This is a genomic window from Phyllobacterium sp. SL163 (assembly GCF_049896885.1).
GTDB classification, from domain to species: domain Bacteria; phylum Pseudomonadota; class Alphaproteobacteria; order Rhizobiales; family Rhizobiaceae; genus Phyllobacterium; species Phyllobacterium calauticae.
On sequence record NZ_JAFCVE010000001.1, the window covers coordinates 112,042 to 168,815 of the forward strand.

Annotated in this window: 55 protein-coding genes and 1 tRNA gene (2 of these 56 only partly in view); 29 read left to right on the forward strand and 27 right to left on the reverse strand. The window is 60.4% G+C overall.

Annotation, left to right across the window (positions count from 1 at the left end; genetic code table 11):
* On the reverse strand, positions 1-705 hold the 5' portion of the coding sequence (locus ACP7B1_RS00535) for a zinc-dependent alcohol dehydrogenase family protein (RefSeq protein ID WP_346306122.1). The gene continues 336 nt to the left of window position 1, outside the view; only the first 705 of its 1,041 coding nucleotides appear in the window; the start codon lies at positions 703-705; its stop codon lies off the left edge, out of view.
* Between the two features lie 157 nt (positions 706-862).
* On the opposite strand from ACP7B1_RS00535, the gene mepA reads away from it, so the two are divergent.
* The 9 genes from mepA to ACP7B1_RS00580 all read left to right on the forward strand — a co-directional run bounded on the left by mepA (position 863) and on the right by ACP7B1_RS00580 (position 9,523).
* The gene (mepA, locus tag ACP7B1_RS00540; RefSeq protein WP_403180977.1) at positions 863-1,852 is read left to right on the forward strand and encodes a penicillin-insensitive murein endopeptidase; all 990 of its coding nucleotides are present in this window, start codon (positions 863-865) and stop codon (positions 1,850-1,852) included.
* Between the two features lie 422 nt (positions 1,853-2,274).
* Entirely contained in the window at positions 2,275-2,667 is a 393-nt protein-coding gene (locus ACP7B1_RS00545; protein ID WP_223614019.1) for a methylglyoxal synthase, read from the forward strand.
* A 44-nt stretch (positions 2,668-2,711) separates the two neighbouring features.
* The gene (locus ACP7B1_RS00550) at positions 2,712-3,740 is read left to right on the forward strand and encodes a glucokinase (protein WP_105734066.1); all 1,029 of its coding nucleotides are present in this window, start codon (positions 2,712-2,714) and stop codon (positions 3,738-3,740) included.
* Positions 3,741-3,905: 165 nt separating this feature from the next.
* Positions 3,906-5,738 (forward strand): ABC transporter ATP-binding protein, encoded by a 1,833-nt coding sequence (locus tag ACP7B1_RS00555; RefSeq protein ID WP_346307866.1) that lies wholly within the window; start codon positions 3,906-3,908, stop codon positions 5,736-5,738.
* Entirely contained in the window at positions 5,735-6,559 is an 825-nt protein-coding gene (dapB, locus tag ACP7B1_RS00560; RefSeq protein WP_346307867.1) for a 4-hydroxy-tetrahydrodipicolinate reductase, read from the forward strand. Before ACP7B1_RS00555 ends, dapB begins: the two co-directional genes overlap by 4 nt.
* A 27-nt stretch (positions 6,560-6,586) precedes the next feature.
* Positions 6,587-7,207, forward strand: coding sequence for a 2,3-bisphosphoglycerate-dependent phosphoglycerate mutase (locus ACP7B1_RS00565; RefSeq protein ID WP_223614016.1), 621 nt, complete (start codon positions 6,587-6,589; stop codon positions 7,205-7,207).
* Positions 7,208-7,399: 192 nt separating this feature from the next.
* Positions 7,400-7,484, forward strand: a tRNA-Leu gene (locus ACP7B1_RS00570).
* A gap of 250 nt (positions 7,485-7,734) precedes the next feature.
* Positions 7,735-7,914, forward strand: a complete 180-nt coding sequence (locus ACP7B1_RS00575; protein ID WP_346307868.1) for a hypothetical protein — start codon at positions 7,735-7,737, stop codon at positions 7,912-7,914.
* Positions 7,915-7,996: 82 nt separating this feature from the next.
* Positions 7,997-9,523 carry a UxaA family hydrolase gene (locus ACP7B1_RS00580; protein ID WP_346307869.1) on the forward strand — a complete coding sequence of 509 codons (1,527 nt, stop codon included), beginning with the start codon at positions 7,997-7,999 and terminating at the stop codon, positions 9,521-9,523.
* Positions 9,524-9,569: 46 nt separating this feature from the next.
* On the opposite strand, the gene ACP7B1_RS00585 is transcribed toward ACP7B1_RS00580, so the two are convergent.
* The 6 genes from ACP7B1_RS00585 to uxaC form a co-directional block, all read right to left on the reverse strand.
* Positions 9,570-10,415, reverse strand: a complete 846-nt coding sequence (locus tag ACP7B1_RS00585; protein ID WP_223614012.1) for an ABC transporter permease — start codon at positions 10,413-10,415, stop codon at positions 9,570-9,572.
* Positions 10,416-10,417: 2 nt separating this feature from the next.
* The gene (locus ACP7B1_RS00590; RefSeq protein ID WP_346307870.1) at positions 10,418-11,320 is read right to left on the reverse strand and encodes a sugar ABC transporter permease; all 903 of its coding nucleotides are present in this window, start codon (positions 11,318-11,320) and stop codon (positions 10,418-10,420) included.
* Positions 11,321-11,328: 8 nt separating this feature from the next.
* Positions 11,329-12,396, reverse strand: a complete 1,068-nt coding sequence (locus ACP7B1_RS00595; RefSeq protein WP_223614010.1) for an ABC transporter ATP-binding protein — start codon at positions 12,394-12,396, stop codon at positions 11,329-11,331.
* A 61-nt stretch (positions 12,397-12,457) separates the two neighbouring features.
* A complete protein-coding gene (locus ACP7B1_RS00600; RefSeq protein ID WP_223614147.1) occupies positions 12,458-13,636 on the reverse strand; it encodes an ABC transporter substrate-binding protein in 1,179 nt (392 codons plus the stop codon).
* Between the two features lie 91 nt (positions 13,637-13,727).
* A complete protein-coding gene (locus ACP7B1_RS00605) occupies positions 13,728-15,236 on the reverse strand; it encodes a mannitol dehydrogenase family protein (protein ID WP_346307871.1) in 1,509 nt (502 codons plus the stop codon).
* Positions 15,237-15,259: 23 nt separating this feature from the next.
* On the reverse strand, positions 15,260-16,660 hold the full coding sequence (gene uxaC / locus ACP7B1_RS00610; protein ID WP_346307872.1) for a glucuronate isomerase: 1,401 nt from the start codon (positions 16,658-16,660) through the stop codon (positions 15,260-15,262).
* 302 nt (positions 16,661-16,962) lie between these two features.
* On the opposite strand from uxaC, the gene ACP7B1_RS00615 reads away from it, so the two are divergent.
* From ACP7B1_RS00615 to gshB, 4 genes are all read left to right on the forward strand, one after another.
* On the forward strand, positions 16,963-17,739 hold the full coding sequence (locus tag ACP7B1_RS00615) for a GntR family transcriptional regulator (protein ID WP_346307873.1): 777 nt from the start codon (positions 16,963-16,965) through the stop codon (positions 17,737-17,739).
* Positions 17,740-17,772: 33 nt separating this feature from the next.
* Positions 17,773-18,963 carry a mannonate dehydratase gene (uxuA, locus tag ACP7B1_RS00620; RefSeq protein WP_346307874.1) on the forward strand — a complete coding sequence of 397 codons (1,191 nt, stop codon included), beginning with the start codon at positions 17,773-17,775 and terminating at the stop codon, positions 18,961-18,963.
* A gap of 473 nt (positions 18,964-19,436) precedes the next feature.
* Positions 19,437-19,754 carry a septal ring lytic transglycosylase RlpA family protein gene (locus ACP7B1_RS00625; RefSeq protein WP_199537995.1) on the forward strand — a complete coding sequence of 106 codons (318 nt, stop codon included), beginning with the start codon at positions 19,437-19,439 and terminating at the stop codon, positions 19,752-19,754.
* Between the two features lie 155 nt (positions 19,755-19,909).
* Entirely contained in the window at positions 19,910-20,851 is a 942-nt protein-coding gene (gene gshB, locus ACP7B1_RS00630; RefSeq protein WP_346307875.1) for a glutathione synthase, read from the forward strand.
* Here the strand turns inward: gshB and ACP7B1_RS00635 are convergent.
* A complete protein-coding gene (locus tag ACP7B1_RS00635; protein ID WP_346307876.1) occupies positions 20,848-21,747 on the reverse strand; it encodes a LysR substrate-binding domain-containing protein in 900 nt (299 codons plus the stop codon). The two genes, gshB and ACP7B1_RS00635, sit on opposite strands and share 4 nt — an antisense overlap.
* Before the next feature lie 146 nt (positions 21,748-21,893).
* Between ACP7B1_RS00635 and ACP7B1_RS00640 the strand changes: the two genes are divergently transcribed.
* Both ACP7B1_RS00640 and ACP7B1_RS00645 read left to right on the forward strand, forming a co-directional pair.
* Entirely contained in the window at positions 21,894-22,775 is an 882-nt protein-coding gene (locus tag ACP7B1_RS00640; RefSeq protein WP_346307882.1) for an MBL fold metallo-hydrolase, read from the forward strand.
* Between the two features lie 150 nt (positions 22,776-22,925).
* Positions 22,926-24,458 (forward strand): YifB family Mg chelatase-like AAA ATPase, encoded by a 1,533-nt coding sequence (locus ACP7B1_RS00645; RefSeq protein ID WP_346307877.1) that lies wholly within the window; start codon positions 22,926-22,928, stop codon positions 24,456-24,458.
* 65 nt (positions 24,459-24,523) lie between these two features.
* On the opposite strand, the gene ACP7B1_RS00650 is transcribed toward ACP7B1_RS00645, so the two are convergent.
* The 8 genes from ACP7B1_RS00650 to dnaK all read right to left on the reverse strand — a co-directional run bounded on the left by ACP7B1_RS00650 (position 24,524) and on the right by dnaK (position 33,087).
* Entirely contained in the window at positions 24,524-25,147 is a 624-nt protein-coding gene (locus ACP7B1_RS00650; protein ID WP_346307878.1) for a transglutaminase-like cysteine peptidase, read from the reverse strand.
* Between the two features lie 322 nt (positions 25,148-25,469).
* Positions 25,470-26,747, reverse strand: coding sequence for a polyhydroxyalkanoate depolymerase (locus ACP7B1_RS00655; protein WP_346307879.1), 1,278 nt, complete (start codon positions 26,745-26,747; stop codon positions 25,470-25,472).
* A gap of 193 nt (positions 26,748-26,940) precedes the next feature.
* Positions 26,941-27,228, reverse strand: coding sequence for a DUF1330 domain-containing protein (locus ACP7B1_RS00660; protein WP_223614001.1), 288 nt, complete (start codon positions 27,226-27,228; stop codon positions 26,941-26,943).
* A gap of 55 nt (positions 27,229-27,283) precedes the next feature.
* Positions 27,284-27,979: an orotidine-5'-phosphate decarboxylase gene (gene pyrF, locus ACP7B1_RS00665; RefSeq protein WP_346307883.1), complete on the reverse strand. Its 696-nt coding sequence runs from the start codon at positions 27,977-27,979 to the stop codon at positions 27,284-27,286.
* 97 nt (positions 27,980-28,076) lie between these two features.
* Positions 28,077-28,658 carry an NAD(P)H-dependent oxidoreductase gene (locus ACP7B1_RS00670; protein ID WP_346307880.1) on the reverse strand — a complete coding sequence of 194 codons (582 nt, stop codon included), beginning with the start codon at positions 28,656-28,658 and terminating at the stop codon, positions 28,077-28,079.
* A 36-nt stretch (positions 28,659-28,694) separates the two neighbouring features.
* Positions 28,695-29,288, reverse strand: a complete 594-nt coding sequence (gene pmtA, locus ACP7B1_RS00675) for a phospholipid N-methyltransferase PmtA (protein WP_288191858.1) — start codon at positions 29,286-29,288, stop codon at positions 28,695-28,697.
* Positions 29,289-29,372: 84 nt separating this feature from the next.
* Complete coding sequence (gene dnaJ / locus ACP7B1_RS00680) at positions 29,373-30,503, reverse strand: molecular chaperone DnaJ (protein WP_223613999.1); 1,131 nt, start codon at positions 30,501-30,503, stop codon at positions 29,373-29,375.
* A gap of 667 nt (positions 30,504-31,170) precedes the next feature.
* Positions 31,171-33,087 (reverse strand): molecular chaperone DnaK, encoded by a 1,917-nt coding sequence (gene dnaK, locus ACP7B1_RS00685; protein ID WP_403179652.1) that lies wholly within the window; start codon positions 33,085-33,087, stop codon positions 31,171-31,173.
* Between the two features lie 226 nt (positions 33,088-33,313).
* Here dnaK and ACP7B1_RS00690 point away from each other — a divergent pair, with 226 nt between their 5' ends.
* Positions 33,314-34,474 carry a zinc metalloprotease HtpX gene (locus tag ACP7B1_RS00690; RefSeq protein WP_346306578.1) on the forward strand — a complete coding sequence of 387 codons (1,161 nt, stop codon included), beginning with the start codon at positions 33,314-33,316 and terminating at the stop codon, positions 34,472-34,474.
* Position 34,475: 1 nt separating this feature from the next.
* Here ACP7B1_RS00690 and ACP7B1_RS00695 read toward each other — a convergent pair whose 3' ends face one another.
* Positions 34,476-35,465: a Gfo/Idh/MocA family oxidoreductase gene (locus ACP7B1_RS00695; RefSeq protein WP_346306577.1), complete on the reverse strand. Its 990-nt coding sequence runs from the start codon at positions 35,463-35,465 to the stop codon at positions 34,476-34,478.
* A gap of 68 nt (positions 35,466-35,533) precedes the next feature.
* Positions 35,534-36,418: a LysR family transcriptional regulator gene (locus ACP7B1_RS00700; RefSeq protein WP_346306576.1), complete on the reverse strand. Its 885-nt coding sequence runs from the start codon at positions 36,416-36,418 to the stop codon at positions 35,534-35,536.
* Positions 36,419-36,516: 98 nt separating this feature from the next.
* Between ACP7B1_RS00700 and ACP7B1_RS00705 the strand changes: the two genes are divergently transcribed.
* Positions 36,517-37,509, forward strand: a complete 993-nt coding sequence (locus ACP7B1_RS00705; protein WP_346306575.1) for an aldo/keto reductase — start codon at positions 36,517-36,519, stop codon at positions 37,507-37,509.
* Positions 37,510-37,533: 24 nt separating this feature from the next.
* Here ACP7B1_RS00705 and ACP7B1_RS00710 read toward each other — a convergent pair whose 3' ends face one another.
* Positions 37,534-38,319, reverse strand: coding sequence for a helix-turn-helix domain-containing protein (locus ACP7B1_RS00710; RefSeq protein ID WP_346306574.1), 786 nt, complete (start codon positions 38,317-38,319; stop codon positions 37,534-37,536).
* Between the two features lie 123 nt (positions 38,320-38,442).
* On the opposite strand from ACP7B1_RS00710, the gene ACP7B1_RS00715 reads away from it, so the two are divergent.
* On the forward strand, positions 38,443-38,841 hold the full coding sequence (locus ACP7B1_RS00715) for a hypothetical protein (RefSeq protein WP_346306573.1): 399 nt from the start codon (positions 38,443-38,445) through the stop codon (positions 38,839-38,841).
* A gap of 203 nt (positions 38,842-39,044) precedes the next feature.
* On the forward strand, positions 39,045-39,857 hold the full coding sequence (locus tag ACP7B1_RS00720) for an aspartyl/asparaginyl beta-hydroxylase domain-containing protein (protein WP_223613991.1): 813 nt from the start codon (positions 39,045-39,047) through the stop codon (positions 39,855-39,857).
* Between the two features lie 93 nt (positions 39,858-39,950).
* On the opposite strand, the gene pheT is transcribed toward ACP7B1_RS00720, so the two are convergent.
* The 6 genes from pheT to infC all read right to left on the reverse strand — a co-directional run bounded on the left by pheT (position 39,951) and on the right by infC (position 45,741).
* On the reverse strand, positions 39,951-42,365 hold the full coding sequence (pheT, locus tag ACP7B1_RS00725) for a phenylalanine--tRNA ligase subunit beta (protein ID WP_426136243.1): 2,415 nt from the start codon (positions 42,363-42,365) through the stop codon (positions 39,951-39,953).
* 95 nt (positions 42,366-42,460) lie between these two features.
* Positions 42,461-43,543, reverse strand: coding sequence for a phenylalanine--tRNA ligase subunit alpha (gene pheS / locus ACP7B1_RS00730; protein ID WP_105734098.1), 1,083 nt, complete (start codon positions 43,541-43,543; stop codon positions 42,461-42,463).
* 135 nt (positions 43,544-43,678) lie between these two features.
* Positions 43,679-44,080, reverse strand: coding sequence for a 50S ribosomal protein L20 (gene rplT, locus ACP7B1_RS00735; protein ID WP_091879294.1), 402 nt, complete (start codon positions 44,078-44,080; stop codon positions 43,679-43,681).
* A gap of 31 nt (positions 44,081-44,111) precedes the next feature.
* On the reverse strand, positions 44,112-44,312 hold the full coding sequence (gene rpmI, locus ACP7B1_RS00740; RefSeq protein WP_008127399.1) for a 50S ribosomal protein L35: 201 nt from the start codon (positions 44,310-44,312) through the stop codon (positions 44,112-44,114).
* Positions 44,313-44,505: 193 nt separating this feature from the next.
* Entirely contained in the window at positions 44,506-45,129 is a 624-nt protein-coding gene (locus ACP7B1_RS00745) for a methyltransferase family protein (protein WP_346306571.1), read from the reverse strand.
* A gap of 75 nt (positions 45,130-45,204) precedes the next feature.
* A complete protein-coding gene (gene infC / locus ACP7B1_RS00750) occupies positions 45,205-45,741 on the reverse strand; it encodes a translation initiation factor IF-3 (RefSeq protein ID WP_105734100.1) in 537 nt (178 codons plus the stop codon).
* Positions 45,742-45,966: 225 nt separating this feature from the next.
* Here infC and ACP7B1_RS00755 point away from each other — a divergent pair, with 225 nt between their 5' ends.
* The 10 genes from ACP7B1_RS00755 to ACP7B1_RS00800 all read left to right on the forward strand — a co-directional run bounded on the left by ACP7B1_RS00755 (position 45,967) and on the right by ACP7B1_RS00800 (position 55,172).
* Positions 45,967-46,758 carry an alpha/beta hydrolase gene (locus ACP7B1_RS00755; protein ID WP_346306570.1) on the forward strand — a complete coding sequence of 264 codons (792 nt, stop codon included), beginning with the start codon at positions 45,967-45,969 and terminating at the stop codon, positions 46,756-46,758.
* A 23-nt stretch (positions 46,759-46,781) separates the two neighbouring features.
* On the forward strand, positions 46,782-47,927 hold the full coding sequence (locus ACP7B1_RS00760) for a benzoate/H(+) symporter BenE family transporter (RefSeq protein WP_346306569.1): 1,146 nt from the start codon (positions 46,782-46,784) through the stop codon (positions 47,925-47,927).
* Positions 47,928-48,042: 115 nt separating this feature from the next.
* Positions 48,043-48,483, forward strand: coding sequence for a DUF2852 domain-containing protein (locus ACP7B1_RS00765; protein ID WP_223613985.1), 441 nt, complete (start codon positions 48,043-48,045; stop codon positions 48,481-48,483).
* A 125-nt stretch (positions 48,484-48,608) separates the two neighbouring features.
* Positions 48,609-49,367: a M48 family metallopeptidase gene (locus ACP7B1_RS00770; RefSeq protein WP_346306568.1), complete on the forward strand. Its 759-nt coding sequence runs from the start codon at positions 48,609-48,611 to the stop codon at positions 49,365-49,367.
* Positions 49,367-50,008, forward strand: coding sequence for a YdcF family protein (locus ACP7B1_RS00775; protein WP_346306567.1), 642 nt, complete (start codon positions 49,367-49,369; stop codon positions 50,006-50,008). Before ACP7B1_RS00770 ends, ACP7B1_RS00775 begins: the two co-directional genes overlap by 1 nt.
* A gap of 64 nt (positions 50,009-50,072) precedes the next feature.
* Positions 50,073-50,732: a phosphoribosylanthranilate isomerase gene (locus tag ACP7B1_RS00780; protein WP_346306566.1), complete on the forward strand. Its 660-nt coding sequence runs from the start codon at positions 50,073-50,075 to the stop codon at positions 50,730-50,732.
* Positions 50,733-50,749: 17 nt separating this feature from the next.
* The gene (gene trpB / locus ACP7B1_RS00785; protein ID WP_346306565.1) at positions 50,750-52,000 is read left to right on the forward strand and encodes a tryptophan synthase subunit beta; all 1,251 of its coding nucleotides are present in this window, start codon (positions 50,750-50,752) and stop codon (positions 51,998-52,000) included.
* A 2-nt stretch (positions 52,001-52,002) separates the two neighbouring features.
* Positions 52,003-52,842 (forward strand): tryptophan synthase subunit alpha, encoded by an 840-nt coding sequence (gene trpA, locus ACP7B1_RS00790; RefSeq protein ID WP_223613980.1) that lies wholly within the window; start codon positions 52,003-52,005, stop codon positions 52,840-52,842.
* Between the two features lie 41 nt (positions 52,843-52,883).
* Positions 52,884-53,801, forward strand: coding sequence for an acetyl-CoA carboxylase, carboxyltransferase subunit beta (gene accD, locus ACP7B1_RS00795; RefSeq protein ID WP_223613979.1), 918 nt, complete (start codon positions 52,884-52,886; stop codon positions 53,799-53,801).
* Positions 53,802-53,843: 42 nt separating this feature from the next.
* Complete coding sequence (locus tag ACP7B1_RS00800) at positions 53,844-55,172, forward strand: folylpolyglutamate synthase/dihydrofolate synthase family protein (protein ID WP_346306581.1); 1,329 nt, start codon at positions 53,844-53,846, stop codon at positions 55,170-55,172.
* Between the two features lie 47 nt (positions 55,173-55,219).
* On the opposite strand, the gene trxA is transcribed toward ACP7B1_RS00800, so the two are convergent.
* Positions 55,220-55,543: a thioredoxin gene (gene trxA, locus ACP7B1_RS00805; protein ID WP_105734109.1), complete on the reverse strand. Its 324-nt coding sequence runs from the start codon at positions 55,541-55,543 to the stop codon at positions 55,220-55,222.
* A 75-nt stretch (positions 55,544-55,618) separates the two neighbouring features.
* Positions 55,619-56,774, reverse strand: the 3' end of a protein-coding gene (gene addA, locus ACP7B1_RS00810; RefSeq protein WP_346306564.1) for a double-strand break repair helicase AddA. Its footprint extends 2,348 nt past the window's final position; the window shows 1,156 of its 3,504 coding nt (coding positions 2,349-3,504); the start codon falls outside the window, past its right edge; it ends in the stop codon at positions 55,619-55,621.

Here is a 56,774-nt window from a genome sequence, read left to right on the forward strand (position 1 = left end):
GTGAGCCCCGCCCTTGGTGATCTCCTTGACGGCCCCGACGATATCCCGCTGCTGCGACCCGTTCACCGTGGCGACAGCGCCCAGTTCACGGGCGAAGGCAAGTTTTTCCTCGGTCAGGTCGACCGCGATCACATTGGCGCCCATGGCCGTCGCGATCATGATCGCCGACAGGCCGACACCGCCGCAACCGTGAACAACAACCCATTCGCCGGGCTTCACCCTGGCCTGATCGACCACCGCCCGGAATGAGGTCACGAACCGGCAGCCGAGGCTCGCCGCCGTGGCGAAATCGAGCGTATCGGGCAGGCTGACCAGATTGGTATCGGCAAAATCCACCGCGACATATTCGGCAAAGGAACCCCAGGCGGTGAAGCCGGGCTGGAACTGATGTTCGCACACCTGATGATTGCCGGAGTTGCACTCGAAACAATGGCCGCATCCGCCGACAAACGGCACGGTGACCCGGTCGCCGATCTTCCACTGGGTGACATGGCTGCCGAGAGCCTGAACCGTTCCGGCAAGTTCATGGCCGGGCACGTGCGGCAACTGGATATCGGGATCGTGACCCATCCAGCCATGCCAGTCGCTGCGGCACAGTCCCGTTGCTTCGACCTTGATGACAACGCCCGTCGCGGCCGGGACCGGATCGGCCACCGTGCGGATTGACGGGGCTTGGCCGAATTGCTCGAAGACGACTGCTTTCATGACATGGCTTCCATTCGAATCAGATCGAGGCACGCACCTCGTTGCCATATTGCGACTTTCGCGCGAATCTGGCCATCATAAAGCCCGGATTCCCGCCGCAAATTTGCGGGAATTACCTCTCGTTTGGTGGACAGTGGTCATGAAATCAAGAACCCTGATGCGTCTTGCACTAACGGCGCTCCTGTCTTTTTCCGCAGCGACGACCGTTTTTGCCGAGGACGGTCCGGCCAAACAGCTCTTCGGCGCGGTCAGGCTGCCGACGCTCGGCACCGCGCAATCGACGGGATTTTACGCCAAGGGCTGCCTTGCCGGCGGCGTAGCGCTGCCGGTCAACGGCCCGACCTGGCAGGTCATGCGCCTGTCGCGCAACCGCAATTGGGGGCATCCCCGCATGATCGCCCTGCTGGAGCGGCTGTCGCATGACGCCGCCGCCAAGGACGGCTGGCCGGGTCTGCTGGTCGGCGACATCTCGCAGCCGCGCGGCGGCCCGATGCTGACAGGCCACGCCTCGCATCAGGTCGGTCTCGATGCGGATATCTGGCTCACGCCCATGCCCAATTACCGCTTCACCAACGACCAGCGCGAAAAGGTGGAAGCGAGGTCCATGCTGAAGGGCGACACGCTCTATGTCGACCCGGACAGATGGACGCCCGCCCATGCGGCGCTTTTGAAACGGGCCGCGAGCTATGACGAGGTCGAGCGCATCTTCGTTCATCCGGGCATCAAGAAAAAACTCTGCGAGACCGTGCAGGGGGACCGCAGCTGGATGGCCAAGATCCGCCCCTATTGGGGACACTTCTATCACTTCCATGTCCGCATCAAATGTCAGCCAGGCTCGCCCAACTGCAAGCCGCAGGAGCCCATCGGCACATCCGACGGTTGTGACAAGTCCTTGGCCTGGTGGTTCACCGACGAACCATGGCGCAAGGCGCCCGAACCGGAGAAGCCGGTCAAGCCCAAGATCATGATGCTGTCGGATCTGCCGAAGGCCTGCGCGCAGATCCTGGATGCGCCGGGACCGCAATCGGTGGATCAGGTCACCTATGGGCTCGGGGCAAAGGCCGCGGCGGGCAGCGATGTCCCGGCGGTCGTGCCGGACCAGCCATCGGCCGTACCCCTGCCCAAGCAGCGGATAAAGACGAAATAGACAACCGGACCGCCGCCGGCCGGCATGCAGGCCGGGCGGCGATAGTGGCAAGGCGGCACCGGTTCAGGTCTTTTTTGTCTGCGGTCTTTTCAGGCGGGCACGAATTGAGTATAGGGTTTCAATCGATTTAGGGTCAGGACCTATTAATCTGGTCGAAATGGTACGCGGCCATTTGTTTGGATACAAGGAGCAAAGGCGATGGGAATGTTTATCCATTCTCAAGTCCTTTGCGACGATGTAGCCGGGCAAATGGACCGTATCCTACGGACTCCGAAACGGCTGCAAGCTGCAGTGTCGAGCTGCTCGGTCGGGGGGAAGACCCCGCCCTTCGCATCTCTCCTCGCATCTTCTTGCCGTTTCAGGCGCCATTTCGGTCATATTAATGGGTCCTGACCCTAAGACCAGGACCAGAGCAGTTCTTGATGCAGCAGCCTTTTCGCCTCGCGCTGATCGCCCATGACCAGAAAAAGGATGACATGGTGGCTTTCGCGCGCGCCTATGAGAGCCTGCTCGCGCCCTGCACCATCGTCGCCACCGGAACCACCGGCGGACTGATCATGGAGGCCTGCCCGTCATTGCAGATCACGCGGGTCAAAAGCGGCCCGCTCGGCGGTGACCAGCAGATCGGAGCACTCATTGCCGAAGGCCTGATCGACGGTCTGATTTTCTTTGTCGACCCGCTGTCGCCCATGCCGCACGACGTGGACGTGAAGGCGCTGATGCGGCTCGGCATCGTCTATGACATTCCTATGGCCTTGAACCGGGCAACCGCCGAGGTTCTTGTACAAAAGAAGGGTTTGCTGCGCGCCGATTGACGGTTAAGCATGACGCAGCACGATTGAGATTGGGGACGGAATTTATGGTTACTTCTGCAGACACCGATTGCATCATGAAATTTCCAATCCTGGTTGGAGATATCGGTGGCACCAATGCGCGTTTCGCCATTCTTGTCGATGCCTATGCGGAACCGAAAGAGTTCCCCATCATCCAGACGGCTGATTTCGAGACCATCGACGAGGCCATCCAGAACGCCATCCTCGACCATACATCGATCCAGCCGCGCTCGGCGGTCCTGGCCATTGCCGGGCCGGTGGAAGGCGACGAGATCGACCTGACCAACTGCGCCTGGGTGGTCAAGCCGCGCCAGATGATGGAAACGCTCGGTCTTTCCGACATCACCGTGCTTAACGATTTCGAGGCGCAGGCGCTGGCCGTCGTCTCGCTGGAACCCAAGCATCTGGAAAAACTGGGCGGCGGCGCCGGAGACCCGCATGGCAGCCGCGCGGTCCTCGGACCCGGCACCGGCCTTGGCGTTGCCGGCATGGTGCGCTCGCGCAACAGCTGGGTTCCCGTACCGGGTGAAGGTGGCCATGTGGACATCGGTCCGCGCACGGCGCGCGATCTCGAGCTCTTCCCGCACATCGAACATATCGAGGGACGCATTTCCGGCGAACAGCTGTTGTGCGGCCGCGGCCTGCAGAACATTTACCGCGCGATCTGCAAGGTCGCCGGGACGCCGGCCACGCTGCAAAGCCCTGCCGACATCACCGCGGCCGGCCTTTCCGGCGAATCCGCCGAGGCAAAGGAAACCCTGTCGCTGTTCGTCACCTATCTTGGCCGTCTTGCCGGTGACTTTGCGCTGACCTTCATGGCGCGCGGCGGTGTCTATCTCGCGGGTGGCATCGTCCAGAAAATCGTAGAGCCGCTCAAACACCCGTCTTTCCGTGAAGCCTTCGAAGACAAGGCACCGCATCGCCAGATCCTGACCGAGACGCCGGTCTATATCATCACACATCCGCTTGCGGCACTCAGCGGGCTGTCCGCCTTCTCGCGCACGCCGACCCGCTTCGGCGTGGCAACCGAGGGCCGCCGCTGGCGCAAGGATTAGACTTTTCGCGGAGACAGAAGGGCAACACCTGCCCTGTCCGTTCACGACGATGGCCAAAACCGATAGGCAAGGCGGATCAATAAGGTTATAGGGTCAGCCTGAAGAAGGGCGCGACCACTCGAAACCGTTGCCTGAACGCTTGATACGAACGAGTTGCCGTCCGTCATGAATGATCAGACCAAGAAGAAGAAAATCGATCCGAACGAAGCACGCCGTGTCATCGGGCGTGTTTTGAGCGAAAATCTTCGGGACCACAGATCATCCTATGCCATCGCCCTTGCCGCGATGCTGGCCGTTGCACTCACCACGGCGTTCGTGGCCTATATCTTCAAGGACGTGATCAACAAGATCTACTACGAGAGGCGCGAGGATCTGATCCTCCCGATCAGCTTCGGCATTCTGGCCGCCTTCGTCATCCGCGGTGTGGCGACCTACACCCAGTCGGTCGTCATGGCGAAGATCGGCAACAATATCATCGCGCGCTACCAGCATCGCATTTTCGATCACCTGATGAAGCTCGGCCTCGATTTCTATCACGATACGCGGTCGGCCCAGCTTGCCGCACGGATCAACCAGAACGTCGCCGGGGTTCGCGAGCTCATGGACATCACCGTGACGACGGTGGGCAAGGACATTCCAACGCTGATTGCCCTGGTGAGCACCATGGTCATCCTTGATCCGCTCCTGTCGCTGTTTGCATTGCTGATCGGACCGCCGGTGATTTTGACCGTGCGCTATCTGGCCAAGCGGCTGCGCAGCATCCATCGTGAATCCGTGCAGGTGAATTCGCATCTCCTCGGCGCCATGCAGGAGGCGACACAGGGCATCGCCATTGTGAAGGCATTCACGATGGAAGACCAGTTGCGCAACAAGATCAGTCACCTGATCACCCGCGCCGAAGAGCGGGCGAACAAGATTGCGCGCGTTTCCGAGCGCACGACGCCGATCACCGAGCTGATTGCCGGCATCGCCATCGGATCGATGATCATCTACACCGGCTACCGCGCCGTCATCAACATGGAGCCGCCCGGCGCCATGTTCGGTTTCATGACCGCCGTGCTATTGGCCTACGACCCCGTTCGGCGCTTGGCGCGGGTCCAGGTAGGCCTGGAGCGATCCCTGGTCAATGCGCGCATGTTCTTCGAGATTCTCGATGTGGAGCCGCGTCAGGCGGACAGCATCGGCGCCGTCCCCATTACCGTCCCGACAGGCGAAGTCCAGTTCGACAATGTGGGCTTCAGCTACGGCAACGACGTGCCCGTGCTGCACGGCATCAGCTTTACCGCCGAAGCCGGCAAGACCACGGCCATCATCGGCGCGTCCGGGGCGGGCAAATCGACACTGATCGGCCTCATCCAGCGCTTCTACGATATCGACAGCGGCCGCATTCTCATCGACGGGCAGGACATTGCCTATGTCAGCAAGAAATCCCTGCGCCAGTCGATCGCCTATGTCTCGCAGCAGCCCTATCTGTTCGAGGGCACCATTGCCGACAACATCCGCTATGGGCGTCCCGATGCCACCGATGAAGAGGTGATCGAGGCGGCGAAGCTGGCCAATGCCGACGAATTCATCCGCCTGCAGCCGCAGAGCTACGGCACCGAGGTCGGCGAAAACGGCGCGACCCTTTCCGGCGGCCAGCGCCAGCGCCTGTCCATTGCCCGCGCCCTTGTCCGCAATGCGTCCATTCTCCTGCTCGACGAGGCCACCTCGGCCCTCGACAATGAATCGGAAAAGCGCGTGCAGCAGGCGCTGGAACACGTGATGCAGGGCCGCACGACCATCGTCATCGCCCATCGCCTGTCGACCATCGTCAATGCCGACCATATCGTCGTCATGGAAGCGGGGCGCATCGTCGAGGAAGGCGTGCACGAAACCCTGCTCGGGGTACCGAACGGCATCTATGCGCGCTTCTATCAGTTGCAGGGCAAGGAAGAGTCGACCATCATCGACGACAATGACATGCAGCCAGCACCAGTGACAGGAACAGCCGAATGAGCGGGACATCGGAAATGAAGCTTGCAGTTGTCGGCGCCGGCGGCCGCATGGGCCAGACGCTGATCCGCGCGATCCAGGCCATCGACGGGGCCGTGCTTGCCGGTGCGATCGAGCGCCCCGGTTCACCGCATATCGGTCTCGATGCGGGCGAACTCGCCGGGGTCGGCCATCTCGGCATCCCCGTCACCGACGACGCCCTGTCGGTCTTTATCGGCGTTGAAGGCGTGCTTGATTTCACCGCTCCGGCCGCGACGGTCGCCTTTGCCGAACTCGCCGCCCAGGCGCGCATCGTCCACGTGATCGGCACAACAGGCTGTTCGCCTGACGATGATGCCAAGATCCGTGCGGCGGCACGGCATGCGGCCGTGATCAAATCGGGCAATATGAGCCTCGGCGTCAATCTTCTCGGCGTGCTGGTCAAGCAGGCCGCCAGGGCGCTGGGCGCCGACGATTTCGATATCGAAATTCTGGAAATGCACCACAAGCACAAGGTCGATGCCCCGTCCGGCACGGCATTGCTTTTGGGCGAGGCGGCCGTCGCAGGCCGCAATGTTTCGCTGGCCGACCACAGCGTGCGCGTGCGGGACGGGCATACCGGCCCGCGCGAAGACGGCACGATCGGCTTTGCCTCGCTGCGCGGCGGTTCCGTCGTCGGGGATCATTCGGTCATCCTGGCCGGACCGGGCGAGCGGATCACCCTGTCCCACCACGCGGAAGACCGCACGATTTTTGCCCGCGGCGCCGTCAAGGCGGCGCTCTGGGGCAAGGGCCGCAAGCCGGGCCTCTATTCCATGCTCGACGTGCTTGGCCTCAACACCTGACTTTTCCCGTTCAACAGGAGTATTGCAATGTCCGGAACCCTCGTCCTTGTCCGTCATGGCCAGAGCGAATGGAATTTGAAGAATCTGTTTACCGGCTGGCGCGATCCGGGCCTGACCGAGCTTGGCCACAGCGAAGCCAAGGCCGCAGGCCAGCGGCTGAAGGCGAAGGGCCTGCATTTCGACATCGCGTACACATCGGTGCTGTCGCGTGCCCAGGTGACCCTGCAGCACATCCTTGACGAGGTTGGTCAGCCGGCGCTCGAGACGATCCGCGACCAGGCGCTGAACGAACGCGACTATGGCGACCTTTCCGGCCTCAACAAGGACGATGCGCGCGCCAAGTGGGGCGAGGACCAGGTGCATATCTGGCGCCGCTCCTACGACGTTCCGCCGCCCGGCGGCGAGAGCCTGCGCGATACGGGCGCCCGCGTCTGGCCCTACTACCTGCACGATGTGCAGCCGCATGTGCTGCGCGGCGAGACGGTTCTGGTGGCAGCGCACGGCAATTCGCTGCGTGCCCTCATCATGGCGCTGGAAGGCCTGACCAGCGAAGAGATCATCGCGCAGGAGCTGGCGACGGGCGTTCCGATCATCTACAAGCTCAACGCTGATTCGACGGTTGCATCCAAGGAAATCCTGACCGCCTGATCGGCCGGTGTTTCCCTGTGATTCGCATGAACCCGCGCCGGAACACCGGTGCGGGTTTGTTGTTTGTGCTGGTCTTTTCACCCTTATTTGCCGGTCTTTGCCGCAACAAGCGCAACGGAATGAGAATAGGTCGATAAATACCCGACAAATGGATTGACAGAGTTCCGCCCGCCCCTTACATGAGACCCCGCTGCCCAGATGGCGGAATTGGTAGACGCGCACGGTTCAGGTCCGTGTGCCGCAAGGCGTGGAGGTTCGAGTCCTCTTCTGGGCACCATTTCCATTCTCCCGACGTACACCAACGTCCATGGATGATCAGAAAAGCCCCGGTTTTCCGGGGTTTTTTCTTGTCTATCATTCACCCGCGTTCATGATGCCTCGGCAACCGCCCTCATCCGCATCACCAAAAGGCCACACATGGCAGTCCGGCGCCCGCAGGCGCACGCTGTATTCCCTGCAAATCTGTTTTCGCAAGATCGCCGGCATGCGCTACACTGGCCGCAAAGGTTTCAGCGGAGTATCAACGCATGATCCGGCTTGTCATCATTCTCGCACTGCTCATTCTCGTCCTGTTCCTGATCTACAGCATCGTCAACAGCGTCCGCACCAAGCACATCGACTGGACCGGCATCGGCGTCACGCTCGCTTTGATCATGCTTGCCCTCTATCTGCGCGGCGTGACGGGTATCGGCGGCGTCGGTTTATGAAAATCGGGTGTTTGTGGTCACCTTGACACATTGCAACCTCTCGTCCGGCGAATTAATATATCAGTCCACTCAGGAGACTTTTATGGACACGCTTACATCCCCACGCCATCTGCGCCTGCACACCTCCGACAATGTCGTGGTGGCGGTGGATGCCTTTCAGGCCGGCCAGCATGTGGAGGACGTGACCGTCAAAGACCGCGTGCCCCGCGGCCATAAACTCGCATCAAAGCCCATCGCGCTGGGGGAACCTGTGCGCAAATTCGGCCAGATCATCGGCTCGGCGTCGAAACCCATTGCCCCGGGCGAATGGGTGCACGAACACAATCTCGATTTCAGCAGCTTTGCCCGCCAGCCCGACAGCAGCCACGAAACCCATGCGGGCGGCATTCTGCCGATTGAGCAGCAGGCGACATTCCAGGGATTCCGCCGGGCCAATGGCCGCGCGGGCACCCGCAACTACATCGGCGTGCTGACCTCGGTCAATTGCTCGGCATCGGTCGCCCGCTTCATCGCCGAAGCGGTGCAACGCTCGGGGATACTCGATGAATACCCGACGATCGACGGCATCATTCCACTGGTGCATGGCGGCGGCTGCGCGCTCGACGTCAAGGGCGAAGGCTACGAGGTGCTCAAGCGCACCCAGTGGGGCTATGCCACCAATCCGAACATCGCCGCCGTGCTGATGGTCGGCCTTGGCTGCGAGGGGTTCCAGATCGGCCGCTGGAAGGAAGCCTACAACATCGTTGAAAGCGATACGTTCCGCAGCCTGACCATTCAGGAAGTGGGCGGCACGCGCAAGACCATGGAAGCGGGCATTGCCGCCGTGCGCGATATGCTGCCGACCGCGGCCAATGTGAAACGCGAGACCATCCCGGCATCGGAACTGATGCTTGCGCTGCAGTGCGGCGGGTCGGACGGCTATTCCGGCATCACCGCCAATCCGGCGCTGGGCGCGGCGGTCGATCTTCTCGTCAAGCAGGGCGGCACCGCCATCCTGTCGGAAACGCCGGAGATTTACGGGGCCGAGCATCTTTTGATCGAACGCGCCTCCAACCCGGAAGCGGTGACGCGGCTGCAATCCATCATTGCCTGGTGGGAGGATTACACCGCCCGCAACAGGATGGAGATGAACAACAATCCCTCCCCCGGCAACAAGGCGGGCGGACTGACCACCATCCTGGAAAAATCGCTGGGCGCGGTCGCCAAGTCGGGCACCACGCCGCTGGAGGCGGTCTATGGCTATGCCGAACCGGTGACGGCGCGCGGCCTCGTGTTCATGGACACACCCGGCTACGATCCCGTCTCCGCCACGGGACAGGTGGCGGGCGGCGCCAACATCCTTTGCTTCACCACCGGGCGCGGTTCGGCCTATGGCTGCAAGCCGACGCCGTCGATCAAGCTTGCCACCAACACCCCGATGTATACCCAGATGATCGAGGACATGGACATCAATTGCGGCGATGTGCTCGACGGCGTGTCGATTGAAGACAAGGGCCGCGAAATCTTCGAGCAGGTGCTGCGGGTGGCCTCGGGCGAGCGCAGCAAGTCCGAACTGCTTGGCTATGGCGATGCGGAATTCGTGCCGTGGCAGATCGGCGCGACCATGTAATCCGAAACGGGAGCCGATGGCTCCCGTTTTCATATTCAGACCATGATCAGGCCGCCGATTGCTGCTGCTTGGCCCGGGCGACGATCTGCGTCGGATTGACGAAGCGCAGCGCGATGAGCAGCCAGACCAGTGTCGTCACCATATAGACCACCGCCATGGCATCAATCGACTGCACGGCGCGCACGCCGGATGCGAAGACCGAATAGTACAGCGCAACCACCAGCGTCTGGCTTGTCGGACCTGCCGTAAGAAAGGTCAGCTCGAACATCGCCACGGTGCGCACCAGAACCAGCAGCAGCGCGGCAAGAATTCCCGGCAGCAGCATCGGCATGAGCACGTGCAGAAACAGCCGGAATGTACCCGCACCAAAGACGCGTGCGGCCGCCTCCACCTTGGGATCGATCTGCTCGATGAACGGAATCATCACAAGGATCACAAAGGGAACTGTCGGCACCAGATTGGCGAGAACCACGCCCCAGAATGTTCCGCCGACCCCCGCCTGATAGAGAACCGTGGCCAGCGGAATGCCGAAGGTGATCGGCGGCACCAGCAGCGGCAGGAGGAACAGCAGCATGATGAGCTTCTTGCCGGGAAACTCGCGCCGCGCCAGCGCATAGGCCGCCGTGACGCCGAGCAGGCCGGAGAGCGCGACAACCGTGAAGACGATCTGGAACGTCACGATCAGGACGTCGCTGAGCTGGAATTCGGCCCAGGCGGTAAAATACCATTTCGTCGTCCAGCCGGCCGGCAGCCATGTGCCGAGCCAGCGGGTTCCGAAGGAGGAGATGATCACGGTTGCGATCATGGCCAGCAGATTGACGATGAAGAAGCCGACCACCACCCATACGGCGGTGATCCAAAGCTTGGCACCAATGGTTGTATCGCGGATCATGGTCAGCCCTTTCCGCCGGCGGTCGAGCCGCGATAGAAGAGATTGCGAATGGCAAGGATCGCCACGACGATGGTGAGCTGTACGGTTGCCATGATCATGGCGATGGCCGAGGCCATGGAATAATCATACTGCTCGAAAGCCGCCTGATAGGCGGCGATGGAGATGACGCGGGTCGGGCCCGCCGGAGCACCGAGCAGCACCGCCGACGGGAACACGGCAAAAGCCTGCACAAAGGACAGGCAGAACGCGATGGCCAATCCCGGTATCAGCAGCGGCAGCAGGACAAAACGGAAGCGCTGCCAGCTCTTTGCGCCATGCGTCGCGGCCGCCTGTTCCAGCGCCGGATCGATGCCGGTGACGTAGGACAGGGTCAACAGGAAGGTGAAGGGAAAGCCGGTGATGATCAGCGAGGAAAACACACCCCAGTAATTGTTGGTGAGCTTCAAGGGCCGGTCGATCATCCCGAACAGCATCAGCGTCCGGCTGAACCAGCCCTGCGGCCCGAGATAGTTCAAAAGCCCTTCGGCAACGAGCACTGTGCCAAGCGTCACGGGAAGAACCAGAATGGTCGTCAGCAGCCGCTGGCGGGTCATCAGGCGCACGCGGAAGGCAATGGGCAGCGCCAGGGCGATGCTGATGACCGTCACGGGAACGGCGAGCCAGAGCGTGGTCAGGATGGTGTCATAAAGGAAGGGATCGGAGAAGAACTTCTGGTAGTTGGCAAACATCCCGCCTTCCTTCGGCGTGAAGGACAGGACCAGCCCGTAAATGAACGGATAGACGAATACGGCCAGCAGGAACAGCACGGCCGGGAGAACAAGGATCGTCACGCCGTCAATGCCGCGCAGGGCGAGGCGCTGGCGCAGCGACAACCGGTTATAGACGGGGGGAGCGGAGACAGCCATGCCGGGCCTCACGCGGCGAAGGCCAGCGCACGCGCCGGATCGATTGCGAGCCAGATGGAACTGCCGAGCGCCGCCGTCTGCGGCGCGTGGAACACCAGTTCCAGCCCTTCGGCGGTGCGGGCCGTGCCGACGAATTCGCGGCCGCGGTATTCGATGGTCTCGACCACGGCTTCCACCGTGTGTTCCGAGCGCTGGCCTGCTTCCACGTCGTCGGCGCGGGCAGCGACGACAGCCGCGTCGCCGATTTTCAGACTGTCGCGCGCGGTGCCGCTGAGCGTGGCTTTCCCCACGGAAACGCTGACGCGCGCGCCGTCGACCGAAACAACCTTTCCGGTCAGCCGGTTGCGGTAGCCCATGAACTCGGCAACATCGAGATGATCCGGCCGCTCATAGAGATCGCTCGGCGCGCCCACCTGCCGGATTTCACCATCGCGCAGGACAACGATACGGTCGGCCAGCGACAGGGCCTCATCCTGATCGTGGGTGACGTAGATCGTCGTTGCCCCAAGCTGGTTGTGGATGCGGCGGATTTCGGCGCGCATCTCCAGCCGCAGTTTGGCATCGAGATTGGACAGCGGCTCATCCATCAGCACCAGCGGCGGCTCGATGACGATGGCGCGGGCGATGGCCACGCGCTGCTGCTGGCCGCCGGAGAGCTGGCCCGGCAGTTTATGCCCCTGCCCCTGCAGGCGCACCAGATTGAGCGCTTCCTCTACCCGCTTGTCGGCTTCAGCCTTGGCGACATTGCGCATCTTCAGGCCGAAGCCGATGTTCTGGCGCACCGTCATGTGCGGAAACAGCGCATAGTTCTGGAACACCATGCCAAAACCGCGATCTTCGGGCTTCAGCGTGTCGATGCGCTTGTCATCGATGAATATGCCGCCGCCCGTCGTGGCAAGCAGGCCGGCGATGCAATTGAGCGCGGTGGATTTGCCGCAGCCGGACGGGCCGAGCAAAGCGATGAACTCGCCCTTGCGGATGGAAAGCGACACGTCCTTCAACGCATTGTGCGAACCGAAGGCGCGGCTCATACGGTCAAGACGGATTTCCTGGAATGGCGATGACGCCAGCAGCATTGGATACCTCATAATTGCGCGCCATCCGGGTTCCCCCGGATGGCGCTATTGTATGGATCGATCAGGACTTCTTGCCGGCGACTTCTTCGTCCCAGCGACGGAAGGCGACAACCATGGCGGCGGGATCGAGCGGAACCTCGATCGGGTTGTTGGCAATCCAGTCGGCATATTCCTTGCGGCCGAATTCGGCCAAGGCATCCTGGCTTTCCTTCGGCGCCATGGAAAGCGGCACATCCTTGACTGCGGGACCCGGGTAGAAATAACCCTGATCGTAGGTATAGGCCTGCTGTTCCGGCGTGAGCAGGAAGCTCATGAGGTCGAGCAGCACGGCGAGCTTTTCCTCGGCAATGCCCTTCGGCACGCACATGTAATGCGCATCGGCAACCCAATGGAAACCCTTCAGCGGTGCGACGGCAGCTTCCTTCGGCACCACGCCAAGCACGCGCGGATTGATATCCCAGCCGGTGGTGGAGACCGTCATGTCACGCGTGCCTTCGCCGAGCTCCTTCATCAACGCGCCGGTGCCGGTCGGGTAATACTCGATATATTTGTGCAGCTCCTTCAGATAGGCCCAGGTCTTGTCCCAACCCTTGACCGGGTCGTGCGGATTGCTGTCACCGAGCAGATAGGGCAGCCCCATCAGGAAAGTCCGTCCCGGACCGGAATTGGCCGGACGGGCATAGAGGAACTTGTTCGGATTTTCCTTGGCCCAGGCCAGAAGCTCCTCGACGGTCGTTGGGACCTTCTTCACCCGGTCCGGCATGTATTCAAGCAGCGGCCCGGAGGGATAATAGGTGACGACGACGCCATGATCCTTGCCCAGCGCCAGCATGCGATGCGCCGGTTCCTGGTAGATCGCCTTCAGATCGGGCAGCGACGCGGAATGATCCGGCAGCAGCTTGACCCACAGATCCTGCTCCAGTCCGGCGGACAGGGCGTCGGTTCCGGTCAGCACCAGATCGATATCGAGCCGGTTGGCCGCCTGCTGCGCCTTCAGCTTCCCCGGAAGTTCCGGCGCAGGCGCCTTGGTGAAGGTGATCTTGGAAACGAGGTTGGGCTTGGCAGCCGCATAGTTCTCGATGGCCTTCTGCGTCAGGGCGAGATTGCCCGCGACGTCGGCAACATTGAGCGTCACCGGGGATGTCGGCAATGCCAGTTTCCCCTGTGCAAAGAGACGTGTTGCCGGTAGCGTTGCCAGAACGGCCAAACCGCCAATGGCTTGCCTGCGCGTGATGCGGATCATTGTCTTCCTCCCAATTGTTCCCGGTTTAGCGATCGGTGGCCATCCTCCAGCCACTCATTTTGTTACTTGATATATTAATCTATCAGTTTCAGATAGCAAGCGCTTTCGCCCCGCCGCCAAACCCGGCCACCGTCCGGGCTGCGCCCTCATCCATCAATACCGTCAAAGCCTTGCCGACGGCTTGGCAAAACGCCGTGCTTTCGGGCAGATCACTGCCGAAAATCTGCTCCATGCCGAGATAGGCCTGCAAAAGAGCCGGTGCCGATGTCTTGCCGGTGGTAAGGGCCCTGAATTCACCGGCCAGCGGGTCGCGCACATCAATCGGATTGCCCCGTTCATCGGTTCCGGTCGCATAGCGCATCCAGCCGGCAACACCCAGCGCCAGCCGGTCAAAGGGGGCATTCTCCCGCAGCCGTACGCGAATGGTGTTGAGCAGCCGCTGCGGCAGCTTTTGCGACCCGTCCATGGCGATCTGCCATGTGCGGTGCCGCAGCGCCGGATTACGGAAGCGCTCCCGCAGTTGCTTCTTGTAGGCGTCAAGATCGAAGCCAGGCAGCCCCGGCAGCGTCGGAGTGATCTCCTCATCCATCATTTGTTCGATCAGCGCGGCAAAACCTTCTCCCGCCATGGCATCGGATACGGTTTCATGGCCGGCGAGATAACCGAGATAGGCCAGCGTCGAATGGCTGCCATTGAGCAGGCGCAGTTTCATCAGTTCGAACGCGTCGACATCGGTAACGAAGGTAACACCCGCCTTTTCCCAGGCCGGGCGCCCGGATGGAAAATGATCCTCCACCACCCATTGGCTGAACGGTTCCGTCATGATCGGCCAGCGGTCGGCAAGCCCGGTATCCCGGGCGACAGTGTCGCGGTCCGCATCGGTCGTGGCGGGCACGATCCGGTCGACCATCGTCGAGGGAAAGGCCACGCTATCCCCAATGAAGGCGCCGAGCTCCGCGTCCCGCAATGCGGCGAAGCGTGTGACCACCCGCTTCAGCGTCTGCCCGTTGGCCGGAAGGTTGTCGCAGGACAGGAGCGTGAAAGGTGCGGTGCCGCTGGCGCGGCGCCGGGCCAGGGCCTCGACGATAAAGCCGATGGCCGAGCGCGGTCTCTCGGGATGGGCAAGGTCATGGACGATATCCGGATGATTTTCATCGAGCGAGGCGGAGGCGGGGGAATAGCAATAGCCCTTTTCCGTGATCGTCAGCGAGACGATCCGCACCGACGGACTGCTCATGGCGTCCAGCAGGGCCTGTGGATTTTCCGGCGCGACCAGCACATCCCCGATGCTGCCGATCACACGATAGCTGCTGCCGCCGCCATCGCGCACGGCCACCGTATAGAGCCCGCCCTGGGGCTGCAGTGCGTCGCGCGTATCGGCGCTGCGCAGCGATGCACCCAGAATGCCCCACCGGGTATCCCCCGATGCAAGCACACTGTCCGTATAGACGGCCTGATGGGCGCGGTGAAAGGCACCGATGCCCAGATGCACAATACCGGTTTCAACCGTGCTGCGATCATAGGCCGGGTTTGCAACGCCGCCGGCAAGCTGCGGCAGGCTGGCGGGTGAAAGATAGGTCTGGTCGGCGTGAGCCATTGGGCGATCTCGTCTGTTCTGTTTCAAAGACGGTAGGCTTGTTTGGCCAGCCGGTAGCTCAGGTCGTGGGCAATCGTGTGCGCCTCATCCTCGTCCAGCCGGTGATCGGCGACAAGCCGCGCGAGATAAGCGCAATCCACCCGGCGGGCCATGTCGTGCCGGGCGGGAATGGAAAGGTAAGCCCGCGTGTCATCGTTGAACCCGACGGTGTTGTAGAACCCGGCCGTCTCGGTGGTCAGTTCGCGGAAGCGGCGCATGCCTTCGGGACTGTCATGGAACCACCATGCAGGTCCGAGCCGCAGGGCGGGATAGTGCCCGGCAAGCGGCGCCAGTTCGCGGCTGTAGCTGGTCTCATCCAGCGTGAAGAGAATGAGGGTCAATTGCGGATTGTTGCCGAACGCGTCGAGCAGTGGTTTCAGCTCCTCCACATAGCCGGTGGAGCGCGGAATATCCGCCCCCTTGTCAGGACCGAAACCGGCGAAAACCCTGGCATTGTGGTTGCGGAAGGAGCCCGGATGCAGCTGCATGACCAGCCCGTCATCAATGCTCATGCGCGCCATTTCGGTCAGCATCTGCGCGCGGAACAGATCGGCATCCGCATTGGAAACATCGGGCCGCAGGACCCGCTCGAACAGCGCCGCGGCGTCAGCGACGGGCAGATCGGCGGTGCGCGCGCTGGGATGGCCGTGATCGCTTGAGGTGGCGCCCCGCGCCTTGAAATAGGCACGCCGGTTGCGGTGCGCCTCAAGATAGCCCTTGTAGTTCAGCGACGTGCCGGCAAGGGCAATGAGCCTTTCCACATTCGTGCGGAAATCTGGGCGCGATGCATCGATCACCGCATCGGGCCGGTAGGCGGGGACGACACGCCCGTCCCAGCCCGACTTTCGGATGATGTCGTGGGCCGCAAGGTCATCCGTCGCCGCATCGGTGGTCGAGATCACCTCGATGCCGAACTGCTTGTAGAGTGCGCGCGGGCGCATCGTCGGCTCGCCGAGCTTGTCGGCAATACGGTCATAGAGCAGGTCGGCATTGCTTTCGTTCAACCGCTCCGTGATGCCGAAAACCGTTTCCATGGCATGCTCGAACCACAGGCGCGACGGCGTGCCGCGAAACAGGTACCAGTGTTTGGCAAACAGGCGCCAGATCGTGCGGCCGTCGGTTTCGACAGGCCCGCCATCGTGGCGCGGCACGCCCAGATCCTCGAGCTTGACACCTTGAGAATACAGCATGCGGAAAATATAATGGTCGGGCTTGACGAAGAGACTGGCCGGATCGGGAAAGGCCTCGTCATGGGCGTACCACAGCGGGTCCGTGTGGCCATGCGGCGAGATGATGGGCAGGCGCTCGACGTCCGAAAAAAGCCGCCGCGCGATGGAACGGGCATCGGCTTCGATGGGGAAAAGTCGATCTGGGTGGAGAGGCATCGTCGGTCCTTGCTGTCATCTTCCGCACCGGCCGATACACCATACGCTGCGTGTACCGGAGCCGAAGCCGTGAAATTGCCCCTGTCGAGGCGCTTTTCGCACCGCGCGAGCCGCCTTGGGTGTCTTGTGAACATTCGGCTTTTGCGATCTTGGCGAAGAGTAAATAATAATATATTAGTATGTCAACTGGATCGATGTGCCCTGAAATCGTTTCATTCGCGGCTTTGGCACTATGATTTCGCGCGGAATTCTACCATTCATGACGGTGGATTCATCCGCGACACAGGAAATGGAGCGCTGGAATGGCAGCACAGAACCGGGGAGAGAAAAGTTTGGCCGTGGCGACACCGGCTGAACCCATCGCCTCAGCACGAGACAATGCGACGCGTTTCGCCAAATCCGGCACACGCGGCGCCCCAGCCGGACGCATGACGACAGCCACGGCGATCTACCGCGAACTGCATGCTGCCATCGTTTCCATGCAGATGACCCCCGGCACCGCCCTCAACGAAAAAGTTTTGACGGAACGCTTTGGCGTCAGCCGCACCCCGGTTCGCGAAGCGCTGATCCGGCTGGTGGAAGACGGGCTGGTCGATGTCTTTCCGCAGTCGGGCACCTTTGTTGCCCGCATCCCGGTTGCCCTGATCCCGGAGGCCGTGGTCATCCGGCAGGCGCTGGAAGGCGCGACCGTCGAGCGCGCTGCGGCGGTTGCCACCGCCAAGGATGTGGAATGGCTGGACGAGATTCTGGCGCGCCAGCAGTTTTTTGCCGACCGGCAGAACATGAGTGCCTTCCACGAAGCCGACGAGGCCTTTCACGAGGCGATTGCCGGCATCGCCGGCCATCCCGGCATCTGGCACTATCTGAAGCCGGTGAAAGTGCAGATCGACCGTGCCCGCCGCATGACGCTGCCAGCCCTCGGCCGCATGGAGCACGTGCTTGCCGAGCACAGGATCATCCGCAATGCCATCGAAATTCATGACGTACCGGCCGCCTGCGCGGCAATGAAGCAGCATTTGAATGCCGTCATTCCCGATATTGATGAACTGAGAAAAAGCCACCCGGGCTCATTCGTCTGAACCCGGCGATTACACGAAGTGACGGAGGACTGAATGCGTCAGGCATGGAGATGGTTTGGGCCAAAAGCCGGTGTTACGCTGGACAATGTGCGCCAAGCCGGGGCGACCGATATCGTATCGGCGCTGCACGAGGTACCGATCGGTCAGGCCTGGACCGAAAAACAGGTACATGAACGCAAGTCGCTCATCGAAACCACCCCCGCCGGGCGTATTCCCCTGACCTGGTCGGTGGTCGAGAGCATTCCGATCCCCGATGCGGTCAAACGCCTCGGCGGTGCGGCGAAGCACGAAATCGCCGCCTGGATTGCCAGCATGGAAGCGCTCGCAGCCAATGATATCCGTGTCATCTGCTACAATTTCATGCCCGTTGTCGACTGGTGCCGTACCGACCTCGATTATGTCACGCCGACCGGTTCGACCGCGATGCGCTTCGACCACAACACCTTTGCGGTGTTCGACCTGCACATCCTGCAGCGCACGAATGCGGAAGCGGCCTATTCGCAGGAGGACCGCGCTATCGCGGCGGCGCTCTACGCCGAAATGAGCGGACAGGAAATCGCTGACCTCACCCGCAATATCGCCAGCGCGCTGCCCGGCTCGACAACCGAGCCGCTGACCATCCCCGCCTTCCGCGACAAGCTCGAAGCCTATTCCGGCATCGACGCCGGCAGACTGCGCCAGCATCTGATCGAATTCCTCGAAGCCGTCACACCCGTCGCTGACGATCTCGGCGTCAAGCTGACACTGCATCCGGATGATCCGCCCCGTCCGCTTTTCGGCCTGCCGCGCATTGCCTCGACGGAGGCCGATTATGCCGCCCTGTTCGACGCCGTTCCATCCCCGGCCAACGGTATGTGCTTCTGCACTGGAAGCCTTGGCGTTCGGGCCGACAATGATCTGCCAGCAATTGCCCGCCGCTTTGCCTCGCGCATCCACTTCTCCCACCTGCGCGCCACCACCCGGGAAGGCGACGGCCGCAGCTTCCATGAGGCAGCGCATCTGGAAGGCGATGTGGACATGGTCGCCGTGCTGAAGGAATTGCTGGCCGAAGACCACAAACGCGACCGGTCCGGCAGCATCATCTTCCGCTCCGATCACGGTCACCGCATGCTGGACGACCTGACGAAGGAGGTCACGCCGGGTTATCCCGCCATCGGCCGCCTGCGCGGCCTGGCCGAACTGCGCGGTATCATCCACGCGCTGGATGCCGGGGCCCTCGCCTGAATTCCGGTCAAGCGCCGATATCGAGGTAAACCCCGGCATGCACGTGCCGGGGTTTTTCATTTTCAATCGTTAATTCCGTTTAACACATTTGGCCCGAAACTGGGGATTTCAGAGTCTTCGTTTAGGCTTTCGTTCAGTATTGATCACATTACCGCCATATTTCAAAGGGAACGGCGGCAATAGTTCCACGGATGCAAGCATCCTTGATCACGTTTTGAGTCATAATAAGACAAATTTTTTGAATGACTTGGCTGATCTTGCGGGATTTGCTCACCGATATTTCCCTTTCGGGCCACCTCGAGGACACATTTACCCAAAATAGAATGGATCACTCACTCACGTGATGATCTACTTGCCCATGATCATTCTTATGCGTGCGTCTTCAGTCTGGCAGTACCTGCCGCGGGCCGTTTTAAAGTGCGAATTTCAATATGGTCTCCATTGCAAGTATCCGTAAGGTACTTACTGCAACCATGCTTCTTCTGATGTTTGGTATCGTTTCGGCGAACGCCGGTTCTGCCTGTGGCGGTGCCTCCTGGTACGCGCTTCATTCCAAGACGGCTTCCGGCGAGCGCATGAACCCATCCGCTCTCACCGCCGCGCACCGCACCCTGCCTTTTGGTTCCAAGGTGAAGGTTACCAACCAGCGCAACGGCAAGTCGATCGTCGTGCGCATCAACGACCGCGGCCCGTTCATCAAGGGCCGTGTGCTCGATCTTTCCAAGGGCGCTGCAAACCGTCTGGGTTTCGTTGGCGCGGGCCATACCAATATCTGCATGGCCAAGCTCTGATAGACCTTCCCGCGCATCCCCGCCGGAAGGCAGGGATGCGGCCTCTTCGCGCTATCCTGCCCTCCACAATATCTTGATCGCGGTGCAGGATTGACCTTGACCATTGAACGTGACATCGCCATGTCAGCACTCCTAATCCTGTCGGGGGACGTTCCATGGCATTGAAAGTCGCGGTCCAGATGGACCATATCAATTCGATCCGCATCGCAGGTGATACGAGCTTTGCCCTGTGCCTCGAGGCGCAAGCCCGCGGCCACAAGCTCTATCACTATACGCCGGACCGGCTCAGCATGCGCGACGGCATCGTTCGCGCGCGGGTGGAAGAACTGCAGGTCCGCGATGTGGAAGGCGACCACTTCACCCTGGGTGAACCGGTTTCCCGCGACCTGTCCGAGATGGATGTGGTGCTGCTCCGGCAGGACCCGCCCTTTGACATGAACTATATCACAACAACGCATCTGCTCGAGCGCATCCATCCGAAAACGCTTGTCGTCAACGATCCGGCCTGGGTACGCAACAGCCCGGAAAAAATCTTCGTCACCGAATTCCCCGACCTCATGCCCGATACGCTGATCACCAAGGATCCGCAGGAGATCGTGGCCTTCCGCAAGGAGTTCGGCGACATCATCCTCAAGCCGCTCTACGGCAATGGCGGCGCCGGCGTGTTCCATCTTGCCGATGGCGACCGCAACCTGACATCGCTGCTGGAAATGTTCGGCCAGATGTTCCGCGAGCCGATCATTGCACAGCGCTATCTCAAGGACGTGCGGGCCGGTGACAAGCGCATCATCCTGATCGACGGCGAGCCGGTCGGTGCGATCAACCGCGTGCCATCGGAAAGCGATGCACGCTCCAACATGCATGTGGGCGGGCGGGCCGAGAAGACCGAACTGACGGAACGCGAGCGCGAGATCTGCACGCGCATCGGCCCTTCCCTGCGCGAGCGCGGCTTCATTCTCGTCGGCATCGATGTCATCGGCGACTACATGACCGAAATCAACGTGACGTCGCCCACGGGCATACGCGAAGTCAAGCGCTTCGGCGGTGCCGATATCGCCGCGCTGTTCTGGGACGCTGTCGAGGCCAAGCGGCGCTAACTGCGCCGTTCCCGTTCCATCGCCTCAAGGATATCGACAAAGGCGCGCACGCGCGCAGGCCTGTATTTGGCCGGCGGATAGACCGCGTGAATGCCGCCCGCCGGCAATGACCAGCCGGGCAGCAGGCGCACGAGCCGGCCGGCCGCAATATCCTGCACCACCTGGTAGTCCGGCATGACGGCGAGCCCGATACCGGCGAGGACGCAGACATAGCTTGCCTCGGTGCCGTTAGCGCTGACAACGGACTTGCCCGTCACAACCACCTTTTCATCGCCTTTGGCAAACAGCCAGCGCAACGGTTCCTTCAGCGCCCCGTTGGCGATCCATTTCGCCGCTTCGAGCGCGCAGGGATGCGCAACGCGACCGATCTGCCCGGCATAGGCGGGCGAACAGACGAGATGCTGCTCGAACGTGCCGATCCGCCGGGCCTGCGCGCTGGAATCCTCCAGCCAGCCGACGCGGATCGAGAGATCAAGCTCATTGTCGACCAGATCGAATTTGACATCGGTGAAGGTGAGATCGGCCTGCATCTGCGGATGGCACTGAAGATAAAGCGCCAGTGCCGGCGCCACGACCTTTGCGCCATAATCCAGCGGCGCTGTCAGCATCAGGGTCCCGACAGGTGTTCCGGTCTCGGACGACACCTCCTCGATCGCGTTTTCAGCCTCGCGCAGGACGACGATGCAACGTTCGTAGAAACGCCGCCCCGCCTCCGTCGTCCGCAGCCGCCGTGTCGTGCGGATCAGGAGCGCCGTGCCAAGTTCCTCCTCCAGTTTCGACACCTGATGGCTGACGACGGCCTTGGCGACACCCAGCCGGTCGGCGGCGGCGGTGAACGATCCCATATCCACCACGGTGACGAAATAGATGAACCTGTTGAAACTGACCGCGGGCATGACACGCCTTATTATACGAAATAATCATATAGTTTGTCATTTTGATCGGGATTTTTCAAGAAACTCGTCCATGTCACTATACGCCCCACAGTGAGAAACCGAGCGAGGACCGAGACGTGCGAACCCTTCTGACACGACGCGATACGATGAAATCCCTTCTGGCAGCCGGTGCCGTGGCGGCCCTGCAGCCGCTGGGCGCCATTGCGGCCAGGGCCGCTTCCGCGCTGACATGGACCTATTTCCAGGCGGATGAGAACGGTTTCCGCCGCACCCCGGTGCTCCTGACCGGCGAGAAGGAAGCGATCCTGCTCGATGGCGGGTTCACACTCTCCGATGGACGCGCGGTTGCCGATGCGATCAAGGCGACCGGCAAGACCCTGACAACGATTTACATCAGCTGCAGCGACCCCGATTACTATTTTGGCCTGCGTCCCATCGTCGATGCCTTCCCCAAGGCAAAAGTCCTTGCGGCGCACGCCACCGTGGACGCCATCAAGGGCAACGTGCAGGGCAAGCTCGACGTCTGGGGGCCGCAGCTCAAGGACAATGGACCGAAGGTGCTGGCGGATGTCGTCATTCCGGAAGCCTCAGACCTGTCCTCGCTCGACCTGGAGGGAAACAGGATCGAGATCGTCACCATCAAGGATATGAAGGATCGCCGCTATCTCTGGGTGCCCGGGCTTGAAGCGGTTTTCGGCGGTGTGCTGGTTTCGTCAGGCGTCCATGTCTGGGTTGCGGACGAGCCGGCCGTGGAAGACCGGAAGAAGTGGATTGCCGTGCTTGATGAAATGGCGGCGCGCAATCCCCGGATCGTCGTGCCGTCGCATCAGGTTGCCGGTGCCCCGCAGGGACTTGCGGCGGTAAAATTCACCCGGAACTATCTCGAGACGTTCAACACGGAAGCCGGGAAAGCCAAGACCAGCGGCGAACTGATCTCCGCCATGAAGGCGCATTACCCCGACCTGCTCGATGTCTCATCGCTTGAACTGGGCGCCAAGGTCGCCAAGGGCGAGATGAAATGGGGCTGATGGTCCCCGGCTGAACCGCATCGCGCCGAATTCCATCCCCGGTGCGGGCCGGTTGTTCTCCTAACGTTCTTGTCATGCCACGCAAATTGTGATGAGGTGCCGTTATTGGCATTGTTCATTTTTTAGATGCGGTATTTTAGGGAACGATTGATGGTCACCCGCGTACGCACCGTCGCATTTCAGGGCATTGAGGCCCAGCCTGTCGATGTGCAGGTGATGATCGCCCCCGGCAAAATGGGAATCCATATTGTGGGCCTGCCCGACAAGGCCGTGGCTGAAAGCCGCGAGCGCGTGCAGGCGGCGCTGCATGCCTCCGGCCTGTCCCTGCCGCCCAAGAAGGTCACCGTCAACCTCGCGCCGGCGGACCTGCCCAAGGAAGGCAGCCATTACGACCTGCCGATCGCCATGGGCCTGATGGCGGGGCTCGGCGCCATTCCCGCCGATGTGCTGGACGCCTACGTCGTTCTCGGCGAACTGTCGCTCGATGGCACGATCACCCATGTGGCCGGGGTTCTTCCTGCCGCGATCTCCGCCAACCGGCAGGAGCGCGGCCTGATCTGCCCCGCCCCCTGCGGACCCGAGGCTGCCTGGGCGGGCGCGCAGATCGATATTCTGGCGCCGCGCAGCCTGATCAGTCTCGCCAATCATTTTCGCGGCCATCAGGTGCTATCGCGCCCTGAACCGTGCCTGCAGACCAATGCAGCCGATCTGCCCGATCTGAGCGATATCAGAGGACAGGAAGGCGCCCGGCGCGCGCTGGAGATTGCCGCTGCGGGCGGCCATAACCTCCTCATGATCGGACCGCCCGGCGCGGGAAAGTCCATGCTCGCGCAGCGGCTTCCGTCCATCCTGCCGCCGCTGCTGCCGCACGAATTGCTCGAGGTGTCGATGATTGCTTCGGTCGCTGGTGAATTGCCGGGCGGCAGACTCACCGACCGGCGGCCGTTCCGGGCACCGCACCATTCCGCCTCCATGGCGGCGATGGTCGGCGGCGGCATGCGCGCCCGCCCCGGTGAAGTCTCCCTCGCCCATCGCGGCGTGCTGTTTCTGGATGAATTTCCCGAATTCGCGCCCCAGGTGCTCGATTCCCTGCGCCAGCCGCTGGAAAGCGGAGAATGCATGATCGCCCGCGCCAATCACCGTATTTCCTATCCGGCGCAAATCCAGCTCGTGGCCGCCATGAACCCCTGCCGCTGCGGCATGGCCGGAGAACCGGGACACCGCTGCGCCCGGGGGCCACGCTGCCGCCAGGATTACCAGGCCCGCATTTCGGGTCCGCTGCTTGACCGCATCGACCTTCGCATCGACGTTCCCGCCGTCAGTGCCGCCGATCTCATCCGCCGCCCCGTTTCCGAAAGCAGCGCATCGGTCGCACTGCGCGTTGCCCGCGCCCGGGACCTACAGAGGCGCCGCTACGAACAAATGGGATCGCCCGCCGTGACAGTGAACGCCCATTGCCCCGCGGCGTTGATCGAAGAGGTTTCCCGACCAGACAAGCCCGGCCAGGCACTGCTGCAGCAGGCTGCCGAACAGATGCGCTTTTCCGCACGCGGCTATCACCGGATTCTCAAGGTGGCGCGGACATTGGCCGACCTTGACGGGGCCGAAGCCGTTGGGCGCATTCACGTGGCTGAGGCTATTTCCTACCGGATGGCACAGGACGCAGCCAACGAGGCGGCGTGAAATGTACAAAAGCAAATGCCAGACCTTGGTGGTCCGGCATGTCTTGATTGCCTTTTGGTGGTGGTTTAGTGAACCGACCCGACCAGAATATTGCTTGGGGCTTCGATGCTGACCCAGCGGCCGGTGTTGTTGGTGGCCTGGCGCTTCAGGTAGGTATATTCGGTTTCCGACCAGTTCTTGACGCTGTCGGCAAGGTTGTCGAGGATGAAATCGCCAGTGTCGGTGCGCACCGTCAGAACCGCATGGCCTTCGCCATCGGGCTTGCGCACAACAGTGATCAGCAGATCAGCCGGGGAAACGCCCGCCTGCATCAGTTCACGGCGCTTTTCCAGGACATAGTCTTCGCAATCGCCGACATTGCCGACCTTGTCGGGATAGCCCCAATATTCCTCAACGCCGTAAATTTCCATGTCCGTCAATGGCTTGACCGTCTGGTTCACGTGGCTGTTGACGTTGACGATCAGCTCCCAGAAATCACGCGTCATCTTGGCCGGCGCAACATTGCGGCTGCGGATCGAGCACTCATCCGGCAGGCGCTTGCAGAATTCGTAATGGCCGATCGGCTGGGATGTCAGACCGCCGGTCTGCATGAAAGCTTCAGCTGCGGAGGCGGAATTTGCGATGAGTGCGCCAGCGAAAAGTGCCGCCGCGACCCCCATCGACCTCAAAATCTTTACCGCTCCGAACATGCTTTACTCCGAACCCAACCAGCCTTCGTTAACAAAACGTTAATGGCCGGGAGGGATATGAGTCAATCACAATGGCGCCACGATCCCGCCATTGTTAATATATGGTTAAAATTTGAACTTCCTAGATTTTGACGAAAATTTGAAGGTTGTACGCGGCGGCGGCTCACAACCGCAGGACGATGACGCCCTTGCTGACCGCCTGCGGAAGGTACGCGGCCATGTCAGTAGCGATCTGAATTCATTGTGTTTTATTGAATCTCGAAACAAAACTGCCGGAAGATTCAGTCTTCCGGCATGGCTGTCTGATATTTGAACGGCGTGTTCAGCTGCGTGCGCGTTTACCGATCGGGGTGACATTGCTCTTGCGGTTGGCCTGCGCATGGTCGTTAACGAATTGGACAATACGTGGTGCAATTTCAGCACGGAAACGCGATCCGTTGAACACGCCGTAATGGCCGACCTTGGCCTGCAGATGATGCATGCGCATGGCGTCAGGGATGTTCACACACAGCGTTTGGGCGGCCTTGGTCTGCCCGACACCAGAGATGTCATCGTTCTCGCCCTCGACCGTCAGCAGCGCAACGGTGCGGATCGAGGCGGGATCGACCAGCTTGCCCCGGTGGGTCATCTCACCCTTGGGCAGGGCGTGGCGGACAAAAACCGTATCGACCGTCTGCAGGTAGAATTCCGCAGTCAGATCCATTACCGCCAGATACTCGTCGTAGAACTCGCGGTGCTTGTCGGCGGAATCGCCATCTTCCTTGACCAGATGCATGAAGAATTCCTTGTGCGCCGTGATGTGGCGATCAAGATTCATGCTCATGAAGCCGGAAAGCTGCAGGAAGCCGGGATAGACGTCGCGCATGAAGCCGGCATGCGGCCATGGCACCGACATGATGACATTGTCGCGGAACCAGTCGATGCCCTTCTCCTCGGCCAGGATATTGACCGCGGTCGGGTTCTTGCGTGTATCGATCGGTCCGCCCATCAGCGTCATGCTGGACGGCGCAAACCGGTCGCCATTGGCTTCCATGACCGACACGGCGGCAAGAACCGGGACCGATGGCTGGCAGACCGCCACCACATGGGTGTCTTCGCCCAGCGCGTGGAACATGTCGATGACATAATCGATGTAATCATCCAGATCGAAACGGCCGGCGGTCAGCGGCACGGTGCGCGCATCGACCCAGTCGGTGATGTAGACGTCCGCATGGGGCAGCAGGGCCTCGACGGTGCCGCGCAGCAGCGTGGCATAGTGGCCGGACATGGGTGCAACCACCAGAATCTTCGGGTCCGCAGCACGCTTTGACGACAGCGCGCGCTTGAAGTGGATCACGTTGCAGAACGGCTTTGACCAGACGATCTTTTCGCGGATTTCCACTTCCTCGCCGTCCACGACGGTCGTTGGAAGATTGAAAACCGGCTTGCCGTAGGTGCGCGTGGTTCGTTCGAACAGCTCGCAGCCCGCCGTAATGGACCGGCCGATGATCGTCTGCGAAAAGGGATTGAGCGGATTGTCGTAGAACAGCTTGGTGGCATCCGCCAGGGCCCGGTAGGGCTGGAGAGCGGCATGATTGAGTTCATAAAGCTGGTAAAACATTCCACTGTCCGATCATATCAACACAACGGCGATCTCACAAACATGATCATCAAAGATGAAAATGTTCTTGATGGGAGAATGACCCTAGCCGGTTTGATCGATATTGCAATGCAACAAACGGATTAGTGAAAAGAAAGATGTTCACAATTTCCTGTGCAGGCGCAACATGAATTGCGCACTGCACAGGTAAAGATCAAGCGCCTTCGACAATGACCATTTCGCCGTCGGCATATTGCTGCCGGATGAGCTTGGCCGCCTGGTATTCCGCAGAGTTGTAGCAATCGAGGGCATGCTGCACCGATGGAAACTCGATCACCACATTGCGGCCGCGCGCCGTGCCTTCCAGTTCATGAAACGTGCCGCCCCGCGCCAGGAAATGTGCGCCGAACCGTTCGAAGGCCGGCTTTGCCGTCGTTATGTAACCCTTGTAGCCCTCCGCATCGCGAACATCGATGCGCGCTATCCAATATCCCTTGGCCATAGATCCTCCACATCACGCATTGTCCGGTGACTCACCCGGACCGCAGCGGATTTGATCAGACGCCCGCCATTTCGGCAAGGATCGCTTCTGCCGCAGCCCTGGGATCGCCGGCAGCAACGATCGGCCGGGCAACCACGAGATGGCTCGCGCCGGCGCGCAGCGCATCGGCAGGCGTCATCACCCGCTTCTGATCACCCACGTCGGCCCCCTTCGGTCGGATACCCGGCGTGACGACGGCAAGGTTCGGCCCGACAATCTTGCGCACGGCGGAGGCTTCGGCTGCCGAGCAGACGATGCCGCCCATTCCCGCATGCAGCGCCTGTTCGGCACGGATCAGCACCAGCCTATGCGGATCGTGCTCGTAACCGGCATCGATCATGTCCTGCTGGTCCATGGAAGTGAGGACCGTGACGCCGAGCAGGCACAGGTCCGAACCGCGCGCAGCCGCCACGGCCGCCTGCATGGCCTTGGGGTAGGCATGCAGCGTCAGCATGGAAACGCCCATCTTGACGATATTCTCGACGCCCTTGGCGACGGTATTGTCGATATCGAGGAGCTTCATGTCCAGAAAGACTTTTTTGCCGGATTGGACAAGTTCCGAGGCAAATCCAAGGCCGCCGGCAAAGGCCAGCTGATAGCCGATTTTGTAGAAGGATACCGTATCCCCGAGCGTACCGACGATATCGCCCGCCGCCTTCAGGTCAGGCACATCGAGGCCTACGATGAGGCGATCGCGCAAAGCCGCTTCCATCATGACAAACCACCTTTTCCGTTGATCGCCATCCCATGGCACACCAGCGCCCGATAGGAAAGATCACAACGGCAAAAGGACGGGTAAAAACTGCCTGTCAGCGCGATTTTGCCAGCCGTGCATGGTCGATCAGCGATTGGCAGACGCGTTCCATGGACCGTGCGGTCCGTTCATCGTGAAACGAGCCATCGCTGGCGAAGGCCTCATGGGCATGGGCCACGGAACATTGTTCGCTGATGATCAGCGTTCCAACATTCATCAGCACGGAGCGCAGGTGGTAGAGCCCGCGGACACCGGCAAAATTGCCGTCGGAGGATGAACAAAGCGCGACGATCTTGCCGGCATAGGGCCGCAAAGGCTTCTCGCCGTCGCGCGAAATCCGGCTGACCCAGTCGATGGTGTTCTTCAAGAGCGGCGGGATCGACGAATTGTATTCGGGCGACGCAATGAGAATGCCGTCATGAGCGGCGAACAGCCGCCCAAGCTTCATGGCATTCTCCGGTATGCCTTTTTCCTCCTCCAGATCCTGATCCATGATCGGCAGCGGGTAGTCGATGAGGGCTATGCGTGTCACCTCGGCGCCCAGCGCTGCCAATGTCCGGGTGGCGACATCGGCGACCTGGCCGCTGAAAGCACCGGTACGGTTCGAACCTGCGAAAACGAGGATCTTCGGCAGCATGGGGTTCCCTCTGTGGGTCAGGCAATGAAAGGCAAATCAGGCGCGGCGGTAAATCCACAGGCGGGCGGGCGGGACATTGCGGATGATGAAATCGAGGTGTTCGATCTTGTAATTGCCGCGGCCGGCGGGAACCGGCGACATCGGACCGTAGGTGATCTGGACGATCGGGCGGCCATGCGGCACGCGGCGCAGCAGGTCCTCGATGATCTTCACCCGGTCGCCGACCGGAAAATTCAGCAGCGGCACCGCCGAAACGACCGAATCAAACATCTGGTCCTTGTGGCCGCCGAGCGTCTTGTCGAGGTTGAACGCGTCGCCCTCGATAATGTTCACGCCGGGGAAATCCGCGCGCAGATGCGCGGCGAAATCCGAGGAATATTCGACGCAGAACAGATTGTCAGGCGTAACGCCGCGATTGAGAATCGCCCGCGTGATCACGCCAGTGCCGGGTCCAAGTTCGAGTACCGGCAATCCGGAATGCGGATTGACGACGCTGGCCATCCGGCGCGCGGTGATGGAGCTGGTTGGCAGAATCGAGCCCACGGCCTTCGGTCCATGCATCCAGCCTTTGAAAAACCGGATCTCCTCGCCGAATTTTTCAGCGAGTTTTTTTCCCAGTGGTCGTGTCATTCCCATCCTCCCGTCGCAGGTAGACAAATTTATGACGCAACTCGTGGCGGAAGCAAGGCCAGTTGTCTTAAATCCGTAACAAATTTACTCGCTGAGTCCCTCGAAGAATTCCTTCATGCGGGCAAAAAAGCCTGACGATTGCGGGCTGTTGTCCTGGGACGACACGCGCTCGAACTCTTCCAGCAACTCGCGCTGGCGCTTGTTGAGATTCTGCGGCGTCTCGATGGCAATCTGGATATAGAGATCGCCCATGGCGGGCTGTCGCAAAACCGGCATGCCCTTGCCCTTGAGGCGGAATTGCTTGGCGTTCTGCGTGCCTTCGGGGATCTTGACCCGTGTCTGCGTGCCATCAAGCGTGGCCACCTCGAACTGGCCGCCCAGTGCCGCTGTGGTCATGGAAATCGGCACCTTGCAGTAAAGGTCCGATCCGTCGCGCTGGAAGAATTCATGTGGTTTCAGCGACAGGAAAATATAGAGATCGCCGGATGGCCCGCCGCGCACGCCCGCCTCGCCTTCCCCGGTCAGCCGGATGCGGGTGCCGTCTTCGATACCAGCGGGAATGTTGACCGAGAGGGAACGCTCCTCGGTGATTCGGCCCTGGCCGGAACACTTCGTGCAGGGATCCTTGATGGTCTGGCCGCGGCCATGGCACGTCGGGCAGGTCCGCTCGATGGAAAAGAACCCTTGCGCCGCCCGGACACGGCCGGAACCGCCGCAGGTGTTGCAGGTGACGGGGGACGTGCCTGGCTTGGCGCCGCTGCCGGAACACTCATCGCAGGTGATGGATGTCGGCACGCGAATCTGCGCCGTCTTGCCCGCATAGGCCTCTTCCAGCGTGATTTCCATGTTGTAGCGAAGATCGGCACCGCGCTCGCGTCCGCCGGAGCGGCGCTGGCGCCCGCCACCCATCATCTCGCCAAAAATATCCTCGAAAATATCGGCAAAGCCACCGGCGCCGCCAAAACCGCCGCCTCCTCCACCCATGCCGCCATTTTCAAACGCCGCGTGACCGAACCGGTCATAGGCCGCGCGCTTGTTGGGGTCTTTCAAGGTTTCATAGGCTTCGCCGATTTCCTTGAATTTGTGCTCGGCGTTCTCATCGCCCGGATTCTTGTCGGGGTGATATTGCATCGCCAGTTTACGGAAAGCGCTTTTCAGCTCTTTCTCATCAGCGCCTCTCGCTACGCCGAGGGTTTCGTAATAGTCAGCCTTCATCCAAACACTCGTTCCATGAAATCAGAGAGCCTCACGCAGAGGCTCGTTTTAGACCGGTATTTAGGTGTTCAGCGCCCCGAATGCCATAGTCTACTTGGATTGATTCGTTCCACTTGGCGCATATTTGCGCATTATTGCGTTTGTGTGGCAATCCTTCCACGGTTTTATACACCTGTGAAAACCAAAATGCTTTAATCCGCCGCCTGCTGAAAGGCTGCTGTGCCCAGTTTCTCCCCTTGCCACGCCCGCTTTTGCGTCTGACCATTGAAAGAAGAGAATGACGGGCGGTCCTTGGAACGCGGGTCTTGGGGTAGTCCGTATGCGATGCTTGCGATCCAAGGACCACCCGCCCCGGCGATTTGTGTTTTCACCCTGTCCTGCCGCCTCACCGGACCTTTCGGGCCCCGTGAAACGCTGGCAGAGAGGCGAAACCTCCTCGACCCGACAGGTTTTCCTCCCCGTGAAGCCGAAGCGCCGATCCTTTCCCGACTTTCGAAGGTTTCCGGAAGCATTCCCGCCGGAAAGGACACGAGAAGGATAAGCGAGGTTGGGAGAACGTGGATAAGTTAGCGTGATTTTTTTCTGATGACGGCAAGACATTGCGCGCTAGCACAAACAAAAAGCCCGGCATTCCTGCCGGGCTTTTCATCATAGTGTGTGCTGCGGATTAGGCAGATTTCTTCTTGCCGTTTTCGTCGATTTCTTCGAAATCGGCGTCGACGACATCTTCATGACCCTTGGCCGTGGCTTCGGTCTTGTCGCCTTCACCTTCAGCAGCCTGGGCTGCTTCATACATAGCCTGCCCGAGCTTCATCGAAACTTCGGCGAGGGTCTGCGTCTTGGCCTTGATGGCTTCGGCGTCATCGCCTTCGGCCGCAGTCTTCAATTCGGCCAGAGCCGTTTCGATTGCCTGCTTGTCCTCGGCCGAAACCTTGTCGCCGTAATCCTTCAGCGACTTTTCCGTCGAATGGATCAGGGCTTCCGCCTGGTTCTTCGACTCGACTGCCTCGCGGCGCTTCTTGTCGGCCTCGGCATTGGCTTCGGCGTCCTTGACCATCTTTTCGATGTCGGCATCGGAAAGACCACCGGATGCCTGGATGCGGATCTGGTGTTCCTTGCCCGTGCCCTTGTCCTTGGCCGAAACGTTGACGATACCGTTGGCATCGATGTCGAAACCGACTTCGATCTGCGGAACGCCGCGCGGTGCGGGCGGAATGCCCACGAGGTCGAACTGGCCAAGTGCCTTGTTGTCGGCAGCCATTTCGCGCTCACCCTGGAAGACGCGGATCGTCACGGCGGACTGGTTGTCCTCGGCCGTGGAGAAGGTCTGCGACTTCTTCGTCGGGATCGTCGTGTTGCGGTCGATCAGACGGGTGAACACGCCGCCGAGCGTTTCGATGCCGAGAGACAAAGGCGTCACGTCGAGCAGGAGAACGTCCTTGACGTCGCCCTGCAGAACGCCTGCCTGAATGGCTGCGCCCATGGCGACAACTTCATCAGGGTTCACGCCCTTGTGGGGTTCCTTGCCGAAAAAGGCCTTCACGACTTCCTGGATCTTCGGCATGCGGGTCATGCCGCCGACCAGAACCACTTCGTCGATTTCACCGGCCTTCAGGCCCGCATCCTTGAGCGCTGCCTTGCAGGGCTCAACGGTGCGCTGGACCAGATCGTCAACCAGGCTCTCGAACTTGGCGCGCGACAGCTTCATGGTCAGGTGCTTCGGACCGGAGGCATCGGCCGTGATGAACGGCAGGTTGATTTCAGTCTGCTGGGCCGACGACAGTTCGATCTTGGCCTTTTCCGCAGCTTCCTTGAGGCGCTGCAGGGCAAGCTTGTCGTTCTTCAGGTCGATGCCCTGTTCCTTCTTGAACTCGGCCGCAAAATACTCGACCAGACGCATGTCGAAGTCTTCACCGCCAAGGAACGTATCGCCATTGGTCGACTTTACTTCGAAAACGCCGTCGCCGATTTCCAGAACGGAAACGTCGAACGTGCCGCCGCCCAGATCGTAGACGGCAATGGTCTTGCCTTCCTTCTTGTCGAGGCCATAGGCCAGGGCAGCTGCGGTCGGCTCGTTGATGATGCGCAGGACTTCCAGACCGGCGATCTTGCCGGCATCCTTGGTGGCCTGACGCTGGGCATCGTTGAAGTAGGCAGGAACGGTGATGACGGCCTTCTCGACCTTTTCACCGAGATAGGCTTCCGCCGTTTCCTTCATCTTCTGCAGAATCATCGCGGAAATCTGCGAAGGCGAATATTTCTGGTTGTGAACTTCCACCCATGCGTCGCCATTGTCGCCTTTGACAATGTGGTAGGGCACAAGCTTCTTGTCCTTTTCAACGGTCGGATCGTCAAAACGGCGTCCGATCAGACGCTTGACCGCAAAGACAGTTCCTTCCGGATTGGTGACAGCCTGGCGCTTGGCCGGCTGGCCAGCAAGGCGCTCATCGCTATCCGTGAAAGCGATGATCGAAGGCGTCGTGCGCGCACCTTCCGCATTTTCAATGACCTTCGCGTTCTTTCCGTCCATGACGGAGACGCAGGAATTGGTCGTACCCAAATCGATACCGATAACTTTAGCCATTATACTTCTCTCCATTCAGCAGGCTGCCGGGACCTCTGCCGAGCATTCCATTCAGCAGCCCCTAGGGGGGTTAAACAATACAAGACGACCACAGCGAGCCGAACTTGCGTGTTGTGGGCTATATAAGAAGGCTGAAATTACCATGCAAGTCAGAAGCTGCGGCATTTACACGCCTAATTGCCTTAAAAGACTCGGCAAACCGGCTTTTTAGCGCCATATATCGCCTATGACCGATGATGCACTCCACTTCAACCTTCCCGAACACCGGCGCAGCCAGCTGATCAATACGCTGCATACATGGCTGCTTCTTGCCGGAAGCCTGACATTGCTCGTCGTCTGCGCTTTTACGCTGGCGGGGCCCGTCGGCATTATCTACGCCTTTGTTTTCGGCGCAATAAGCCTTGTCGCCATACGGCGCATCAGTCCTCAGATGGTACTCAAAATGTATAAAGCAAGGGCTGTAACGCAGGCAGAGTTCCCGCAGGGGCTTGCCATTGTCGAGGAATTATCCCGCCGGGCCGGCCTGCCGCGCCCGCCCGAACTCCACGTCATCCCCTCGCGCATGATGAATGCCTTTGCGGTCGGCCGGAAAGACAATTCCGTCGTCGCGGTGACGGACCAGCTGATTCGGGTGCTGACGGCGCGCGAACTCACCGGCGTGCTGGCGCATGAAATCAGCCATATCCGCAATGAGGACCTGAAGGTCATGGCACTGGCCGACACGGTGTCGCGCTTCACCTCGCTGATGTCGACGATCGGCATGGTATCCCTGCTCTTCAACATCACATTCCTGGCCAGTGGCGCGCATGCGCAGGTGCCGTGGCTGGGTGTCCTCGTGCTTTTGGTTGCACCGACCATCGGCGGCCTGCTGCAGATGGCGTTGTCGCGCACCCGGGAGTTCGATGCCGATCTGGGTGCATCCCTGCTGACGGGCGACCCGGACGGGCTGGCCCAGGCCCTGACGAAACTGGAAAGGGCCCAGGGCAGGCTGTGGGAAAACCTCATTCTGCCGGGCGGACGCATCCCCGATCCGTCGATCCTGCGCACGCATCCGCTGACGGAGACCCGCGTGGCGCGACTGAAGGCCCTGAAGGATGCATCGGGCGTGGTTGCGCGCGGCGAAGCACTGCCGGATGACATCCTCGCGACGCTCATGGTCAAGCCGCAGGACCGGATCCGCACCCGCCCTTCACCGGTTCCGCAGATCAGCCGCCAGCACGGGCGCTGGAATTCCAGCAATCTGGAAATCCTGTCGCTGCTGAATACCCAGTCCGGCAGGCCGGTGGTATCCGGCCCGGAAGCCGAGTGCGAAGCCTGCCCGAGAAGCCTCAACACCCCGGATGGCGACCCGCACGTGCACGTGGCGCGCGGCGGCGTGTATTGGTGAACTAGGAAACTGCTTCCCAATTACCGGTTTCCCCGGCGCGATAGATCGCATCGATGAGTTTCTGGTTGAGCACCGAGCTTTCCAACGAAAACACGGTCGCGTCTTCACCCTTCGCCGCGCGGGCAAAGGCCTCGATCTGCAGGCGATAATGGTTCACGTCACCGAAACTCCATTCGGTGGCACCCGTGTGGGTCTTGTCATGCAGCGTGACGCGGGCATGGTCATATTTGCCGGTGTTGAACGGTCCATGCACCTCGATAAACCCTTCATCGCCGTGGAAGACCATGGACTGGCGCGCGGCCAGCTGTGTGGCAACATAGAAGGACAGCTCGAAACCATCGAAATCGGCGCGCGCGCTGGCATAGCAGTCGGTGCCGAAATCCGCATCGCGCTCGACATTGGCCGAAACCCTGACCGGCTCCTTGCCGGTGACGAAACGGGTGACAACCGTTGGATAGACACCGATATCCGGCAGTGCGCCGCCGCCGAGCGACAGCTGGTTGCGCATATTGCCCGCATCCCTGTTGAAATAGCTGAAGGCACCCTGCACGTGACGTAGGCGTCCAATGGCGCCTTCAGCGATCAGTTCACGCACTTTCAGCCATTGCGGATGATAGGTCACCATGAATGCCTCGGCGATCAGAACGCCGTGGGTATCGCGGGCACGCTGCAAGGCTGCGATTTCGCTGGCATGCAGCGAAATCGGCTTTTCGCACAGCACGTGCTTGCCCGCTTCGGCGGCTTTCAACGACCACTCCACATGCTGCGAGGTGGGAAGCGGTATGTAGACGCCGTCAATATCGGCTGATGCCAGCATGGCCTCATAGGAGCCGAACGCATGCGGCGCACCGAATCGCCCGGCGACGGCCCGCGCTTTCAAGAGGTCGCGGCTGGCGATACCCGACAGGACGGAGTTCTCCGCATCGCATATGGCGGGGATGACCGCCGTAACCCCGATTTTCGCTGTCGACAGAACACCCCAACGGAACATGATGACCTCTCCTCTTTGTCGTGGTGCAACCTAGACAAGACGGCGCTGAATGGGAAGAAGCCGCGGGTTCAGACTTTGAAAAAATCGATGAAGGCACGCAGGGCCGGGCGCATCTGGCGGCGGCTGGGATAATAGAGATAGACACCCGGAAATGGTGCGCACCAATCATCGAGCACGCGCAGCAAGCGTCCATCGGCTATGGCTTCCGGCGCCATGTGCTCCAAGAGGAAGGCCACGCCGGCGCCGTCCAGCGCGGCCTGGATGACCAGCCGGTCGTCGCCGAGAATCAGCGGGCCGTTCACGTCGATCACGATTTCCTCGCCGTCCTTCTCGAACTCCCAGCGATAGACCTGCCCGCTGGCAAAACGGCGGCGGATACAGAGATGACCGGCAAGATCATGCGGGTGCAGCGGTATCGGGTGCCTGTCAAAATAGTCCGGCGCCGCAACAATGTTCGCCCGGATCGGATCGCTCATGCGCACCGCAATCATATCCGGTTCCAGACTCTCACCCAGCCGCATGCCCGCGTCAACGCCAGCCGCAACGATATCATTGAACGGCTCTTCGACGCGCAGCTCAAGCGTAACACCGGGATAGGCCGCGGCGAATGCAGCGATGCGCGGGGCCAGCAGCCTGTGGGCGGCAAAGGGCGGAATACTCAGCCGCAGGGTTCCCGCGATGCGGTTGTTGGCTTCCTTGGCCGCATCGAGCGCCAGGTCGATTTCCGCCAGGGCCGGACGCAGCCGCTTGAGCAGCAGCGCACCTTCTTCGGTCACCGCCACGCTGCGCGTGGTGCGGGCGAGAAGACGGACACCAAGGTTCTGTTCCAGGGTTGAAATGGCGTGGCTGACGGCTGACGGCGCAATGCCCAGTTCCCTGGCGGCATCCCGAAAGCCGCCACAGGCTGCAACAGTGGCAAAAACGGACAGTTGAGGCAGGTATGATCGATCCATTGATCCATCATATAGAACAACCTGTGAAATAATAAGGGAATTATCGAACACTGATCCGCAATCTAGGCTTCCATCATCACAGCAAAAGGAGATCGGTGATGGAAAAGCGCAAACTCGGGGAACTCGATGTATCGGCCGTGGGTCTCGGCTGCATGGGCATGACCTTTGCCTATGGCGGACAGGACGAGGCAGACGCGATCCGCACGCTGCATCGCGCGGTGGATATCGGCGTGACCTTTTTCGACACGGCGGAAGTCTATGGCCCGTTCGACAATGAGATTCTTGTCGGCAAGGCCCTGAAAGACCGCCGCGACAAGGTGGTGATCGCCACAAAGTTCGGCTTCAAGATTTCCGACGAGGGCGTGGGCCCCTCGCGCATGGTCGGCGTCAACAGCCACCCGGAACATTTGAAAGCCGTTGCGGAAGCGTCGCTCGGGCGGCTCGGCATCGAACAGATCGACCTGTTCTACCAGCACCGGGTTGACCCGAATGTCCCTATCGAGGAGACGGTTGGCGCCATGGCGGAGCTGGTCCAGCAGGGCAAGGTGAAGGCGCTCGGCCTGTCCGAGGCCAGTGCCGCCACGATCCGCCGCGCCCACAAGGTGCATCCGATTGCCGCCGTGCAGAGCGAATATTCACTGTGGAGCCGCGAGCCGGAAGACGAGGTCTTTGCCGTCTGCCGCGAACTTGCCATCGGCTTTGTCCCCTACAGCCCGCTCGGCCGCGGTCTCCTGACCGGCACGATCAGCAAGCCGGATGAATTGGGTGCTGACGACTGGCGCAAGACCCTGCCACGATTCCAGGCAGACAATATGGATGCCAATGCAGCACTGATCGCCACATTGAAGGGCCTGGCCGCGGACAAAGGCATCACACCGGCACAGCTGGCGCTTGCCTGGGTGCTGCACCAGGGTGATTTCATCGTGCCGATTCCGGGTGCCCGCAAGATCAAGCACCTGGAGGAAAATGCGGCGGCAGCCGACGTCTCTCTCTCGCCGGCGGACCTGAAAACGATTGGCGATGCGCTTTCACCCACACGGGTGGCGGGCAACCGCTACACGGATGCCGCACTGGCTCTCGTCAACGGCTGATACCGGCAATGGGGCGCTGCGCAATCAGCGCCCCGCACTTTCCGCAATGGCCCGCGTTGCGTCATCCGCCGGAAAATACTGCTCGATGAATATGCCCTCGGTCAGCACCTCCTGCGCCGAGCCGAATGCTGTCAGCGTGGTGATCCAGCTGGTGACGGCATCGCCAAGATGCAGCTGCACGGTTATGACAGGCGGCGGGTTGCGCTCGCTCTGATCATTGCGCAACAGCGCTGATATTTCCGGATCGGTTTCATATTGTGCGATGCGCCGCGCCAGCGCGCTGCGTGGACCGTAAAGCCTGGCTTCGTTGCGGGCACGCTTCAGGAACAGCAGGGCGACATCCGGCCAGTTGGCGATGGAATGGCGCACGGGGCCCGGCTCAAGCACCAGCGCCAGAATATTGACACCCGGCGCAATCGGAATGCCCAGCGCTTCGGCCAAGCCCATGAAGCCAACATTGGCAACGAGAACGTCGTGATCCGCATTGAAGGCCACCGCCGGCCACGGCGCATGCCGCTCGAGGATCATGTGGAGCGTGTCGCGGATCAGTGGCGGCAGGCCGGCCATGCCTTCGCGTTCCGCCGAGAGGTAGCGCGGCGCAAAACCGGCCGCACCGAACAGCTCATTCTGAATCTTGAACGGCAGCTCCAGCGCTTCGCAGATGCGGATGATCATGCCCTCCGACGGCCTTGCCCGTCCGGTTTCGAGAAACGACAGATGTCGCGACGAGATACCAGCCTCCAGCGCCAGATCCATCTGGCTCATGTGCCGGTGCGAACGCCATTGTTTCAGATGATCGCCGAATTCCATCACCGCTCCTGATTCCCGCCAGACTGGCGTGGATACTTCGCAATATCCATTACTCCAGAGGTAATTGTTTCGATTACCTTACGCCGGCATTCTCCGTTCATCAACACAACGAAGGAGAATGACATGACCAAAATCACCTTGAAAGACGGGTTGACGATCAACGCAGTCCTCACCGGCATCACCGGGCTCGGCCTTGCACTGTTTGCCGAACTGGCGGCAGAATATCTCATCCCCGGCGCGCCGGTCTGGCTGATCGCGGCACTGGGTATCGCGCTCGTGCTGTTTGCCGCCGATGTCGCCCTGATCGCCCGATGGAAAGCCCAATCGAAACCATTGGTCGGTTTCGTTTTCATCGCCGACCTCGCGTGGGTCATCGGCGTTCCGGCGATTCTTGTGGGGATCCCATCCGCCTTTACCGCCCTCGGCATCGCCGCCAGTCTGGCCGTCACGGCCGTGGTTGCCTGCTTTGCGCTGATCGAATGGCGGGGGCTCAAAACGATGGGAGCAGCAAAAGCGATCTAGCACCCGGCTTTTGTTGACACCAGAATTCAGATTATAGAGCCTCGCGCTTGACAGACGGTACGGTGTGAGGCCTATTTCACGCCGTTGCCGGGGCCGAACACCGCCGGGGCAACGCTGCAATGTGCATGCAATTTATTTGTTCTAACACGCCAAACCACCCCTGTTCGCTCATCGATGGTCAGGCCTTCTGAAGCTGGAATACAATGGAAAAAGCAACAAAAAAGTCGATCAGACGCTGGGCTGTCGGTTTGGTTCTCCTGGCAATTCTTGCCTATTTCGTTCCCTATCTCGTGATCTTCTACCTGATCTGCGGCATCTATGACCTGTCGCGCAACAAGAATATCGACCTGCAGATGGTCGAACAGTATTTCTGGGGCAACGGCCTGTTCACCTGGATCCTGTCACCGCTGAACATCGTTCTCGATATCCTGTCGCTGCCCTATATCAATAAGGGCGTCTACAAGCTGGAAGACCTGCCATCCGACTATCAGGCGGAGGTCAAGCGCCTGATCACCGCGACGCAGAAGGAAGATTTGGTCGGCAAATTGCAGTCCCGCGCGGAACAGCAGGCCCGCAGCATGTTCTTCTTCAAATGGTATGGCAAAGACCAGCCCAGCTTCGTCAGCGTGCCGTCCTTCTACGAAAAATATAATTTCGTGAAGACCATCGGCGTGTCGGTGTTCAACAAGAAGAACTCGACGTCAAAACATTTTGGCCCGATCCGAGCCACCATCCGCGTCCTCTACAACATCAACGACATGAATGACCGCACGGCCTATATCTGGTGCGGCGATACGACGAGCTACTGGAAGGACGACAAGCTGTTCATTTTCGACGACACGCTGATGCACCAGTCCGTCAACCAGACCGACCAGACGCGCTATTGCCTGTTCGTCGATATTCTGCGCCCGTCCCATCTGCCGGGCCTCTATGCTGCCATCGTCTCGTTCATGGGCCTGATCCTCAAAGGCAGCAATTCGATTTTCTACAAGAACTGGAAAGTCATCCAGAAATAGGTTCTGGTTTCAGACCGAATGAAAAGGGGCGCCGTGCGCCCCTTTTTTGTATCCGGATTTTTGCCGGCAAAGCCATGCTGCGTGGTTCGGTCTTTACCCCCGCAGCACCGCGCCGGTCTGCTTGCCAACACTCTCAACAATGCGTTTTGTCAGCGCATCGAGATCCTCGTCATTGAGCGTGCGCTCCTGCGGCTGAATCGCAACTTCGATGGCAACGGATTTCTTGTCGGCGCCCAGCGAAGGGCCTTCGAACAGATCGAACACCTGAACGCCCGTGATCAGCTTCTTGTCGCCGGCCAGCGCCGCACGAACGATCGAAGCCGCATCCACCGCCTTGTCGACGACGAATGCAAAATCACGCCGTACGGTCTGGAAATCCGACAGTGTCAGCGGCGGCTTGGTGCGTGTCGCCTTCTGCTTCGGCTCGGGGATCGCATCGATGTAGATTTCGAACCCGCACAGCGCCCCCGATACATCGAGCGTTTCCAGCGTCTTCGGGTGGAACTCGCCGAATGTGCCCAGAATGACCTTCGGGCCGAGCTTGATCGTGCCGGAACGGCCGGGATGATACCAGGCCGGACCGCCGGTCTCGATCTGCAGCTTGTCGACGGGCGCACCGCAGGCTTCAAGCACGGCAAGGGCATCAGCCTTGGCGTCGAACACGCCGACCGGCGCGGCATTTCCGGACCAATGGCGGCCGGAACCGTCCAGTTTGGCCGTACCGCGGCGCACGCCGGCAGCAACGCGGCGCTGGGCTTCCGGCGTATTGCCTTCATAGGTGCCCGACACCTCGAACAGGGCAAGATCATTGAAGCCACGATCCGCATTGCGCTGCGCCGCAGCCAGCAGGCTTGGCAAGAGCGAAGGGCGCATATCCGACATATCGGCGGCAATCGGATTGGCGAGCTTCAGCGATGGCTGGCCGCCGCCGAACAGCTTTGCCTGTTCTTCCGAAATGAACGACCAGGTGACAGCTTCCATCATCCCGCGCGAGGCCAGCGCCCGCTTGGCATTGCGGGTGCGGATCTGCAGGGTGGTCAGGATCTTACCGTTGACAGCCGCATGGCTTTGCAGCGGCTGCGGATCGATACGGTTGACGCCATGGATACGCATGACTTCTTCCACCAGATCGGCCTTGCCGTCGACATCCGGACGCCAGGACGGAACCAGCACATCCACCACGTCGCCCGTGCCTTGCGGCTGGAAGCCGAGACGGCTGAGAATGTCGAGGCTTGTCTTGACCGGCACATCGATACCGGTGAGGCGTTTGACCTCCGCTGCCGGGAATGTCACCGACTTCGGCGTGTGGCCCTTATAGCCGACAACCTGGGTTTGCGAAGGCGCACCCCCGCACAGGTCGAGGATCATATGGGTGGCAAGCTCGAGGCCCGGCACCATGAACTCCGGATCGACACCGCGCTCGAACCGGTAACGCGCATCGGTGATAATACCGAGATTGCGACCGGTGCGGGCAATGGTCATGGCATCCCAGAGGGCGGACTCAACCACGACATTCGTCGTGTTCTCATCGCAGCCGGAATGTTCGCCACCAAGGACGCCGGCAAGCGACTCGACACCGTCCGCATCGGCAATCACGCCGATTTCAGGGTTCAGCGTGTATTCCTTGCCGTTGAGACCAAGGATCGTTTCGCCTTCCCTCGCCCAGCGCACGGTGAGATTGCCCTTGACCTTGTCGGCATCGAACACATGCAGCGGACGGCCGCGATCGAACGTCATGTAGTTGGTGATATCGACCAGCGCATTGATCGGACGCAGGCCGATGGCCATCAGGCGCTGCTGCAGCCATTTCGGGCTCGGTCCGTTCTTCACGCCCTTGACGGTGCGCAGAGCGAAACCTTCGCACATCGGCGCGCGGTCGCCGAAATCCAGCGATACGCTGACGGATGGGCTGCCCGCGCCTTTCACTGGCTCGACGGCATTGCTTTTCAGCGTGCCGATCCCGGCAGCGGCCAGATCCCGGGCAACGCCGTAAATGCTGGTGCAGTCGGGACGGTTCGGTGTCAGGTTGATCTCGATGACAGGGTCATCAAGCCCGGCATAGGCCGCAAAACTGGTACCCACAGGGGCGTCAACCGGCAGATCGATAATGCCGTTGTGCTCGTCCGACATCTTCAGCTCGCGCTCCGAGCACATCATGCCGTGGCTTTCGACGCCGCGAATCTTGCCGACCGAAAGGGTAACATCAATACCGGGGACGTAGGCACCCGGCGCTGCGAATGCACCGATCAGACCGGCGCGGGCATTGGGGGCACCGCAGACGACCTGCAATGGCTTGCCGTCGCCGGTATCCACGGTGAGCACCTGCAGCTTGTCCGCATCCGGATGGCGTGATGCGGTGAGCACCCTGGCGATAACAAAGGGCTTCAGTGCCGCCTTGTCATCCAGCGATTCCACTTCAAGACCGATCATGGTCAAGGCATCGACGATCTCGCCGAGCGAAGCCTCGGTCTCGAGATGATCTTTGAGCCAGGAGAGGGTGAATTTCATGATTTCACTCGTTTCTCGATTTCAGCGTTTGAGGGTTTCGACAAGGCGAAACCGCTCGCATAAAAGTTCCATGTCAGGCGAAAAGCCGTACCCGATCATGCGCTCAGGCCGCCGAACAGGGTCGGCATGTCGAGCGGGCGGAAGCCGTAATGCTGCAACCAGCGCACATCGGCATCGAAGAAGTCGCGCAGGTCCGGCATGCCATATTTGAGCATGGCGATGCGATCGATGCCCATGCCCCAGGCAAACCCCTGATACTCGTCCGGATCAAGCCCGCCATGGCGCAGGACATTCGGATGAACCATGCCGCAGCCGAGGATTTCCATCCAGTCGGTGCCCTGGCCGAACTTGACCTCGTTGCCCGACCGGTCGCACTGGATATCGACTTCCAGCGACGGCTCGGTGAACGGGAAGAAGGACGGACGGAAGCGCATCTGCAGGGATGGTACCTCGAAGAAAGCCTTGCAGAATTCTTCCAGCACCCACTTCATGTTGGCAACGTTGGCCGTCTTGTCGATAACCAGCCCCTCGACCTGATGGAACATCGGCGAGTGGGTGGCATCGGAATCCATGCGGTAGGTCTTGCCGGGGATGACGATGCGGATCGGCGGCTTCTGCTTTTCCATGGTGCGGATCTGCACCGGGCTCGTATGGGTGCGCAGGAGCTTGCGCTCGCCATTCTCATCCGGGTTGAAGAAAAACGTGTCATGCATCTCCCGCGCCGGGTGGCCTTCGGGAAAATTCAGCGCCGTGAAATTGTAATAATCGGTCTCGACATCCGGGCCTTCGGCAATTGAAAAACCCATATCGGCGAAAATCGCCGTGATTTCATCAACGACCTGACTGATCGGATGGATGCGCCCGCGCTCGGCCGGCGCGGTGCGCACGGGCAAAGTGACATCCAGCTTTTCCTTTTCGAGGCGCTCGGCAATCGCCGCATCCTTGAGCGTGCTTTTGCGGCTGGCCAGCGCATCGGTGACGCGGTTCTTCAGACCGTTGATGGCCGGTCCCTGCGTCTGGCGTTCTTCCGGCGACATGGACCCCAGCGATTTCAGCTTTTCCGAAATCGAGCCCTTTTTGCCAAGCGCAGCAACACGGACAGCCTCGATGGCCGCTTCGTCATTCGCTGCCTCAATCTGCGCGACCAGCGCGCTTTCCAGTTGTACCAGATCGTCCATGCTTCTCACCTGTTTCGCGTCTTGAGCGATTATGCGATCAATTCAATGCAGAAAATTGAAAAACCCGCGCCAGCCGAGCCAGCGCGGGTTTCCCAAGTCTATAATTCCGAATGTGCTTTGGGAGCGGCGGCTGGCTTAGTGGACAGCGCCTTCAAAAGCATTCGGTGTGGTGTTCTTCAGGTATTCCAGTGCCTTCTTGGCGGAAGCCACGAGTGCACCGAATGCTGCTGGCTCGTGGATCGCGAGATCCGACAGAACCTTGCGGTCAACCTCGATACCGGACTTGCTCAGACCGTCGATGAAACGGCTGTATGTCAGACCATGCTCACGCACGGCAGCATTGATACGCTGGGTCCAGAGCGCGCGGAACGTGCGCTTCTTGTTCTTGCGGTCGCGGTAGGCGTACTGCTTCGAACGATCGACGGCAGCCTTTGCAGTCTTGATGGTATTCTTGCGGCGGCCGCGGAAACCCTCAGCCTGCTTCAGAACTTTTTTATGCTTGGCGTGGGACGTAACGCCCCGTTTGACACGTGCCATGATATGATCTCCTTAAAACGTCGCTGTCGGCTTAAAGGCCGTTGGGCAAGAACTTCTTCACGATTTTCGCATCGGCATCGGCGAGAACCATTGTGCCACGTGCGTCACGAATGAATTTGTTCGAACGTTTGATCATGCCATGGCGTTTGCCAGCGGCGGCGGCTTTAATCTTGCCAGTCCCAGTGATTTTGAACCGTTTCTTGGCGGCCGATTTGGTCTTCATTTTGGGCATTTTGCTACTCCTATTTCTAGGGTTCCCGTCACTCCGATGGAGCCTGAACCCTTCTGATTTCACTTCAGACCGACCAAAGTCTGAAAGCATGCAAAACCGCCACGGCATGCCCTGCCGGGCGGTTTGAACGCGGCCTTATACCCAGAAGCCGGAAAAAGCGCAACTGCTGAATCGTCCTCGATTCCGCAAAAAATCAGTAAAACCGAAAGAAGACGGGCAGAATATTGACCGATTGCAGATATTCGGCGAACTCAAGCAGGGGGTAGGAAATGAAAAAGACCAGCCCGTCCGCCAGCGTCTTGTACAGCATCGAAGACTTGACGCTCAGAACATCCGATTCCCGGTACAGCCTGAGATTGGGGAAGAACCGCGGTACGTCGCGTTTATAGGCAAGGTATGTCTCGCCGAAAACGGTCTCCAGATAACCTTCCTCGGCGATGATGACAAAATGGAAGGCGATATAGCAAAGCACCGCCAGGATCAGGGCGACGGTCAGGCTGCCCGTCATCATGCCAATACCGAAAGCCCCCACGGTGCTGAACACGTAAAGCGGGTTGCGGCTCATCGAATAAGGCCCCAGACGGACGATCTCGGAACTCTTACGCCCGCCGATGTAGAGCGTGCACCACATGCGGCCAAGGATTGCCAGAACAATCACACCGATGCCGAAATCCTCGATATATTCATGGGTCCAGTTATCGGCCCAGGCGGAGCGAACAGTCAACAAAGCGCCGAGAATCAAAAAAATGACGACTGCCAGCACAATTCGGCGGCGCCGCTGAAACCGGGCCATGTCCTTTGGAGATGTGAGCGCCATGTCAGCCCTTAAATCCGGATCGTTCAAGACAAAAGCCGCCCGAAGGCGGCCTTTGTCTCAAACTGTCGTTCAGCTTCAGCGTGGCGCCAGCACCATCATCATCTGGCGGCCTTCCAATCTTGGCTCGGCCTCAACTTTGGAAATATCGACCGTATCTTCCTTGACCCGGTCAAGCAGCCGCATTCCGAGTTCCTGGTGCGCCATTTCGCGACCACGGAAACGCAATGTCACCTTGACCTTGTCACCTTCGTCGAAGAATCGCTTGATAGCCTTCATCTTCACATCATAATCATGCGTGTCGATGTTCGGTCGCATCTTGATTTCTTTGATTTCGACTGTTTTCTGCTTCTTGCGCGCCTCGGCAGCCTTCTTCTGTCCCTGGTACTTCAGTTTCCCGAGGTCAACAATCTTGCACACCGGCGGCTCGGCATTCGGCACGATCTCGACGAGATCGAGTCCGGCCTCATCGGCCATGGCCAGCGCGGCCTGAATCGTGACGATACCGTGGTTTTCACCTTCGGCATCGATGAGCTGTACCTGGGGTACCCGGATATCGCGGTTGGAACGCGGTCCATCTTTCTGGACCACCTGTGCTCTAAAGGGTCGGCGAATGGCAGTAGTCTCCTTGAATTATTTCGGTCCCGCAAATAGCACCGTCGGGGCCCGCCTGCAATGCTTTGTCTGCAGCGGTTAGCTCAATAACATCTTTTCACGGATAAATCATCTGGTTCAGATATAGGAATATTCGCATTCTATACAATGTGGTTTCCAGTTGAATGGGTTTCATCATCGAATTTTGCATGGCAAAAGCAAGCGGCACATCCTGGAGACTGACACATGACGGCTCACCCGCCGGTATTCCTCACCCTCAACGACATCGAGATCGCTGTGCGCCACCGCGAGGGCGCTGAGCCCGGCATCGTCTGGCTCGGCGGATACCGTTCGGACATGCTCGGCAGCAAGGCGGAATGGCTGGATCGATGGTCAGAAGCCAACGGCCATGCATTCCTGCGCCACGATTACTCCGCCCATGGCGAATCGGGCGGTGCGTTTCGCGACGGCACGATTTCGCTCTGGCTCGAACAGAGCCTTGCGGTCTTCAAAAAGTTTTCGTCGGGACCGCAAATCCTCGTCGGTTCATCCATGGGCGGCTGGATCGCCCTGCGCATGATCGAAGAACTGCAAAAGGCCGGTGAACACAGTCGTGTTGCTGGGCTCGTCCTGATTGCGCCCGCACCGGACTTCACGTCCGAACTGGTCGAACCCCAATTGACGCCGGACCAGCGCCGCCAGCTTGCCGAGCGGGGCTATATGGAAGAACCATCCGAATACGCTCCCGAACCCTATATCTACACCAAAGCCCTGTTGGACGATGGCAGAGCCAATCAGGTGCTCAAGGGGGTGATCCGGACCGGATGTCCCGTGCACATCCTGCAGGGGATGGAGGACAAGGATGTTCCCTACACCCATGCCCTGCGGCTGGTTGATCACTTGCCGGTTGACGACGTGACGATTACGCTGGTGCGCGACGGTGATCATCGCCTGTCACGCCCGCAGGATCTGGAGCTTCTCACCCGCACCGTGGCTTCGATGGCTGACCGCTCGAAAACCCGCCCGCCCATTCTGTAAATCCTTCCAACAGGTTTCGTCCCATGCGCTCCTCCGTGATTGCTTCTGCCGTCGTCGCCGCCATTGTCGGGTTTGGCGGCACGCTCGCACTGATCATCGCCGCGGCACAGGCGCTTGGCGCGACACAGGCGCAGACGGCAAGCTGGGTGACGGCGCTTTGCCTTGCCATGTTTATCTCCACGGGTTTTCTCAGCTGGCGTTACAAGATGCCGATCATCACGGCATGGTCGACGCCGGGACTGGCCCTGATCGGCGCCAGCACGGGCTTTACCATGCAGCAGGGTGTCGGCGCCTTCATCGTCACAGCCATCGCCATCATCATCACGGGACTGGTCAAGCCGGTTTCCGGCCTGGTTTCCAAAATTCCGGCATCGATTGCCTCCGGCATGCTGGCTGGCGTCCTGTTCGCCTTCCTCATCGGCGCTGCGCGAACAATCCCCGTTGATCCGATCTTCGTCCTGCCGTTGGTGCTTCTCTTCTTCGTCATCCGCCTGTTCAATCCGGCCATGGCAGTCCTCGCCGTGCTGTTCGGCGGCATTCTCTTCGCCTTCCTCAGCGGCCGTGTTGCCAGTGTACCGGATATCAGCCTCTCGACACTCACCCTCATCATGCCGGTCTTCGACACACGGGCGATCATCGGCATTGCCCTGCCGCTTTACCTCGTCACCATGGCGTCGCAGAATCTGCCCGGTTTTGCCGTGCTTCGTGCCGCCGGTTACGAGCCGCCGACGGCGGCGGCATTGCAGGTAACAGGGCTCCTTTCATTGCTGACGGCCCCCTTTTGTGCACATACGAGCAACATGGCGGCCATCTCAGCGGCGATCTGCACCGGGCCGGATGCCCATCCGGACCCGGCACAGCGCTGGCTGACCGGCCCGTTCTATGCGCTGTCCTATCTGATACTGGCCATCTTCGGCGCCTCGCTGGTGGCACTGTTTGCCGTCCTGCCGGCACCCCTGATCGCGCTGGTCGCCGGTCTCGCCCTGATCGGCGCCTTTGCCAATGCGCTGACGATCGCACTGAAAAACGAGACCGAGCGGCTAGCCGCCGTCGTCACCTTTGCCGTGACCGCATCGGGCATTTCCATTGCCGGAATCGGCGCTGCCTTCTGGGCGCTGGTGGCGGGCCTGCTTGTGGTTGCCTTCGATCACGCAAAGAAACATATCTGATTCCAAGCCCTTACCGCATTCGAGCCCGGCATTTCTTGAAAAGCCGCAATCCGTCTCCCATGTCGTAAACAATCGACCAATTGGGGTCGGGCTTTCGTGAGAAGGAAGGGCTTTTATGAACAATGCTGCTTTGATCCGGCCGGGCTGGACCCCAGCAACCATCGCCCTGATGGTTATTGGTTTCATGCTGTTCTGGCCGCTTGGTTTCGCCATGCTCGCTTACATCCTTTGGGGTAACCGGCTGGATGGTTTCAAGCGCGACGTCAGCCGCGCTACCGATGGCTTCTGCGGCGCATTCCGTCGCGGCAAAGGTCCGTCCTTCGGACGCGGTTCGTTTGGCACAGGCAATGTCGCCTTCGACGAATGGCGCGAAAAGGAACTGGAGCGCCTGGCCGAGGAACGCCGCAAGCTCGAAGAGATGCGCGCCGCGTTCGAGGACTACGCGCATGAACTGCGCCGTGCCAAGGACCGGGAAGAGTTTGACCGCTTCATGGCTGAACGCAATGCCGCGGCAAAGAAGCCGTCTTCGGGCGTCAACGACGCCGAAGAGGAATAAAACCATCCTGCGGACGGTTCCCTCCAGTCCTGTCCGCATTTCCCCAGCGAAGCGGCGCCGGAGCGATCCGGCGCCGCCTCTGTTTTGTCTCACGGCTTTCACCCGAATCAATTAAAGTCCCGCCCATGATCCTTTCGCTGTTCCGAAGCCCGCCGAAAAAATCCGCGACGCTGAAAGCCGAGCGGAGCTACGAGGTTGCGGGCCGTGTCCTGCCGTTGCGCGTGATGGAAAACCCGCGCGCGACGCGTCTCACTCTGCGCATCGATGCGGGCGGCAAGGGCTTGCGGATCACCGTGCCGCCAGGGATGCCGACGCGCGAAGTCGACAAATTCCTGGCGCGTCACGAGGGCTGGATCGAGACCCGCATTGCCAGGATGCCGGACCAGCCCAAAGTGCGGCCGGGGGTCAAGATTCCGATCCGCGGCGTCCCGCATCTCATCGTGCATGAACCGGACAAGCGTGGAACCGTGCGACAGGAAAACGGCGCGGAGGGCCCGCGACTGATCGTCCATGGCGACCGGCCGCATCTGGCGCGCCGGGTCGGCGACTTCCTCAAACGGGAGGCGCGGCACGATCTCGACATGCTGGTGGCGCGGCACACCGCAACGGTCGGACGACGGGCCAAGATTATCCGCCTCAAGGATACCAAAAGCCGCTGGGGCTCCTGCACCTCGGATGGCACCCTCTCCTTTTCCTGGCGCATCATGATGGCGCCGCCACCGATCATCGACTATCTCGTGGCGCATGAAGTTGCCCATCTCAAAGAGATGAACCACGGACCAAAATTCTGGAAACTTTGCGGTGAGCTCTGCCCCGACACGGAACGCTGCAAGGCCTGGTTGAAACGCAACGGCAGCGCCCTTCAGGCGATTGATTTCAGCTGATGCCGGAACCAGTCACGCCTGCCATAGAAGCGGCCGCTCGAATCCTCTGGAATTTCCATCTCGTCTATGACTCGCTTGGCCCGGTCGACCTGATTGTCGGCCTCGGCAGCTACGACCTGCGCGTGGCCGACCGCTGCGCCGACCTGTGGCATCAGGGGCTGGCCGCCAAAATCCTGTTTACCGGCAAGGCTGGCAACTGGACCAACCATCTCTACACAACAAGCGAGGCGGAAGCATTTGCCAGGCGCGCTATTGGCGCTGGCGTCCCGGCCAACGCGATTCTGATTGAACCGAACGCGACCAATATCGGCGAGAATATCCGGTTTGCGCGGGAAATGGCTGGTGATACCGTCAAGCGCGTCATCATCGTCACCAAACCGCAGACGCAGCGCCGGGCCTTCGCGACGGTGCGCGCGCAATGGCCCGAGATAAACGCCGCGGTGACGGCACCGTTGCACGGCTTTCAGGATCAACCGCTCACAACCTATCCGCTCGACCGGCTGATCCATGAGATGGTTGGCGACGTCAAGCGCATTGTCGACTATCCGGCCAAAGGCTTTCAGATTGCGCAATCGGTCCCTCCGGCCGTCGCAGATGCGTTCGATTTCCTTGTCAAAGCGGGCTATGACCACCACCTTTAGTATCGAAGGATAAACCGCGCAAAATCCTCGACTCTTGCGCGTTTTCGTGGCACTGGCACCGGTTATGAGCCTTGATATCAAAATATGCGGATTAAAGACCGACGAAGCCGTTGCGGCAGCGCTGGATGAAGGCGCGTCGCATATCGGTTTCATCTTTTTCCCCAAAAGCCCGCGCAATGTCGATGCGCAGACCGCCGGCCGCCTGCGCCGCGCCGCAGTCGGTCGGGCGAAGGCCGTTGCCGTCACCGTAAATGCAGACGACGCAACGCTTGATGCGATTGTTGCCGAGATGCAGCCCGACATGCTGCAGTTGCATGGCGACGAAAGTCCGGCCCGTGTCAGCGCCGTCAAGCAACGCTACGAATTGCCTGTCATCAAGGCCCTGGCGCTGCGCGAACGCCGCGATCTCGACGCGATTGCCCCCTATATCGGCATTGCCGATGGCTTTCTCTTCGATGCCAAACCACCCAAGGGATCGGACCTTCCGGGAGGAAATGGCGTGTCTTTCGACTGGCAAATCCTCGGCGGCCTTGACGCCTCGGTCAATTACATGCTTTCCGGGGGCCTCAACGCCGGTAATATTGCCGAGGCGCTGGAAGCGACGAATGCGCGCGGTATTGATATTTCGTCCGGCGTCGAGTCCGCGCCGGGTGTAAAAGATGTTAGCCTGATCAGAGAATTTTTCCGGGTTGCGCGCGCCGCCAAAAGCGCCGACGTGGCCTGAACAAACGGAGCGGAACGGTGGACAAGGCGGTTGAACCCAATTCATTCAAGACAGGTCCTGACGAAGAGGGCATGTTCGGTATTTTCGGCGGGCGTTTCGTTGCTGAAACGCTGATGCCGCTGATCCTTGAATTGCAGCAAGCCTATGACGACGCCAAGAATGATCCGGCCTTCAAGGCCGAGCTACGTGAATTGTCCACCAATTACGCCGGGCGCCCGTCAAAACTTTATTATGCCGAAGGTTTGACCAGGCATGTCCGTCAGTTGGCCAAGGACAAGGGTCTTGATGGCGGCGCGAAAATCTACTTCAAGCGCGAAGATCTCAACCATACCGGCAGCCACAAGATCAACAATTGCCTTGGGCAGATCCTGCTGGCCAAGCGCATGGGCAAGACCCGCATCATCGCGGAAACCGGTGCCGGCCAGCACGGCGTTGCCTCAGCGACGGTCTCGGCGCGGTTCGGCCTGCCCTGCGTCGTCTACATGGGCGCCACCGACGTCGAACGGCAGGCACCCAATGTTTTCCGCATGAAGCTGCTGGGGGCTGAAGTGAAGCCCGTCGCCTCCGGCCACGGCACGTTGAAGGACGCGATGAACGAGGCGCTGCGCGACTGGGTCTCGAATGTCGATGACACCTACTACCTCATCGGCACCGCTGCAGGCCCGCATCCCTATCCGGAACTGGTGCGCGATTTCCAGTCGGTGATCGGCGAGGAAGCACGCGCGCAGATTCTCGAGCGTGAAGGCCGCCTGCCCGATACGATCATTGCGGCCGTCGGCGGCGGTTCCAACGCCATCGGCCTGTTCCACCCCTTCCTTGACGACAAGAGCGTCGAAATCATCGGCGTTGAAGCTGGCGGCCGCGGCCTCGACGGTGAAGAGCATTGCGCCTCCATGAGTGCTGGCAGCCCGGGCGTGCTGCATGGAAACCGCACCTATCTGCTGCAGAACAAGGACGGCCAGATTCTCGATGGCCATTCGGTTTCCGCCGGTCTCGATTATCCGGGCGTCGGACCGGAGCATTCCTGGCTGCGCGATACCGGCCGGGTTTCCTATGTGCCGATCCTCGATGACGAGGCGCTCGATGCGTTCCAGCTGACGACACGCGTCGAAGGCATCATTCCCGCGCTTGAATCGGCCCACGCCATTGCCCAGGCGGTGAAAATCGCGCCTGAAATGGCACAGGACAAGATCATGATCGTCAACCTGTCGGGTCGCGGCGACAAGGATGTGCATACGGTCGGCAAACTCATGGGTATGGAGATTTAAGCATGGCGACCCGTATCGACAGAAAATTTGCCGCGTTGAAGGCGGAGGGCCGTCCGGCACTCGTGACCTATTTCATGGGCGGTGATCCGGATTATGAGACCTCGCTGAAGATCATGAAGGCACTGCCCGGTTCCGGTTCGGATATCATCGAGCTCGGTGTTCCCTTTTCCGATCCGATGGCCGACGGTCCGGCAATTCAGGCAGCTGGCCTGCGTGCCCTGAAAAAGGGCATGTCGCTGACAAAGACGCTCGCGCTCGCCGCAAGCTTCCGCGAAAGCGACAACACCACGCCCATCGTTCTGATGGGGTACTACAATCCGATCTATATCTATGGTGTCGACCGTTTCCTCAGGGATGCCGTGGCCTCTGGCATCGATGGCCTGATCATCGTCGACCTGCCGCCGGAAATGGATGCGGAACTGTGCATTCCCGCCATCAAGGCCGGCATCAACTTCATCCGGCTGGCCACGCCGACGACGGATGAGAAGCGTCTTCCCAAGGTGCTGCAGAACACATCCGGCTTTGTCTACTACGTCTCGATGAACGGCATCACCGGTTCTGCCCTGCCCGATACGAGCAGGGTGGCGGATGCGGTCAAGCGCATCAAGCAGCATACGGACCTGCCGGTTGTGGTCGGGTTCGGCGTCAAGACCGCCGAGCAGGCCAAGGTGATCGGCACCGCGGCGGATGGCGTGGTCGTCGGCACCGCGATCGTCAATGCCGTTGCCAATACAATCCGTCCGGATGGCTCGCTTGTGGCCGACCCGGCAGAAGCCGTCGCGACGATGGTGCAGGGACTTTCCAGCGGCGTGCGCGCCGTGCGCCTTGCAGCGGCGGAATAGAAGCCCTAAATCACAATACCGACGAGAGAACAGGACCGATCATGAACTGGATCACAAATTACGTCCGGCCGAAGATCAATTCGATGCTTGGTCGCCGCGAAATGCCCGAAAACCTTTGGATCAAGGATCCGGTTTCTGGTGAGATGGTCTTCCATACGGATCTGGAAAAGAACCAGTGGGTCGTGCCGTCGTCCGGCCACCACATGCGCATTCGTGCCAAGGACCGCCTGCGCTACTTTTTCGATGATGGCGCCTACGAATTGCTGGAACAGCCGAAAGTGGTCACCGATCCGCTGAAGTTCCGCGACGAAAAGCGCTATATCGACCGCCTGAAGGAACATCGCGCCAAGTCCGGCGTCGAAGACACAATCATCAACGCGCTGGGTACCATCGAAGGTCTGCCGATTGTGGCAACGGTTCAGGATTTCAGCTTCATCGGCGGATCGCTGGGCATGGCGGCAGGCGAAGCCATCATCAAGGCGTTTGAAACGGCAATCGCCCAGAAGCGGCCGCTCGTTCTGTTCGCTGCCTCGGGCGGTGCCCGCATGCAGGAAGGCATTCTTTCGCTGATGCAGCTGCCGCGCACCACCGTTGCGGTGGAAATGCTGAAGGAAGCGGGCCTGCCCTACATCGTGGTCCTCACCAACCCGACCACGGGCGGCGTCACCGCCTCCTACGCCATGCTGGGCGACATCCATATTGCCGAGCCGGGTGCGCTGATCGGCTTTGCCGGACAACGCGTCATCGAGCAGACCATCCGGGAAAAGCTGCCGGAAGGCTTCCAGACCGCCGAATACCTGAAAGCCCATGGCATGGTCGATATGGTCGTGCCGCGCACCGAACTCAAAGCCACCATTGCGCGTCTTTTGAAGATGCTCATGGGCGAAAAGGCAACCGAGGTTCCCGTTGCCAAGCCGAATGGTGCGGCGCTGCCGGCAACGATTGAAGCCGAAGCTTGATTCAATTGATGGTTCTGGAGGCCTTTGCCGTTGGCTTTGTCTGTGTCGTCGAAGGCTGAGGCGATTATCGAGCGCTTGCTCGGGCTTCACCCGAAGGGTTTTGACCTGTCGCTAGGGCGCGTTACGCGTCTTCTCGATGCCTTGGGCAATCCGCACCTGAAAATGCCTCCCGTCATCCACGTGGCGGGCACCAACGGCAAGGGGTCATGCGTTGCTTTCTCCAGGGCGCTTTTGGAAGCTGCCGGTTATACCGTGCACGTGCACACCTCGCCGCATCTCGTTCACTGGCATGAACGCTACAGACTGGGTGCACCGGGCGGCGGCAAGCTGGTCGATGATGAAACCTTTTCCGATGCCCTCACCCGGGTCGAGGAAGCCAATGCCGGTCAGGCCATCACCGTTTTCGAGATACTGACCGCCGTCACCTTCGTGCTGTTTGCCGAACACCCGGCCGATGCCGTGATCCTTGAAGTCGGGCTTGGCGGCCGTTTCGACGCCACGAACGTCATTCCGGAGCCTGCGGTCAGCGTCATCATGCCGATCTCGCTCGATCACCAGCCCTACCTCGGCGACCGCGTCGAGCTGATCGCAGCGGAGAAAGCCGGCATCATCAAGCCGGGCTGCCCGGTTGTCATCGGTGCGCAGGAAGAAGAAGCGGCACGCATGGTGCTGATCGAAACGGCCGAGCGGCGGGATTGCCCCTTTGCCGTCTACGGCCAGGACTTTCTTGCCTTCGAAGAACGCGGCCGGATGATCTATCAGGACAATACGGGCCTGCTCGACCTGCCCTTGCCGGCCTTGCTCGGCCGGCATCAATTGTCCAACGCCGCAGCCGCCATCCAGGCGGTGAAGACGGCGGGTTTCACGCTGCCGGATTATGCCATCGAAACGGCCATGACAATCGTCGAATGGCCCGCCCGCATGCAGCGCCTGATCAAGGGCAAGCTGGTCGAGCTGGCAGTACCCGGTTCGGAAATATGGCTCGATGGCGGTCACAATCCCGGTGCAGGCCTGGTGATCGCCGAAGCGATCGCTTCGCTGGAAGACCGCAGCCCGCGGCCGCTTTTCCTGATCACCGGAATGATCAACACGAAAGACCCCATCGGCTATTTCGAAGCCTTCACCGGCATGGCGCGGCATGTCTATACGGTGCCGATCCGCTCCAGCGATTCCGGTATTCCGCATGAACAGCTGGCGATCGCCGCCGGCGATGCCGGCCTTTCCGCCGAGCCGGTGCATTCCGTCGAGAATGCGCTGAAAATATTGCGGGACAGCTGGGACAAGTCCGAACCGGCTCCGCGCATTCTCATCGGCGGCTCGCTGTATCTCGCCGGCGATGTTCTGGCCGAAAACGGCACCCCACCGCAATAAAAAACCCGGCACAAATGCCGGGTTTGATCAATGTCTATGACTTCAGCTTATGCGGCTGAATTACGGATCCAGTCGCTGAGCTTGCTCTTGGGAGCAGCGCCAACCAGATTGGCAGCCAGTTCGCCATCCTTGAACATCAGCAATGTCGGAATGGAACGCACGCCGAACTGGGCTGCAAGTTCCGGATTCTCGTCGATGTTGACTTTGGCAATCGTGACCTTACCAGCCATTTCCGAAGCGATTTCTTCAAGGGCAGGGGCGATCATCTTGCAGGGGCCGCACCACTCGGCCCAGAAATCAACAACAACAGGCTGACCTGCCTGAAGTACATCGGACTGGAAATTGCTGGTGTCGATCTTGACGGTAGCCATCGGCTTTTCCTTATCGGTTATTGAATGTTGCCCATCATGTGGTGAGTCTACCCACCCGCGTCAAGCTCGGTCATCTCACGATGCGGTGAGACGGGCAAGGGCAGCCTGCATCTCATTCACCGGAATATCGATGAGATGCGGGCCTTCGGTGAACAGCAGAGCAGCCTCCACGCTCTTTCCAGGATAAAGCGGCTCCAGCAATTGCCGGTAGAGTGCCAGCTGCGCCACATAGGCGTCGGGCACTTCTTTCAGGTTGCGCGGCGCCGGGCGGTTGGTCTTGTAATCGACGATCAGCACACGGCTTTCGCTCACTGCAAGCCGGTCAATGACACCGGATACGGCATGATCCTTGCCGCGCAGATGCAACGTGCCCATGACTGCGATTTCGGCGAGGGAACCGGGCGCGAAGACTGGCGCGAAACGCGGATCGTCCATGACGGCGAATGCCGATTGCAGGGCGCTTTCGATTTCTTCCGGCTTCCAGTCAAAGGCAGCGCGGGAGAGATACCGGTCGGCGGCAGCGCGGCGCTGGGCGACGGGCAGATTGGGCAATGTCTGTAGCAGCGCATGGATGACCGTACCGCGCCGGATCGCGAAGGCGGGATCGGTGCCCTCCGCGCCGAGAACCGGCGAGCCGGTGACCAGTGGCTCTTCCTCTTCGGGCTCGATCAGAAGAGACACGCCGGACGGCGCCAGCGGGCGCGGCAACCCGGCCTCCCTTGCCATGGGCGCACGATAGCGGGATGGGAAAGGCATTACCGATGCCGCCGGCACCAATTCCGGCTCCTGCACCGGACCACCTGTCCGCGCCGTCTCGCGGTAATGTTTTGCGACGACACCCTCCACCGGATGATCGAACGGTTCGCTCACATCCGTCAGCGCCGCATCGACAAGACCGTGCCAGGTATCCGGAGACTGGCGGGCACCGCGGTAACCGCAAACGATCAGACGATCCTCCGCACGGGTCATGCCGACATAGAGCAGGCGGCGATATTCCTCTTCCGACCGTACTTTCAGGCTGTCGACGATGGAGCCGGTAAAGGCGGTCGCATAGGATTTGGACGGCACGAAAAGGAAGCCCTTGCCCTGCCATCCCTCTTCTTCTTTCATCGGGAACGACAGAAGATTTGGCGTTCGCCCGCCCGACGAAGCGGAACTACCGGAATCAACCAGGAATACCACCGCAGCTTCAAGCCCTTTGGCCGCATGCACGGTCATGATGCGCACTTCA

Excerpts from the sequence above, each read along its gene's own strand:
- mepA (WP_403180977.1), top strand. The coding sequence starts at position 863 with ATGCGTCTTGCACTAACGGCGCTCCTGTCTTTTTCCGCAGCGACGACC.
- ACP7B1_RS00545 (WP_223614019.1), top strand. The coding sequence starts at position 2,275 with ATGCAGCAGCCTTTTCGCCTCGCGCTGATCGCCCATGACCAGAAAAAG.
- ACP7B1_RS00550 (WP_105734066.1), top strand. The coding sequence starts at position 2,712 with ATGGTTACTTCTGCAGACACCGATTGCATCATGAAATTTCCAATCCTG.
- ACP7B1_RS00555 (WP_346307866.1), top strand. The coding sequence starts at position 3,906 with ATGAATGATCAGACCAAGAAGAAGAAAATCGATCCGAACGAAGCACGC.
- dapB (WP_346307867.1), top strand. The coding sequence starts at position 5,735 with ATGAGCGGGACATCGGAAATGAAGCTTGCAGTTGTCGGCGCCGGCGGC.
- ACP7B1_RS00565 (WP_223614016.1), top strand. The coding sequence starts at position 6,587 with ATGTCCGGAACCCTCGTCCTTGTCCGTCATGGCCAGAGCGAATGGAAT.
- ACP7B1_RS00575 (WP_346307868.1), top strand. The coding sequence starts at position 7,735 with ATGATCCGGCTTGTCATCATTCTCGCACTGCTCATTCTCGTCCTGTTC.
- ACP7B1_RS00580 (WP_346307869.1), top strand. The coding sequence starts at position 7,997 with ATGGACACGCTTACATCCCCACGCCATCTGCGCCTGCACACCTCCGAC.
- ACP7B1_RS00585 (WP_223614012.1), bottom strand. The coding sequence starts at position 10,415 with ATGATCCGCGATACAACCATTGGTGCCAAGCTTTGGATCACCGCCGTA.
- ACP7B1_RS00590 (WP_346307870.1), bottom strand. The coding sequence starts at position 11,320 with ATGGCTGTCTCCGCTCCCCCCGTCTATAACCGGTTGTCGCTGCGCCAG.
- ACP7B1_RS00595 (WP_223614010.1), bottom strand. The coding sequence starts at position 12,396 with ATGCTGCTGGCGTCATCGCCATTCCAGGAAATCCGTCTTGACCGTATG.
- ACP7B1_RS00605 (WP_346307871.1), bottom strand. The coding sequence starts at position 15,236 with ATGGCTCACGCCGACCAGACCTATCTTTCACCCGCCAGCCTGCCGCAG.
- uxaC (WP_346307872.1), bottom strand. The coding sequence starts at position 16,660 with ATGCCTCTCCACCCAGATCGACTTTTCCCCATCGAAGCCGATGCCCGT.
- ACP7B1_RS00615 (WP_346307873.1), top strand. The coding sequence starts at position 16,963 with ATGGCAGCACAGAACCGGGGAGAGAAAAGTTTGGCCGTGGCGACACCG.
- uxuA (WP_346307874.1), top strand. The coding sequence starts at position 17,773 with ATGCGTCAGGCATGGAGATGGTTTGGGCCAAAAGCCGGTGTTACGCTG.
- ACP7B1_RS00625 (WP_199537995.1), top strand. The coding sequence starts at position 19,437 with ATGCTTCTTCTGATGTTTGGTATCGTTTCGGCGAACGCCGGTTCTGCC.
- gshB (WP_346307875.1), top strand. The coding sequence starts at position 19,910 with ATGGCATTGAAAGTCGCGGTCCAGATGGACCATATCAATTCGATCCGC.
- ACP7B1_RS00635 (WP_346307876.1), bottom strand. The coding sequence starts at position 21,747 with ATGCCCGCGGTCAGTTTCAACAGGTTCATCTATTTCGTCACCGTGGTG.
- ACP7B1_RS00640 (WP_346307882.1), top strand. The coding sequence starts at position 21,894 with ATGAAATCCCTTCTGGCAGCCGGTGCCGTGGCGGCCCTGCAGCCGCTG.
- ACP7B1_RS00645 (WP_346307877.1), top strand. The coding sequence starts at position 22,926 with ATGGTCACCCGCGTACGCACCGTCGCATTTCAGGGCATTGAGGCCCAG.
- ACP7B1_RS00650 (WP_346307878.1), bottom strand. The coding sequence starts at position 25,147 with ATGTTCGGAGCGGTAAAGATTTTGAGGTCGATGGGGGTCGCGGCGGCA.
- ACP7B1_RS00655 (WP_346307879.1), bottom strand. The coding sequence starts at position 26,747 with ATGTTTTACCAGCTTTATGAACTCAATCATGCCGCTCTCCAGCCCTAC.
- ACP7B1_RS00660 (WP_223614001.1), bottom strand. The coding sequence starts at position 27,228 with ATGGCCAAGGGATATTGGATAGCGCGCATCGATGTTCGCGATGCGGAG.
- pyrF (WP_346307883.1), bottom strand. The coding sequence starts at position 27,979 with ATGGAAGCGGCTTTGCGCGATCGCCTCATCGTAGGCCTCGATGTGCCT.
- ACP7B1_RS00670 (WP_346307880.1), bottom strand. The coding sequence starts at position 28,658 with ATGCTGCCGAAGATCCTCGTTTTCGCAGGTTCGAACCGTACCGGTGCT.
- pmtA (WP_288191858.1), bottom strand. The coding sequence starts at position 29,288 with ATGACACGACCACTGGGAAAAAAACTCGCTGAAAAATTCGGCGAGGAG.
- dnaJ (WP_223613999.1), bottom strand. The coding sequence starts at position 30,503 with ATGAAGGCTGACTATTACGAAACCCTCGGCGTAGCGAGAGGCGCTGAT.
- dnaK (WP_403179652.1), bottom strand. The coding sequence starts at position 33,087 with ATGGCTAAAGTTATCGGTATCGATTTGGGTACGACCAATTCCTGCGTC.
- ACP7B1_RS00690 (WP_346306578.1), top strand. The coding sequence starts at position 33,314 with ATGACCGATGATGCACTCCACTTCAACCTTCCCGAACACCGGCGCAGC.
- ACP7B1_RS00695 (WP_346306577.1), bottom strand. The coding sequence starts at position 35,465 with ATGTTCCGTTGGGGTGTTCTGTCGACAGCGAAAATCGGGGTTACGGCG.
- ACP7B1_RS00700 (WP_346306576.1), bottom strand. The coding sequence starts at position 36,418 with ATGGATCGATCATACCTGCCTCAACTGTCCGTTTTTGCCACTGTTGCA.
- ACP7B1_RS00705 (WP_346306575.1), top strand. The coding sequence starts at position 36,517 with ATGGAAAAGCGCAAACTCGGGGAACTCGATGTATCGGCCGTGGGTCTC.
- ACP7B1_RS00710 (WP_346306574.1), bottom strand. The coding sequence starts at position 38,319 with ATGGAATTCGGCGATCATCTGAAACAATGGCGTTCGCACCGGCACATG.
- ACP7B1_RS00715 (WP_346306573.1), top strand. The coding sequence starts at position 38,443 with ATGACCAAAATCACCTTGAAAGACGGGTTGACGATCAACGCAGTCCTC.
- ACP7B1_RS00720 (WP_223613991.1), top strand. The coding sequence starts at position 39,045 with ATGGAAAAAGCAACAAAAAAGTCGATCAGACGCTGGGCTGTCGGTTTG.
- pheT (WP_426136243.1), bottom strand. The coding sequence starts at position 42,365 with ATGAAATTCACCCTCTCCTGGCTCAAAGATCATCTCGAGACCGAGGCT.
- pheS (WP_105734098.1), bottom strand. The coding sequence starts at position 43,543 with ATGGACGATCTGGTACAACTGGAAAGCGCGCTGGTCGCGCAGATTGAG.
- rplT (WP_091879294.1), bottom strand. The coding sequence starts at position 44,080 with ATGGCACGTGTCAAACGGGGCGTTACGTCCCACGCCAAGCATAAAAAA.
- rpmI (WP_008127399.1), bottom strand. The coding sequence starts at position 44,312 with ATGCCCAAAATGAAGACCAAATCGGCCGCCAAGAAACGGTTCAAAATC.
- ACP7B1_RS00745 (WP_346306571.1), bottom strand. The coding sequence starts at position 45,129 with ATGGCGCTCACATCTCCAAAGGACATGGCCCGGTTTCAGCGGCGCCGC.
- ACP7B1_RS00755 (WP_346306570.1), top strand. The coding sequence starts at position 45,967 with ATGACGGCTCACCCGCCGGTATTCCTCACCCTCAACGACATCGAGATC.
- ACP7B1_RS00760 (WP_346306569.1), top strand. The coding sequence starts at position 46,782 with ATGCGCTCCTCCGTGATTGCTTCTGCCGTCGTCGCCGCCATTGTCGGG.
- ACP7B1_RS00765 (WP_223613985.1), top strand. The coding sequence starts at position 48,043 with ATGAACAATGCTGCTTTGATCCGGCCGGGCTGGACCCCAGCAACCATC.
- ACP7B1_RS00770 (WP_346306568.1), top strand. The coding sequence starts at position 48,609 with ATGATCCTTTCGCTGTTCCGAAGCCCGCCGAAAAAATCCGCGACGCTG.
- ACP7B1_RS00775 (WP_346306567.1), top strand. The coding sequence starts at position 49,367 with ATGCCGGAACCAGTCACGCCTGCCATAGAAGCGGCCGCTCGAATCCTC.
- ACP7B1_RS00780 (WP_346306566.1), top strand. The coding sequence starts at position 50,073 with ATGAGCCTTGATATCAAAATATGCGGATTAAAGACCGACGAAGCCGTT.
- trpA (WP_223613980.1), top strand. The coding sequence starts at position 52,003 with ATGGCGACCCGTATCGACAGAAAATTTGCCGCGTTGAAGGCGGAGGGC.
- accD (WP_223613979.1), top strand. The coding sequence starts at position 52,884 with ATGAACTGGATCACAAATTACGTCCGGCCGAAGATCAATTCGATGCTT.
- trxA (WP_105734109.1), bottom strand. The coding sequence starts at position 55,543 with ATGGCTACCGTCAAGATCGACACCAGCAATTTCCAGTCCGATGTACTT.